This is a genomic window from Asinibacterium sp. OR53 (assembly GCF_000515315.1).
In the GTDB taxonomy this organism is placed as follows: Bacteria; Bacteroidota; Bacteroidia; order Chitinophagales; family Chitinophagaceae; genus Sediminibacterium.
Map to the genome: position 1 here is coordinate 634,388 of NZ_KI911562.1, position 57,671 is coordinate 692,058.

At 44.8% G+C, this 57,671-nt stretch carries 43 protein-coding genes (1 of these 43 cut by a window edge); 14 read left to right on the top strand and 29 right to left on the bottom strand.

Features of this window, described 5'->3' with window-relative positions; genetic code table 11:
• Positions 1-208 precede the first annotated feature (208 nt).
• The 6 genes from SEDOR53_RS0102735 to SEDOR53_RS0102760 are packed head-to-tail and all read left to right on the top strand — an operon-like array spanning position 209 to position 6,433.
• Positions 209-805, top strand: a complete 597-nt coding sequence (locus tag SEDOR53_RS0102735; RefSeq protein ID WP_026768333.1) for an ACP phosphodiesterase — start codon at positions 209-211, stop codon at positions 803-805.
• A gap of 27 nt (positions 806-832) precedes the next feature.
• Positions 833-1,441, top strand: coding sequence for a DUF2911 domain-containing protein (locus tag SEDOR53_RS16970; RefSeq protein ID WP_051416465.1), 609 nt, complete (start codon positions 833-835; stop codon positions 1,439-1,441).
• A 9-nt stretch (positions 1,442-1,450) separates the two neighbouring features.
• A complete protein-coding gene (locus tag SEDOR53_RS0102745) occupies positions 1,451-2,590 on the top strand; it encodes a cystathionine gamma-synthase (RefSeq protein ID WP_026768334.1) in 1,140 nt (379 codons plus the stop codon).
• Positions 2,591-2,600: 10 nt separating this feature from the next.
• Positions 2,601-3,377, top strand: a complete 777-nt coding sequence (locus SEDOR53_RS0102750; protein ID WP_026768335.1) for a TIGR02757 family protein — start codon at positions 2,601-2,603, stop codon at positions 3,375-3,377.
• Positions 3,378-3,432: 55 nt separating this feature from the next.
• Positions 3,433-6,135, top strand: coding sequence for a bifunctional YncE family protein/alkaline phosphatase family protein (locus SEDOR53_RS0102755; RefSeq protein WP_026768336.1), 2,703 nt, complete (start codon positions 3,433-3,435; stop codon positions 6,133-6,135).
• Positions 6,136-6,151: 16 nt separating this feature from the next.
• On the top strand, positions 6,152-6,433 hold the full coding sequence (locus SEDOR53_RS0102760) for a hypothetical protein (protein WP_026768337.1): 282 nt from the start codon (positions 6,152-6,154) through the stop codon (positions 6,431-6,433).
• Between the two features lie 80 nt (positions 6,434-6,513).
• Here the strand turns inward: SEDOR53_RS0102760 and SEDOR53_RS16975 are convergent, their stop codons facing one another.
• Positions 6,514-8,304 carry a glycoside hydrolase family 9 protein gene (locus SEDOR53_RS16975; protein WP_084220294.1) on the bottom strand — a complete coding sequence of 597 codons (1,791 nt, stop codon included), beginning with the start codon at positions 8,302-8,304 and terminating at the stop codon, positions 6,514-6,516.
• A gap of 90 nt (positions 8,305-8,394) precedes the next feature.
• Between SEDOR53_RS16975 and SEDOR53_RS0102770 the strand changes: the two genes are divergently transcribed.
• On the top strand, positions 8,395-9,399 hold the full coding sequence (locus SEDOR53_RS0102770; protein WP_026768338.1) for a fumarylacetoacetate hydrolase family protein: 1,005 nt from the start codon (positions 8,395-8,397) through the stop codon (positions 9,397-9,399).
• Here SEDOR53_RS0102770 and SEDOR53_RS16980 read toward each other — a convergent pair.
• The 3 genes from SEDOR53_RS16980 to SEDOR53_RS0102785 all read right to left on the bottom strand — a co-directional run bounded on the left by SEDOR53_RS16980 (position 9,341) and on the right by SEDOR53_RS0102785 (position 12,046).
• Complete coding sequence (locus SEDOR53_RS16980) at positions 9,341-10,390, bottom strand: glycosyltransferase family protein (protein WP_070415552.1); 1,050 nt, start codon at positions 10,388-10,390, stop codon at positions 9,341-9,343. The two genes, SEDOR53_RS0102770 and SEDOR53_RS16980, sit on opposite strands and share 59 nt — an antisense overlap.
• Entirely contained in the window at positions 10,387-11,244 is an 858-nt protein-coding gene (locus SEDOR53_RS0102780) for a UDP-2,3-diacylglucosamine diphosphatase (RefSeq protein ID WP_026768339.1), read from the bottom strand. Before SEDOR53_RS0102780 ends, SEDOR53_RS16980 begins: the two co-directional genes overlap by 4 nt.
• A 103-nt stretch (positions 11,245-11,347) precedes the next feature.
• Entirely contained in the window at positions 11,348-12,046 is a 699-nt protein-coding gene (locus SEDOR53_RS0102785) for an SDR family oxidoreductase (protein ID WP_026768340.1), read from the bottom strand.
• 39 nt (positions 12,047-12,085) lie between these two features.
• Here SEDOR53_RS0102785 and SEDOR53_RS0102790 point away from each other — a divergent pair, with 39 nt between their 5' ends.
• Positions 12,086-12,781, top strand: a complete 696-nt coding sequence (locus tag SEDOR53_RS0102790; protein WP_026768341.1) for a YjjG family noncanonical pyrimidine nucleotidase — start codon at positions 12,086-12,088, stop codon at positions 12,779-12,781.
• Positions 12,782-12,830: 49 nt separating this feature from the next.
• Here the strand turns inward: SEDOR53_RS0102790 and SEDOR53_RS0102795 are convergent, their stop codons facing one another.
• Both SEDOR53_RS0102795 and SEDOR53_RS0102800 read right to left on the bottom strand, forming a co-directional pair.
• The gene (locus SEDOR53_RS0102795) at positions 12,831-13,034 is read right to left on the bottom strand and encodes a hypothetical protein (RefSeq protein WP_026768342.1); all 204 of its coding nucleotides are present in this window, start codon (positions 13,032-13,034) and stop codon (positions 12,831-12,833) included.
• Positions 13,035-13,190: 156 nt separating this feature from the next.
• Positions 13,191-15,644, bottom strand: a complete 2,454-nt coding sequence (locus SEDOR53_RS0102800) for a TonB-dependent receptor (RefSeq protein ID WP_026768343.1) — start codon at positions 15,642-15,644, stop codon at positions 13,191-13,193.
• An 87-nt stretch (positions 15,645-15,731) separates the two neighbouring features.
• On the opposite strand from SEDOR53_RS0102800, the gene SEDOR53_RS0102805 reads away from it, so the two are divergent.
• The 4 genes from SEDOR53_RS0102805 to SEDOR53_RS0102820 all read left to right on the top strand — a co-directional run bounded on the left by SEDOR53_RS0102805 (position 15,732) and on the right by SEDOR53_RS0102820 (position 20,835).
• A complete protein-coding gene (locus tag SEDOR53_RS0102805) occupies positions 15,732-16,388 on the top strand; it encodes a metal-dependent transcriptional regulator (RefSeq protein ID WP_026768344.1) in 657 nt (218 codons plus the stop codon).
• A gap of 57 nt (positions 16,389-16,445) precedes the next feature.
• The gene (locus tag SEDOR53_RS0102810) at positions 16,446-18,638 is read left to right on the top strand and encodes a carbohydrate binding family 9 domain-containing protein (RefSeq protein WP_232214708.1); all 2,193 of its coding nucleotides are present in this window, start codon (positions 16,446-16,448) and stop codon (positions 18,636-18,638) included.
• Between the two features lie 24 nt (positions 18,639-18,662).
• Positions 18,663-19,418, top strand: a complete 756-nt coding sequence (locus SEDOR53_RS0102815; protein WP_037360434.1) for a sulfite exporter TauE/SafE family protein — start codon at positions 18,663-18,665, stop codon at positions 19,416-19,418.
• 85 nt (positions 19,419-19,503) lie between these two features.
• Positions 19,504-20,835, top strand: coding sequence for a Gfo/Idh/MocA family protein (locus SEDOR53_RS0102820; RefSeq protein WP_026768347.1), 1,332 nt, complete (start codon positions 19,504-19,506; stop codon positions 20,833-20,835).
• A gap of 14 nt (positions 20,836-20,849) precedes the next feature.
• Here the strand turns inward: SEDOR53_RS0102820 and SEDOR53_RS0102825 are convergent, their stop codons facing one another.
• The 7 genes from SEDOR53_RS0102825 to SEDOR53_RS0102860 form a co-directional block, all read right to left on the bottom strand.
• Positions 20,850-21,185 carry a type II toxin-antitoxin system PemK/MazF family toxin gene (locus tag SEDOR53_RS0102825; RefSeq protein WP_026768348.1) on the bottom strand — a complete coding sequence of 112 codons (336 nt, stop codon included), beginning with the start codon at positions 21,183-21,185 and terminating at the stop codon, positions 20,850-20,852.
• Positions 21,175-21,405 (bottom strand): hypothetical protein, encoded by a 231-nt coding sequence (locus SEDOR53_RS0102830; protein WP_026768349.1) that lies wholly within the window; start codon positions 21,403-21,405, stop codon positions 21,175-21,177. The genes SEDOR53_RS0102825 and SEDOR53_RS0102830 overlap by 11 nt, the downstream gene beginning before the upstream one ends.
• 696 nt (positions 21,406-22,101) lie before the next feature.
• On the bottom strand, positions 22,102-22,992 hold the full coding sequence (locus SEDOR53_RS0102840; RefSeq protein ID WP_026768350.1) for a flavin reductase family protein: 891 nt from the start codon (positions 22,990-22,992) through the stop codon (positions 22,102-22,104).
• Position 22,993: 1 nt separating this feature from the next.
• Positions 22,994-23,653, bottom strand: a complete 660-nt coding sequence (locus SEDOR53_RS0102845) for a phosphatidylserine decarboxylase family protein (RefSeq protein ID WP_026768351.1) — start codon at positions 23,651-23,653, stop codon at positions 22,994-22,996.
• Positions 23,654-23,681: 28 nt separating this feature from the next.
• Positions 23,682-24,545 carry a phosphatidate cytidylyltransferase gene (locus tag SEDOR53_RS0102850; protein ID WP_026768352.1) on the bottom strand — a complete coding sequence of 288 codons (864 nt, stop codon included), beginning with the start codon at positions 24,543-24,545 and terminating at the stop codon, positions 23,682-23,684.
• A gap of 21 nt (positions 24,546-24,566) precedes the next feature.
• On the bottom strand, positions 24,567-24,773 hold the full coding sequence (locus SEDOR53_RS16985) for a DUF2007 domain-containing protein (protein ID WP_037326035.1): 207 nt from the start codon (positions 24,771-24,773) through the stop codon (positions 24,567-24,569).
• Entirely contained in the window at positions 24,770-25,708 is a 939-nt protein-coding gene (locus SEDOR53_RS0102860) for a CPBP family intramembrane glutamic endopeptidase (protein WP_026768353.1), read from the bottom strand. Before SEDOR53_RS0102860 ends, SEDOR53_RS16985 begins: the two co-directional genes overlap by 4 nt.
• Positions 25,709-25,746: 38 nt before the next feature.
• Between SEDOR53_RS0102860 and dusB the strand changes: the two genes are divergently transcribed.
• On the top strand, positions 25,747-26,784 hold the full coding sequence (dusB, locus tag SEDOR53_RS0102865; protein WP_026768354.1) for a tRNA dihydrouridine synthase DusB: 1,038 nt from the start codon (positions 25,747-25,749) through the stop codon (positions 26,782-26,784).
• Between the two features lie 2 nt (positions 26,785-26,786).
• Here dusB and SEDOR53_RS0102870 read toward each other — a convergent pair whose 3' ends face one another.
• The 16 genes from SEDOR53_RS0102870 to SEDOR53_RS0102945 form a co-directional block, all read right to left on the bottom strand.
• Positions 26,787-27,371 carry a glutathione peroxidase gene (locus SEDOR53_RS0102870; protein ID WP_026768355.1) on the bottom strand — a complete coding sequence of 195 codons (585 nt, stop codon included), beginning with the start codon at positions 27,369-27,371 and terminating at the stop codon, positions 26,787-26,789.
• A gap of 100 nt (positions 27,372-27,471) precedes the next feature.
• Positions 27,472-28,839, bottom strand: a complete 1,368-nt coding sequence (locus tag SEDOR53_RS0102875) for a family 43 glycosylhydrolase (RefSeq protein ID WP_369751281.1) — start codon at positions 28,837-28,839, stop codon at positions 27,472-27,474.
• Between the two features lie 5 nt (positions 28,840-28,844).
• Entirely contained in the window at positions 28,845-31,223 is a 2,379-nt protein-coding gene (locus tag SEDOR53_RS0102880) for a glycoside hydrolase family 9 protein (protein ID WP_232214709.1), read from the bottom strand.
• A 205-nt stretch (positions 31,224-31,428) separates the two neighbouring features.
• A complete protein-coding gene (locus SEDOR53_RS0102885; RefSeq protein ID WP_026768358.1) occupies positions 31,429-32,274 on the bottom strand; it encodes a sialate O-acetylesterase in 846 nt (281 codons plus the stop codon).
• Between the two features lie 125 nt (positions 32,275-32,399).
• A complete protein-coding gene (locus SEDOR53_RS0102890) occupies positions 32,400-33,500 on the bottom strand; it encodes an endo-1,4-beta-xylanase (RefSeq protein ID WP_026768359.1) in 1,101 nt (366 codons plus the stop codon).
• Between the two features lie 19 nt (positions 33,501-33,519).
• On the bottom strand, positions 33,520-36,009 hold the full coding sequence (locus SEDOR53_RS19215; RefSeq protein ID WP_084220297.1) for a family 43 glycosylhydrolase: 2,490 nt from the start codon (positions 36,007-36,009) through the stop codon (positions 33,520-33,522).
• Positions 36,010-36,060: 51 nt separating this feature from the next.
• A complete protein-coding gene (locus SEDOR53_RS0102900) occupies positions 36,061-37,986 on the bottom strand; it encodes an alpha/beta hydrolase-fold protein (RefSeq protein WP_026768361.1) in 1,926 nt (641 codons plus the stop codon).
• 25 nt (positions 37,987-38,011) lie between these two features.
• Positions 38,012-39,979, bottom strand: coding sequence for a family 43 glycosylhydrolase (locus SEDOR53_RS0102905; protein ID WP_026768362.1), 1,968 nt, complete (start codon positions 39,977-39,979; stop codon positions 38,012-38,014).
• Between the two features lie 164 nt (positions 39,980-40,143).
• The gene (locus tag SEDOR53_RS0102910; protein WP_026768363.1) at positions 40,144-42,603 is read right to left on the bottom strand and encodes a glycoside hydrolase N-terminal domain-containing protein; all 2,460 of its coding nucleotides are present in this window, start codon (positions 42,601-42,603) and stop codon (positions 40,144-40,146) included.
• Positions 42,604-42,614: 11 nt separating this feature from the next.
• Positions 42,615-43,601 (bottom strand): transketolase family protein, encoded by a 987-nt coding sequence (locus tag SEDOR53_RS0102915; protein ID WP_026768364.1) that lies wholly within the window; start codon positions 43,599-43,601, stop codon positions 42,615-42,617.
• Between the two features lie 27 nt (positions 43,602-43,628).
• Positions 43,629-44,516, bottom strand: coding sequence for a transketolase (locus SEDOR53_RS0102920; protein WP_037360444.1), 888 nt, complete (start codon positions 44,514-44,516; stop codon positions 43,629-43,631).
• A gap of 34 nt (positions 44,517-44,550) precedes the next feature.
• Positions 44,551-45,588: a DUF5627 domain-containing protein gene (locus tag SEDOR53_RS0102925; RefSeq protein WP_026768366.1), complete on the bottom strand. Its 1,038-nt coding sequence runs from the start codon at positions 45,586-45,588 to the stop codon at positions 44,551-44,553.
• 30 nt (positions 45,589-45,618) lie between these two features.
• Positions 45,619-47,367: a RagB/SusD family nutrient uptake outer membrane protein gene (locus SEDOR53_RS0102930; RefSeq protein WP_037361632.1), complete on the bottom strand. Its 1,749-nt coding sequence runs from the start codon at positions 47,365-47,367 to the stop codon at positions 45,619-45,621.
• Positions 47,368-47,397: 30 nt separating this feature from the next.
• Positions 47,398-50,388 (bottom strand): SusC/RagA family TonB-linked outer membrane protein, encoded by a 2,991-nt coding sequence (locus tag SEDOR53_RS0102935; RefSeq protein WP_026768368.1) that lies wholly within the window; start codon positions 50,386-50,388, stop codon positions 47,398-47,400.
• Between the two features lie 60 nt (positions 50,389-50,448).
• Positions 50,449-52,287 (bottom strand): RagB/SusD family nutrient uptake outer membrane protein, encoded by a 1,839-nt coding sequence (locus tag SEDOR53_RS0102940; protein ID WP_026768369.1) that lies wholly within the window; start codon positions 52,285-52,287, stop codon positions 50,449-50,451.
• An 18-nt stretch (positions 52,288-52,305) separates the two neighbouring features.
• Positions 52,306-55,509: a TonB-dependent receptor gene (locus SEDOR53_RS0102945; protein ID WP_026768370.1), complete on the bottom strand. Its 3,204-nt coding sequence runs from the start codon at positions 55,507-55,509 to the stop codon at positions 52,306-52,308.
• Positions 55,510-55,925: 416 nt separating this feature from the next.
• Between SEDOR53_RS0102945 and SEDOR53_RS16990 the strand changes: the two genes are divergently transcribed.
• On the top strand, positions 55,926-57,671 hold the 5' portion of the coding sequence (locus tag SEDOR53_RS16990) for a hybrid sensor histidine kinase/response regulator transcription factor (RefSeq protein ID WP_051416468.1). 2,433 nt of this gene lie beyond the right edge of the window; only the first 1,746 of its 4,179 coding nucleotides appear in the window; its start codon is at positions 55,926-55,928; its stop codon lies off the right edge, out of view.

The window sequence follows — 57,671 nt, forward strand, 5'->3', positions numbered from 1 at the left end:
TTATGACCGGCAATGGGCTTTCTGCTTTCGATTGTTATGAGCGGTGTTAATGCCAATGTTAAGGGTCGTTAACAATAACCTGTAATTCAATACTGCAAAGCATTACAGCCGATTCAGCCAGTTACCGGGAAATGTCAGTTCGCTGGATCAAATTGTAAACAGTGTGTTAACAGATGGGATGAACGGAAAGAACTAACTTCATATTCCTATGAATTATCTCGCACATGCATACCTTTCTTTTCACCAGCCCGATATCCTGATTGGGAACATGATCAGTGATTTTGTAAAGGGAAAGCAGCAGTTCGATTATACTCCCGGCATCCAGCAAGGCATCCGCCTGCACAGGGCCATCGATGCATTTACCGATTCGCATTCAGCCACTTTAAAAGCCAAACAATATCTCAAGCCCGCGGCAGGGCGTTATGCCGGTGCTTTTATGGATATTGTATATGATCATTTTCTTGCATTGGATCCGGGAGAAATGCAGGAAAAGGACTGGAGTATGTTCGCAGGTGAAGTGTATGACCGGTTGTTCCTTTCCCGGCCGGTACTCCCCGAAAGTTTCGCCAGCATGCTTCCGTTTATGAGCCGCCAGAACTGGCTCTATAATTACCGGTTCGACTGGGGTATCAGCAGAAGTTTCAAAGGACTGGCATCAAGGGCCCGTTACCTTACAGCCCGGTCGGATGATGTTTTTGCATTATTTGAAACACACTATCACAGCCTCGGGGAGGCTTATCAGCAATTCTTCCCCGATGTTAAAAACTTTGCTAAAGAAACCCTGGCTGCTCTCATGAAGCAATAGCCATTTATCTTTGCCAAAATTTTCTACATGAGATCGATTGTATTGGGCTGCCTGCTCATCGTGTGTTCCTTTGCTTCTCAAGCACAACAGAAACCTACCGAACTGGACAAATCTCCTATGGATATGAGTTATTGGCCAGACAATTATCCTATCCTCAGAATGAGTGGTAAAGCCAAAGACCAGCCGGTAGCGCGACTGATCTACAGCCGCCCCCTGAAAAACGGCCGCGACATCTTTGGTGGCGTTATCAAATACAATGAGTTATGGCGTTTGGGTGCCAATGAGTCTACCGAGCTGGAGCTGTTTAAAAATGTACGCATAGCGGGTAAATTGCTGCCCGCAGGAAGGTATACCATGTATTGCATTCCCGGCGAAAACAAATGGACCATCATCATCAACCGTGATAATTATTGCTGGGGCAGCTTTACCTACGATAGCCGTAAAGATGTGCTGAGAACCGATATTGATGTGAGCCGCAACAACGAAGTCGTGGAAGCTTTCACTATGTATTTCGATGATGCCAGGAACGGCACCAATCTCATTATTTTATGGGACAATCTCAAAGCTGTAATGCCCATCACCCTCAATGGTGATAATCCGCAACCTTCCAAAAAGAACACACCAAAAAAGAACTAATTTAGTTTTATGAAACTTGCAACCAAATACATACATGCAGGCACTGAGCCTGACCCCTCTACCGGTGCCATCATGACACCCATTTACCAGACTTCTACTTATGTACAGGAAGCGCCAGGCGTAAACAAAGGATATGAATATGCCCGTAGTCAAAACCCTACCCGCAAAGCGCTGGAAGATGCTTACGCACAGATCGAGAATGGCAAGTTCGGACTGGCATTCAGCAGCGGTGTGGCGGCTACCGATGCTGTGATCAAACTGCTGGCTCCCGGCGACGAAGTGATCGCTGCCAACGACATGTATGGAGGCACTTATCGCTTGTTTACCAAAGTATTTGCCAAATTCGGCATCCGCTTCACTTATGTTGATACCACGGATATTGCCAATATCAGCAAAGCCATTTCACCCGCCACCAAACTCATCTGGATTGAAACACCCACTAATCCGTTGATGAACATTACAGATATTGCGGCTGTTGCGGCTGTTGCTAAAAAAGCAAATGTGCTGCTTTGCGTAGACAATACGTTCGCATCACCTTACTTACAGAATCCATTAGACCTGGGTGCAGATATCGTTATGCATTCTGCCACCAAATACCTGGGTGGGCACAGCGATGTAATACAGGGTTGCCTGGTGATGAATGATGCCAACCTGAGAGAACAATTGTATTTCATACAGAAAAGCTGCGGCGCCGTTCCGGGTCCGCAAGACTGTTTCCTCGTATTAAGGGGCATCAAGACCCTGCACGTACGCATGCAGCGTCATTGCGAGAACGGCGAGAAAATAGCGCATTTCTTACGCAATCACCCCAAAGTAGGCAAGGTATACTGGTGCGGTTTCACCGATCATCCGGGTTATGCTGTAGCCGGCAAACAAATGCGTGGCTTCGGTGGTATGATGAGTTTCGAATTGAAAGATGACAGCGCGGAAACAGCAAGAAAAGTATTGGCCGGCACCAAAGTATTTGCTCTTGCCGAAAGCCTCGGAGGTGTTGAATCACTGATCAATCACCCTGCATCCATGACCCACGCTTCTATTCCACGGGAAGAACGCATTAAAAATGGTCTCAGCGACAGCCTTATCCGCCTGAGTGTAGGCATAGAAGATGCAGACGATCTCATAGCCGATCTCAACCAGGCCATCGGGTAAACTGCCGGTTATGAAGCCTGCTTCATTAAAAGCTTTCTTTGATGAAAAAGCGGATCTGTACAACAGGCCCGCTTTCATCAAAGATGATCCCATCTGCGTTCCCCACGACTTTTCTAAAAAGCAGGATATAGAGATCGCCGGGTTCTTTGCTTCCATATTCGCCTGGGGCAACAGAACCACCATCATCGGCAAATCAAGGGAATTGATGCAGTTGATGGATCGCAGGCCACATGAATTTTGTCTTCATCATAGCGATGCTGAGCTGAAAAAATTGCTGGGCTTTAAGCACCGGACTTTCAACAGCACCGACCTGCTTTATTTCATTGCGTTCCTGCAATTCCATTATAGCCGTTACGATTCACTGGAAGATGCTTTCCTGATGGGTCCTGATCAGGGAGTTTCTTCCACTGTTGAAAACAACCTGATCCATTTTCACGAATATTTTTTTTCGTTGGAGCATGTGCCTCCCCGTACTAAAAAACATATTGCCACTCCTTATAAAGGCTCTACCTGTAAACGCCTCAATATGTTTTTACGATGGATGGTTCGCAGTGATACAAAAGGTGTTGATTTCGGTCTCTGGAAAAAGATCAGGCCCGCACAACTGGTTTGCCCCATAGATCTCCACGTGGCCCGGGTTGCCAAACGTTTCCATATCCTGGAAAGAAAGCAAATCGATTGGGAGTCAGCGCTGGAATTAACTGCTTACCTGCGTACATTAGACCCGCAGGACCCGGTGAAGTACGATTTCGCTTTATTCGGGTTGGGTGTTATTGAAAAGTATTAATCATAGGATAACTTGCTGCAAAAATTGTAGCATCATATTTCTGCTAAATTGCAACATGAAAAAGTATTTACTGTCTCTTCTTCTCGTCTCTTCATTCCTGTTAACACAGGCACAAGTTGTAAACACTTTACAGGTACCGGGCCGGAATGCCTTTTGTACAATCGCTGAAAAAGGAGTGTCTGTACTGCCAAGCGGCAGGCAGGTAACACCGGCCGGCGAGCTGATCCGCATTACGCACGACCCTTTTGGCATGGCCTTATCTCCCGACGGGAAAAAAGCAGTAACACTGCACAATGGCGTATTTACCATCATTGACCTGCATTCCCTTGGCGCTACCAGGGTGCCCAGTTACGATAAAAAAATCGTCTCTCCTTTATCGAATGGCTCTTTTCTCGGTGTTGCTTTTGCCAACGACTCCAAAACCGTGTACCTGAGCGGCGGCGATAATGGAGCTGTGATCATATATGATATAGAAAAGTTGCAGCGCACCGACTCTCTTTCATTGAACGGAATGGTCAATGGCGTTGATTTTGAAGACAGTTTTACTTCAGACCTGGTATTGAATGAACAGGGGCATGAGCTCCTTGTGCTGGACAGGGCAAATTTTCGCCTCGTACGATATGACCTGGCTGGTAAAAAAATTACCGCTTCCATTCCCGTTGGCCGTTTACCATTTGGATTGGCATTGACGCCCGGCAACAAGATGGCCATGGTTGCAAATGTGGGCATGTATGCTTATCCGCTGATTGAAGGTGCAGACAGCGCAAACTATCAACGCAAGATGATTCCCTGGCATCCTTATGCCGATAACAGTGCAGCGTCCATCAACGGTACCACTATTAATGACGAGAAGATACCCGGTGTGGGAAGTCCTGCTGCACCTGAAGCCATGAGTGTATATACCATTGACCTTGCTACCAACCAAGTCATAGACCGGCTTAAAACCGGTCACCAGATTGGCCAGATGGTAGAAGGCGCTGAAGTAGTGGGTGGCGCCAGTCCCAACTCCATTGCTGTAGGCAGCCGCTATGCTTATGTAACCAATGCAACCAACGACAATATTTCCGTCATCGATTATGCGAATCACAAGATCGTAGATCATATCCCCATCAAAGTAGACAACCGTATTGATCATTATCGTGGATTGCTGCCCTTCGGCCTCACATTGAGTCGTGATGAAAAAACTTTGTATGTAGCGCTCCTCGGTTTCAATGCGGTAGCAGTGATCGATGTTGATACGCGACAAACAAAAGGTCTCATTCCAACCGGCTGGGGACCAACCCGTGTGCTGTTATCAAAAGATGAACAGGAGATATACGTGATCAGCTGCCGTGGCTTGGGCGCAGGACCCAATGGCGGAAAGGGTTTTGTTAAACCCATACAGGGAACTTATATTGGCGATATACAATTGGCTACTTTCCAAAAAATACGCATGCCCAATGACGAGCAGTTGGCCACTTATAGTAAACAGGCCATCGATAATACCATGCAAACCATTGCCGTTACCGTTGATGCCAAAAATCCTTTGCCTCCTTTGCCCGCACTCCGCGAGAGTCCGATAAAATACATCGTTTACATCACCAAAGAAAACAGGTCTTACGATGAAGTATTCGGGCAACTGAAAACCGGTAAAGGAGATACCACACTGGCAAGATTTGGCGTGGATGTGAATGTGTATGGGAAAAATGATACGCTGAAAGTAGCGAAGGCCAAGGTAATGCCCAATCATACCAAAGCCGCTACTGAATTTGCTTTCAGTGATAATTATTATTGCGATAGTGATGCTTCTATCCATGGCCATCACTGGATGATGGGTGTAATACCCAATGAGTGGGTTGAAACCAATTCGAGTGTTAACAAAACAGCAAAGATTTTCTCAAAAGCGCCCGGGCGCAGGTTTCCAGGCTCTACCGGCAGTATGGATCCGGAAGATTATGCCGAGACCGGTGGTTTGTGGGAAGCATTGGAGCGGCATCATATTTCATTCTACAACTTCGGCGAAGCCAATGAAACAGCACATGTAAGGGAAGAATGGTATGATACGCTTACCGGCGCCGCTCATGGTGTGATGGTGCCCATGCAAAAAGCATTGTGGAGCAGAACCAGTCATAATTACGCAGGTTTCAACACCAATATCCCCGATCAGTTTCGCATGGAGCAGTTCGAGGGTGAGTTCAGCAAAAAATGGCTGAAAGGAAAAGAAAAGATGCCGCAACTCATCACCATGCAGGTACCCAACGATCATGGCGCCGGACCAAGGCCGCAGGATGGTTATCCGTATGTGCATTCATACATGGCAGATAATGACCTGGCAGTGGGGCGTATCCTGCATTTCCTTTCCCGCACGCCTTACTGGAAAAACATGCTGGTGATCATTACCGAAGACGATCCCCAGGGAGGTGTTGATCATATCGATGCGCACCGCAGTGTGCTGATGATGGCCGGTCCCTATGTGAAAAGAGGCTATACTTCACATACACATGCGAACTTCGGATCGATCCTCAAAACCATCTACAATATACTGGGTGTTCCCTATGTAAACCAGTACGATGCTACCGCTTCATTGCTGAGCGATTTCTTTACAACAAAACCCAATTATACCCCTTATACTTTTGTGATGCCGGATAAAAGGATATTCGATCCACAGCAAGCCATGAACCGTTATCATAAAGACATCAACTGGCGAAAAATTGAACGCGGACCCGATATGGATGATGAAGATGAGATGCGCGCTAATCATTATAAGAAACTGCATTAATGCCTATCTTTAGGTTATGTCCGCCACCTATGAAATACAGGAATGGGAACAGATGGATGTTGCAGCGCTGGCTGCCCGCATCAACCGATTGATCACTGATGATTTTTCCGGTCTGATCAACCTGCTCTACCGCCTGGATATCAGTGAGGCAAAACTGAAAAAATTATTATCCGAACACCCGCAAGAAGATGCCGGTAAGATCATTGCCGAACTCATTATTGAACGGCAACAACAGAAATTACAGGCCCGCCAGCAATTTCATCGTGAAGACAATATACCGGAAGATGAAAAATGGTGATCTATCCGTTTAAAGCTATATCCTTCCTTCTTTAAATAATTGATCAGTTCATTCAACCGGTTGTACAGTTTATCTTTTCTTCACGGGTCTGTTCCTGCGCGTTTTTCTTTATCATCTTTCAATGCCTCAGATTCTTTTGCAGCCAGTAAATAGATCAATGAGGCCGTTCCATCCATCGTAGGTTCATTCGTGCTATAGTCGCCATAGTCATCATGATAAACAGCCAGGTCGCTTTGAAAAGCTTCATATTCATCGGCATTATTCAAATGAATACCAATCAGGCTTTTGTAAATGCTGGTGTATACCGGTCCGTCTACCAGTCCGCCATCGATCGGGTAATTTTTCAGGTGTGTGAATGCGGAATGCGGATCTTCAGGCGTATCTCCCCAGGCAGGCAATCCGTATACCATACTGGTGCCCCAGGGGTTACAGCCGAATAACCAGTCGAGGTTAGCCTGTTCCAGCTCATCATAAGTATTATCATTTGTCAGTTGACGGTACCAGTAGCATTGTGTTGTGAATGCAACGGTGAGGTTATTGCTGCACCAGATAAAAGGTATGGCCCTGAAAAAAGCATTGGTGCTGGCTTTCAGCCAAACTTTCTCTATCCCTTTTCGGTAATCATCGATCAGCATTTCACGATTTTTCCCATTCAATTGTTTGGCCAGCTCATAGTGACCAACATTCACAAAAGGATACCATTGGTAGTGGTTTGCAGAGTCGGCGCCGAGCCAGGGTGTAACAGATTCTTCGCGGGCATAACGCAAGGCGGAATCTGTCATTTGTAAGGCTGCGGCAGCGAGTTCCATATCATCCGTCCAATTACCTTCGGCATAGATATAAGGTGAACGTACCGATGCGGTCTGGCAAACACCAGGCTGTTTTTGTCCGGCTTCGAAAGCTTTTTTCGCTTTATGTAAGAGTCGTTCTGAGAAAGCCCTGTCATTGCCTGCATATAATTGCGAAGCCAATGCAAAACTGCTGGCAAATTTTCCGGCAGTGGAAGCAATGCCTGTTGTGGCATTCATGAATTTGCCCCGCACTTGTGGCTTGCCCGAACAGAAATAAACCGGGCGCTCTAACCCACGGCCATAGTAATTGGTATCTTCTTTGGGAATGCGCATGCCCTTGTGGTCTCGGTCGTCTCCTAATTGATTGAATAACCATCCATCTTTCGGATTCATTTTCAGCAACCAGTCGATCCCCCATCTTGCTTCATCCAGCACATCGGCTACTCCATTGGCTCCTTCCAGCCCGTTTGCCTGTTTGGTATCACCAAATACCTGTGGAAAATCGCGGTAAGCGGCGAGCAGGTGATAGGCTGCGTTGGCCGAAGTAGTGGTGTATTGCAGGTAATCACTTGCATCGTGCCATCCTCCTGTTACATCGATGTGTGTACTATCGGGCATAGGGCCATACAATGTGTAGCCGTCGTGCGTGTGGCAGCTGTCTTTCAAAAAAGGGTTGAACCCGCTGCGCTGCTGGCGCATATAGCGCAGGCAAAAATCAGCGGCGCCTTTGTACACATTTTTATCAATGGGAAACACCGGTGATATGGCATCACCCGCTTTAATAAAATACTTGCCGGGTTTGCTGAAACCAGTAAAGTCTATGCGTACGGTTTGCGTAAAAGGCCCATACGCACCGTAAGCTGCCGAAAGTTTGCAATGGTAAACGATCTCATGGGTACTGCTGTCTATCAACACAGCTGTTTCGGGCAGCCGGTCTGTTTTAGCGCACCACACCGCTACTTTGATCCCATTGGGTGTATATCCCAGCTGGTTGATCCTGATCCATGATTCAGCCGGTTCATTTTTCTTGAAAGCGAAAGAAACTAACAGCAGCAATGCTATGCAAAAGATATTTTTCATATTAAGCGGTATCGTTTTTAAAGATACTGTTGAAGGAACAAGAACCACCTGTTTTTTTTACGCTATTTTCGCCAGATCAATTGTATTTCCATGAAGCTTGTTTCTTATCTCAACGACGGACACGACCAACTGGCTTTCTTAGCAGATGGTTATTTATACGATTGCGACCTGGTTCATCCCGAACTGCCCAACAGCATGAATATGTTCCTGCATTATTGGAATGATATGTTCCCGGTTGCCATGCAGGTAAATAAAGCCATTCTCGATGGCAGGGTGGGCAAAGACAAAGCCATAGCGCTCGATTCGATCCAGTTGCTGGCGCCGGTACCTTTTCCCACATCATGCAGGGATGGTTATGCATTTCGCCAGCACGTGGCCGCCGCGCGCAGGAACCGCAAAGTGGATATGATTCCCGAGTTCGATCAGTATCCCATCTTTTATTTTACCAATCATCATAGCATCCAGGGGCCGGGCGATATCCTTTGCATGCCCGATCATTTTGAAAAACTGGATTTTGAACTGGAGGCGGCGATCGTTATTTGCAGGCAGGGGAGAAATATCACCGCCGAAAAAGCCGATCATTACATAGGCGGACTCATGATCATGAACGATATGAGTGCAAGAAGGTTGCAGATGGAAGAAATGCTGCTCAACCTGGGGCCTGCAAAAGGAAAAGATTTTTCTACCGTTATCGGTCCCTGCTTAGTAACATTGGATGAACTAGAACATTATGAAATACCAGCCAAGCAAGGGCATACGGGTAAGAGCTGGAACCTCTCTATGAAATGTTGGGTCAACGGTGTTCAGGTGAGCGAGGGCAATGTAGGCGATATGGACTGGACCTTCGCCGAAATTATTGAGCGATGCGCTTATGGTGTTACCCTGCATCCGGGTGATGTGATCGGAAGCGGCACAGTCGGAACCGGTTGTTTTCTCGAACTCAACGGCACCGGCAAACTGAATAACCCCGATTACCCGGAACAGTGGCTACAGCCAGGCGATGTGGTGGAAATGGAGATCGAAGGTATTGGTAAGCTTACGAATACGATTGTGAAAGAGGAGAGCGATCACTCCATACTTGCGAAGAAGAAGTAGCTATTTCACGGCCCATTTCTATCGCTTTCTGTACGATCTCATAAGTTGAATGTGATAACTGCAATGGCTTAACAGGTACGCCTGCCAACCACTTCATCACTTCGAAATAAAAGTCGGGCTTGATGCTATCGACGACCACTGCATTGAAATCTTTCAGTGCAGCAGCGTTACATAATTGTTCGTATTGCCCTTTGATGGGCAGGGTCAGTAATTTTTTCCCCAGGTATAATGCTTCGGCCGGCGTTTCAAATCCAGCACCCGTGATCACACCATGGGAATGAATGAGGCTTTGCGTAAATCCTTCGTTGCTGATGGGGTACAAGGTAACATTGCCTTTCTGCACCCGTTCTTTTACCTTCTTTGAAAATACTTCAAAGCGAACGTCTTTCACTTGTTGCAATGCCGGCACCACTACTTCATCACTATAATGCGAAAGATAAACAGTAATATGTCCCTGATCGGTTGGTGTTGCCTGGAGTATCTCCTGCTTGATAACCGGTGAGCAGATGAAATCGTCGTATTGCTTGAAATGCAATCCCAGGTATGCTTTGGAAGGTGCATATTGTTTCAGCACCCACTCTCCTGCTATATCTTTTTTATTGCTGCGAGGTGTGTGTTTACTCTGGAAACTCGCCTGGTGTCCGAAGCCAATGCTGGGTACTTTTTTCAAGCGGCAGGCCAAGGCTGTGATGCTTTCAAAATCATTCAGTACGATATCGTATTGTTCAACCGGCAGGTCGCGGGCTTCTTTCCAGATGCGTCTGCAATTGAATGCTGACCAGATGCGGCGGTAATCGAGTCCGCCGGTATTACCGTAAAACAAACTCACACCATTACTGCGGTATGCAACAGGCAGGTTGGGTTGTAAATGGCTGTTACTGCCACTGAGGAAAACATCCACTTCGCCGTAAGTAGTGAGATAGGGCATCAGCTCCATTGCACGGCTGATATGCCCATTACCTGTTGCCTGTACTGTATATAATATCTTCATGACTGCGCAGCTAAAGAGTGAATGAATAAAGCCACTTCATCTGTTACCACGTTCAGTTGCGGCAATTTCTTTTCCATGGTGATCACAGGCGCTTTCATGGCAGCGAACTCCTTTTCATCGTAGTGGAAAATGTTCCACTCGTTCTGGGCATATTCCAGTGCTGTGAGGTTTTCCACCCAATCGCCACTGTTCAGGTACATTACAGATCCATCTTTGGTTACCACTTCTCTTTTCTGAGGTTGGTGTATATGACCGCAAATCACATAATCGTATTTCTTTTCTATGGCCAGTTCTGCAGCGGTTTGTTCAAAATCGCCGATCCAGGCAACCGCTTTTTTCACACTGTTCTTTACCTTTTTGCTGAAGCTCATCTTCTCTCTTCCCATTGTTTTCAGGAACCAGTTGATGAAACGGTTGAGCACGATCAGGAGATCATATCCATGGCCGCCCAGTTTGGCCAGTAATTTGGCGCTGCCTTTCGTGGTGGCATCAAATACATCACCATGGAATATCCAGGTCATCTTACCATTGATCTCCATCACCACTTTATCGGTGAGCTGAAAATTACCCATTTGCATATCACTGTAACGCCGCAGTATTTCGTCGTGGTTACCCGTAATATAAATTACCCGGGTACCCATGCTCAACAGGTTCATGATCTCTTTGATCACCTGTGTATGCGGCACGGGGAAATAGCGCTTGCTGAACTGCCATATATCAATGACATCACCATTCAACACCAGTATTTGCGGCTGGATACTTTTGAGGTAGTTCACAATTTCTGTAGCGTGACAACCATAGGTGCCCAGGTGCAGGTCACTCATCACTACCACATCTAACGAACGTCTTTCCATACAGGAAGGGGTTTAGCAAAGGTCCCGTTACTATATGAAGTACATGTTATGCAGTCGTTATGGAATTGTTACCCGGCCTCCTCAATATTTGAGGCACAATTGGTTACAGGTCGCCTAATTGGGGCCTTAATATGATATCTTCCACTACCGCCATAGGAGAAAGTTGTGAAGCGGCATAGATCATTTTGGCAACATCTGCTGCTTCCATGATTCTTTTGGGATCGATGTTGAAGCCATCCCAACTGGCGCTCATCGTAGCACCGGGATGCACCGATGTTACCTTAATGCCGTGTGGTTTCAATTCTTCCCGCAGGTTTTTGCTGAAACCATATAAAGCAAATTTGCTGATGCTGTAACTGCCTCCGTTGGCATACGCATGCAACGATGCAATGGAACACATATTAAAAATATGGCCCGATTTTACTTTGATCATGGCGGGCAACAGGGTTCTGGTGAGATGATAGGCACTGTAGAGATTAGATTGCAGCATGGCTTCGAGCTGGCCATCGGCTTCATCGTGTACCGATCCGGGTATGAAATGGCCAGCGTTGTTCACCAGTATATCCGGTGTTCCGAAGCCCAGGCACCAGTTACCAAAAGCCTGCGCTTCTTCTTTCACCGATACATCGGCAGGGCGGGCTTTGATTGTAGCCTGCGGATAAAGGGACTGCAGTTCGCTTACGGCATCATACAGTTGCTTTTCACCCCTGCTGCACAGGAACAAAGTATTTCCCGCTGCTGCAAACTGTTCCGCCACTGCTTTTCCAATCCCTTTGGATGCGCCTGTGATAACGATGTTCATAATGCCGCGTTTAAAATCCGAAGTTAATACCTTTGCCCCATGAAATACCGTCACCTTTTCTTCGACCTGGATCATACGCTGTGGGATTTTGAAACCAATGCTAAGGAAACACTGAAGGACCTGTATCAATCCAATGCCTTGCATGAAAGAGGCATCACGGATTTCGATACGTTCTATGAACGCTATTCTTATCACAATGAGCGTTTGTGGGACAGGTACACCAAGGGATTCATCAAACAGGAAGAACTGCGGTGGAAAAGGGTATGGCTGGCCATGCTTGATTTTAAGATCGCCGATGAACTGCTTGCCCGCGCTTTATCGCAACAATTCCTGGAGCTATTGCCCAGCAAGACCAATCTCTTTCCTTATACGGTTGAAATACTGGAATACCTGAAAGCGAAGCGCTATCACCTGCACCTGGTAACCAACGGCTTCGAGAAAGTACAGCACAGTAAGCTGAAACAATCCAGGCTCGATGGCTATTTTGAGGCGGTGATCACATCGGAAGGCAGTAACAGCCTCAAGCCCAACAAAGAAATTTTTGATTATGCATTGGAACAAACCGGTGCCAGTATAGAAGAAAGTATTATGATCGGTGACAACCTGGATGCGGATATCCAGGGAGGCATCAATGCCGGCTTGGATACCATTTTTGTGAATCATTTGAATGTGGTGCCGCATGTAACGCCTACTTATACTGTTCATCACCTGAAAGAACTGGAGTCTATCTTATAACAAAGGCCCCCGCAATAGCGGGGGCCTTTGTTTTTTTAAATTCGTTGGCTTATGCTTTAGCCGGTGCTACCTTTACAGTTGTTTTTGCAGCTGCAGGCTTTACTTCTTTTGTCTCTTTTTTGTCTTTGCTACAACAGTTGGATCCTTTTTTGCAGCAGGATTTACCGCATTTTTTACCGTCTTTGCTTTCTTGTGCAAAAGCAGTACCTGTTACCAGGAAAGCAGCTATAGCCAATACCCATAATTTTTTCATGACTCGAACGTTTTATTTAAGAATTCTGTTATCGAATATAGTGTTATTGTCTGTTCTTTCATTAAGTTAATCCGTTAATTGTGACAGGCGGCATTGGATACGGGATTATATCATTGAATGATAATCATTTATAAGCCGCCGGTCTCGTCTTATCTATCAGAAAGGCAGCACCAGTTTCACACAAATATTCCGGCCCATATTATACATTCCGCTGTAACCGTTGGGTGACTGGTTGTAGTATTCAAAATATTTCAGTCTGCTAAGGTTCGATTGATATACTTTATCCAGCAGATTCATTACCTGTATGTACAGTTGCATGGACCGGCTTTTATAGTACCTGATGTCTACGGTAAGGCCTATATGTAACAAAGCATAACCAGGCGTTGGTGTTTCTGTATGATTCAATCCGAGAAACCGGTTTTGTTTCGCAGCCCATTCAACTTCTACTTTAGGTGTAATGGATGTAACCCATTTTGATGCAGTTGTTATTTTCTGTGTGATGCTGCTCCATATTTTCAACGGCGGAATAAGCGGCAGGTAAGCTCCCTGTTCGCCTTTGCCTTCATAGATCTCGCTTTTGTTGAAGCCATAGACAACCGACAGATTGTTGTCGAAACTAAATCCTCTGAGTTTTACCGGGTGAAGGGAGAAACCTGCTTCCATTCCATACAACTGCGCAGCTGCTTGCTGGTATTGATATGTTTTATTGCCTTGTGCATCCGTGATCGGGTTTCCGTTATCATCTGCAAGCATCGTCAGGTAAATATAATGTTGGATATGATTGTTAAAGAGACTCAGCTCTGCTGAAAAATTGCTGAACCTGGCGCTTGCGCCCAGGTCTGTTTCCAGTGAAAACTCGGGATCGAAATTCCGGTTACCAAGATAAATGATGTGCGCACCGGGATCCAGGCCGTTGGATGCCATTTCCGTAATATTAGGAGCCCTGTAACCTCTGCCGATATTGAATTTGAGCCCGATATCCCTGGTAGCCTGAAAAGTAAATCCTACACTTGCTGATATTCCTTTGAACACTTTATCATAAGCCGGGAACTGTAAAACAGCATTGGCCGTATCCGGCAAAGCTACATGTTCATCGAAGCCCGTAACAGAATTATTCCTGACGAAAAAATCTTTCCATCGCACCCGTCTCATGTCGTACCGGGCTCCGCCACTCACACTCCATTTCCCGGATTTCCATTTTGCATACCAATAGGCACCTCCGTCATACAGCGCATAATTGGGGATGGGGAAATCTGTTGCATCGATACTTTTGTTCTGCTGCAGCATTCCATTAATGCCCACTGTAGTCTCCATATTGCCCAACCGGGGTGCATCATACCGCAAACCATAATTCAACGTATTCAACCGCACATGCATTCCCGCCTGGTTGGGCATGGTAGGGTGATTGTACTCACGCCTGATATTTTGTTGCAGTGAAAAAATAATATCTACATTGCTTTTACCCAACTGGTAAAAATGATGGGTGTATATCCGGTAGTGATCGATGCGTTGATGGAGCGGCGAAAGCCGATACGTATTTAGTTCATTGCATGGTATCAGCGGCCTGCTCTTGATGTCATCATTGTTTCCTTCCCGAACCTGTTTGGTAAATTGCCGTGTTAACGAATCGCGGCTTCCATCCGGGATGCCTTGCAGGTTGCTGTACAGGGTAAAATTAAAATGGGAATATCCTTTGTTGGTTTTAAAACCAGCCAGTGCCGACAGGTTCTTTTCGTCAAAATTGGTATTGTAAACCCTGTTGTCAATGGCATTGCGGTAATTGTTGGCCATACGATAAGAGCTTCTTAACACAAATAAAAATTTTCGTCCACTGTATCCTATGCGCAGTCCATTCCCCACCAGGTTGTTGTTCGACTGGTATTCGCTTACTAATTTGCCATGCAGTTTTCCATCATCCATATCAGGAATATAGGGAAACAAACTGATCACACCCGCGAGGGCATCAGACCCGTACATCAGGCTGGCCGGCCCTTTGATTACTTCTGCCCTGTTGATATCGTAAGCATCCACTTCAATACCATGCTCATCTCCCCATTGCTGTCCCTCCTGGCGAACACCATCGTAAAGCGTAAGTACCCTGTTATAACCCAATCCACGAATGGAAGGTTTAGAAACATTCGGGCCTGTTTTCACCGTATGCAATCCAGGTACATTCCTGGCCAGTAGATCCATCAGATCAGATGCCGCGGTACGTTCCATTGCACGGGAAGAAATACCCATAATAGCAACCGGGTTTTCCCGGGCCTGTGTTGCCCTGGAAACACCTGTAACCACTACATCATTGAGCAATACATCATTGGCAGTCAAAACAATCCACAAAGCCAGGCTGTTGTTGCTTTTTACCAGTACCTGTTGTTCTGCATCATCATAACCAAGGCATGAAACCCTCAGCTGGTAAGTACCTGCTGGTATGCGTGAGAGCATAAAAGAACCTAAACTATCTGACCATGCACCGAAGGCAGTTCCGGCAAGACTAATGCTCGCCCGCTCAACAGCTTTACCTCCCGAAAAAAGCTTGCCGGTGATCTCGCCTGTTTGCGCACTTGCAGTAAAAGCAAGCAATAGCAATATGGATAAAATGAACTTCATAGCCAGGTTAGTTGTTTTGTTGATAAAAATATATAGTTAGACTAACCTAACAAAATGAATCTGGGAAATCTTTTTTATCTTTAATCCATGCTATCGCATACTGAAGAGAATTATCTCAAAGCACTGTTCCACCTTACGTCGGAAATCACCGGTAAATCCGAGGCGGGAACCAACGAGCTGGCAACTACACTGAATGTGAAACCTGCCACCGCCAACGATATGCTCAAAAAGCTGAAAGAGAAAAAACTCATCAGCTATGAGAAATACGGGAAGATTTCACTGACCGCTACCGGGAAAAAACAGGCTATACAGATCATACGCAAGCACCGGCTTTGGGAAACTTTCCTGTATGAAAAATTAGAATTCACCTGGGATGAAGTGCATGAAGTGGCCGAACAGTTAGAGCATATCCAATCATCCAAACTGATAGAAAAGCTGGAAAAATTCCTGAACTATCCCGAAGTCGACCCCCACGGCGACTCCATTCCGAATGCCAAAGGAGAAATGAAAACCAGGGCCCGGAAAACTTTAACGCAGGTTCCTGTTGGCAAAACCTGTAAGCTCGTCACCGTAAAAGACGGCAGCGCTTCTTTTCTGCAATATGTAATGAAAGTAGGACTGGGTCTCAGCAGCAAAATAAAAGTGGTGAGCCGTCAGGATTTTGATGGAACAATGGAAATAGAAGTAGATGGAAAAAAATCGAGTGTCAGCCAGAAATTCGCAGAGAACCTTTATGTTGTGTAACAGAATTCTGCAACATTTTTTAACTTGACATTCTTGTCAACCCCCAAATAAATAATATTGAAGTATTTTATTGTTCCCATTCTGCTGGTATTTATTGTATTGCCATCTGATGCGCAGAAAAAGAATGCCTCTTACCGTTTAAATATCCGTGAAACAAATGCATCGATTAAGATCGATGGTGTGATGGATGAAGCCTGGTTGCAGGCAGAACCCGCAACACATTTTTTCATGGTATTACCTATGGATACCAGTTACGCGCGGGTAACTACGGAAGTCCGCATGACCTATGACAGCCGCAATTTGTACATTATAGCTATTTGCAATAAAGCATTGCCGGGCCCTAATATGGTAGAATCGCTACGGAGGGATTTTAGTTTTGTAAAGAATGACAACTTTATTTTTTTCATAGACCCTTTTGATGATCAAACCAACGGCTTCACTTTTGGCGCGAATGCTGCCGGGGCACAATGGGATGGTTCTATGTATGAAGGGGGAAAAGTAGACCTGAACTGGGATAACAAATGGGTATCCGCCGTAAAGGATTATGACGATAAATGGATCTTTGAAGCCGCCATCCCTTTTACTTCGATGCGGTATAAAAAAGGAATAACAGAATGGGGCATTAATTTCAGCCGCAATGACCTGAAGACCACAGAAAAATCGAGCTGGACACCCATTCCCCGGCAATTCCCTACTGCTTCCTTAGCTTATACAGGTGTACTTGTATGGGACAAACCGCCGCCCGCGCCGGGAATGAATGTATCTGTTATTCCTTATGTTTTAAGCAGCGCATCCAAAGATTATTCAGCACAAAGCAAGACGGGATATAAACAGGAAGTGGGCGTGGATGCAAAAATTGGTGTTACGTCTTCTCTCAACCTCGATCTCACCATTCATCCCGATTTTTCGCAGGTGGAGGTAGACAAGCAGGTAACCAATCTTAGCCGCTTTGAATTATTCTTCCCGGAAAAAAGACAGTTTTTCCTGGAGAACAATGACCTGTTTGCCAATTTTGGCTATGCAAACATCCGCCCTTTTTTCTCCCGGCGGATTGGCCTGGGTGTGCCCATCAATTTAGGTGCACGCCTGAGTGGTAAACTCAGTAAGGACTGGCGCCTTGGCCTGATGGATGTTCAGACAGCAGCAGTGGAGGAAAAAGGGCTGCCGGCGCAGAACTTTGCAGTAGTGTCGCTGCAACGGAAAGTGTTTAAAAGATCCAATATCGGGTTGATCTATGTTGATAAGACATCTATGAACTATCATCCTGGTAATGATTCCGGCAAAACAATCTATTCACAATACAACCGGAATATTGGGCTGGAATATAACCTGGCTTCATCCAGTAACCTGTGGACAGGCAAAGCCTTTGTTATGCGCTCATTCAGTCCCGGCGCACAGGGAAACAGTATGGCGCACGCAGCTAACCTGTTATACAACAGCCGAAAATGGAACATACTCTGGCAACATGAATATGTAGGCAATGGCTTCAATGCAGAAGTGGGTTATGTACCGAGGACGGGATATATTAAAGTCAGCCCCCAGGTAACCAGGTATTTCTTCCCGCGGAGTGGTCATATACTCAGTCATGGCCTGCAAGCCAATACTACCTATTATTTCAATGAACAGTTTCACCAGACAGACAATGAGAACATGCTGTCTTACCAGCTCACTTTCCGCAACCGTATTGTTTTAACAGGATCAGGTATACATGATTATGTTGAATTATTAAGACCATTCGATCCAACCAATACAGGAAAAGATTCACTTGCCAAAGGCACAAAACATACGTGGAACACTGCGGGACTTGACCTGGTATCGCAGCCCCAGCAATTATTTACGTATTCGATATCTCTACGGTACGGTGGTTATTTTGCCGATGGCACACGGTTTACCATGAATACTGAAATAGGTTATCGCTTTCAGCCTTATATAAGTCTTGCGCTCAGCACCAGCTATGACGACCTTCATTTACCACATCCGTGGGGACATACCGCTTTTTTTCTTGCCGGACCAAAAGCGGATATTACCATGACGAATAAATTATTTTTTACCACATATTTACAATACAACGAACAGCAAAAAAATATCAATTTTAACGCAAGGTTTCAATGGCGTTACCAACCTGCTTCGGATCTTTTTATTGTTTATACAGACAATTATTATCCGGCGCCTTTTTTTGTAAAGAACAGGGCGCTGGTATTGAAGCTGAATTATTGGTGGAACATGGTCAGGACCAAGAAAAGCACTTAGTAGTAAACAAACACCCTATGTTCAATGATTAGTATATTTTCTTTTTATTCTTTTACCGAATGGTTCCTGATCTTTCTGGCTGCTTTTATCATAGGGCTCAGCAAAGCCGGCCTAAAGGGGGTGGATATGCTGAGCGTTACTTTAATGGCATTTGTTTTTGGAAGCAAATCATCTACAGGAATTGTTCTACCGCTTCTTTGTTTGGCAGACATTGCGGCGGTAAGGTATTATAACCGCCACGCACAGTGGAAACACTTTTGGAAACTGGTTCCCTGGATGATCATCGGAATATTGATAGGTGTATACATAGGGAAGGAAATGAATGAAGTCCTTTTTCGCAAAATAATGGCAGCGATCATTTTGCTGACCATCGTGATCGTTGTACTGATGGAATATCGTAAATCAACGCAGGTGCCGCAACATCCGATGTTTGCTGTAAGCACAGGCCTGGCTGCAGGATTAACTACGATGTTGGGAAACCTGGCTGGCACATTTGCCAATCTTTACTTCCTGGCCATGCGGATGCCCAAAAATGATTTTATTGGTACGGCAGCCTGGATCTTCCTGTTCATGAATCTTTTCAAATTGCCATTCCAGGTCTTCTTCTGGCATAATATCAATATACATAGCTTACAAACAGACCTGGTGCTCATTCCGGCACTGGCTCTAGGCTTTTGGATGGGGTTACGTATTGTTGGCAGGATACGAGACGAGCAATACCGGAAACTGGTGATCCTTTTAACCCTGATTGGCTCTGCTTTAATGCTATTCAAAAGATAATCCTGATCCTGCTTTATAATTTCGGTATCTGTTTTATACCAAATTTGTATCTTTCAATCTCAAGCGCTTAATCAACCACGGCCATATGAAAAAAGAAGGAAAAAATAATGTTTCCCGCCGGGCATTTGTGGGTAGCACTGCAAAAGCATTGGCAGGTTTTATGATCCTCCCACGATACGTATTGGGTGGAAAAAGTCAAACAGGACTGCTTTATACTGCCCCAAGCGATATGATCAACCTGGGGTTAATTGGAGGAGGTAAACAAGGCAAAATATTGTCTTCTTATTTTCTGAAAACAGAACAGGTTCGTTTTGTAGCATTAAGTGAAGTGTACAAGGCCAAAGCCGATCTCACGCTTAAGCAAATAAAAGACACCTATGTTAAAATGCCTCAACTGGGCAATTATGCTGATATAGCTGTGTACAATGATTTCAGGGAATTGCTGGTCCGTAAAGAGGTAGATGCAGTGGTGATTGCCGCACCCGATCACTGGCATGCTGCTATGGCAGTGCGCGCAGCAGAAGCAGGGAAAGATATTTATTGCGAAAAACCTATGGCGCTTACCGTCAAAGAAGGAAGGGCCATGGTCAATGCCGCCCGTAAATACAACCGTGTGTTTCAAACAGGAAGCATGCAACGCTCCTGGCATGAATTCAGGCAAACGGCAGAGCTCGTTCGCAATGGATATATCGGGCAGATCAAATCGGTAAAAGTGAATGTGGGTCCTCCGCCAAAGCCCTACGATCTTCCTGCAGAACCGATACCGGATGGATTGGACTGGAGCAAATGGCTGGGACCCAATGAAGTGCCTTCTGTTTTCAATGCGGAATTAGCGCCTCCTGTAACCAAAGACGTATATCCCAACTGGCGTAACTACCGCGAATTTGGTGGTGGTATGGTAACCGATTGGGGCGCACACATGTTTGATATTGTACAATGGGCGCTGGACATGGATCAGAGCGGCCCGGTAGAAGTCATTGCACCCGATGGCGGTGAGCATCCATTCCTTACTTATAAGTATGCAGGTGGCATCACCATGACACATGAAAAATGGGAATGGAACAATGCCATTCATTTTATCGGTACCGAAGGAGAGATCAAAGTACAGCGTGGTAAGCTGGAAACAAATCCTGCTTCGCTGAAAGACCGGGTGATCGGTGATTCGGAGAAGCACGTGTACCATAGCACAGATCATTACAAAGACTTCCTGGATGCCATGCGCAAAAGAACCAAACCCATCTGTGATGTGGAGATCGGACAACGCACTGCATCCGTATGTAATATCGGCAACATCGCCTATCGCCTCAACCGCAGGCTCATCTGGGATCCGGCGAAGGAACAATTCAGGAATGATGCCGAGGCCAATACATTACTGGGAAGGAAGATGAATAAAGAGTGGGGAATACATATTGCATAAACGTCGATTGGCTATTATAAATCCAATACGATAGCAATATTTCGTTTCAACTCATCAACCTGATGTGGGGTAAGTCTTCCTAATTTTTGGATCAATCGCTTATTATCAATGGACCGGATTTGATCTATCAGTACATCGCTCAACCTGTCCAACTGACCCTTTTTAAGATGTACTCTTAACAACTCAAGTTCCGGCTGCACATTGGTTGTAACAGGGCAAATAAGAGTAGATAAATGCGTGTCATTTAATAAATCGGTTTGAATAATTACAACAGGGCGCACTTTTCCCGCTTCCGTACCCTTTGACGGGTTCAGGTCTGCAAGCCAAATGTCGTATTGTTTAATATTCATCACTCAATTTTTCAAATTCCCGTAAGATACTTAAAGAGTCTTTGGCTGCTGTTTTCGATTCTTTTGCAAGTTTTTTCTTTAATAGCTTTCTTTTATTAAAGAGATTATAAAGACTTACTGCATCGTTGATATAACGATTCCTTGCCAGTTTAAGCTCGAAAGTGATTTTCTCAGTTTCATCAAATATTTCGTCATCCAATTTGAGAGAAAGCGTTTTCATAGTATACCCTTTTTTCTAAAGGTATATACTATTTGTATATACTCAAAATTATTACTCACATCAGAAAAATGATATACCATCCCTTTCAATTTCTTCAGAAATGAAGGTATTCTTTTCTACAAGATTGCTGGTACGCACAAATACGTAATCTGCGCCATCTGCTACCCATTTTATAGAGCACAGTTGACTCCTATAAACCCGATATGATCATGCAGTTGCTCCTGCCGCCTGTGAGGATGGCATTATGATGGATATTGTTTTGCCTTATTACTCTGACAGATGCTGGATGCTTGTGTGGAAAAACTTGTTCAAGGGGCTGAAAAACTGGTAAAACCCATTAAGATGTCATTTTTACATTAGTGTAGATTCCGCCAACTACTCATATAAACCGTTTCCGCATCAGTGTGGATTCCGTTCACTACCCATATAAATTCTTCCAAGTAGTACTCAATTGAATTACACTGATGTGGATTCCGTCAACTACTCATATAAATTCCGTCAGCTACTGATATAAACTGTTTCCGCATTAGTGGGGATTCCGTCAACTACCCGTATAAATTCTTCCAAGTAGTACTAAATTGAATTACACTGATGTGGATTCCGTCAACTACTCATATAAACTGAATCCACACTGATGCGGAAACGGCCTATTGAAGAGCGAAAAATAACTAAACCTTTGATTTTCAAGCAACTTATTCACGCAGTTTCTCCATACAACAATACTTGCCAGGCGGCAGTCACATTCCCTGCATTCAGCAATTCACCGGCATATCGATGCAGTTCCTTTTCCATCTCTTGCGGGTTCACGGCATAATATTGTACGATCTCTTTCAGGCGGTCATCGGTAAAAACAGGATCTATTTCGGGTAGTGTATGCACATTCGCCAGCATGCCCAGGTGGTTGCCTGTTAAAAAACTACTGTTTCGTATACCCGGAGGCAGGTTATCGATACCTATTCCCAATTCCGTATTGGGCTTGGTCACTTTGAACAGGCTGGCTTCATCTACTCTGCAATACCAATCGCCTCCCAAACGTGCTACCAATTGCAGTTTACGCTGGTCGATCTTTCCATCTTCGCCCAATATGCTTTCATCCACGTGCATACACAGCACTTCGGCAATCACCAGTTGCCCCGCTCCTCCCTGGTCGCCCAGGCTTTTCACTTCTTGTACTTTGCATTCCAGTTTTACTTTGGCTTCCTGCACCATCGGCGGCTTCACCAAAGTAGCGGGCATTTTCTGAAAACCTGCTTTGATGAATTCATCTACCCCTTTGGCATATTCGCAGCTGGATAAACTGGTTTGCTGCACCATGTCGTAATCCACGATGTTGATCACGCACTCGGGCACTTCCAAAATATTCTGTAAAGTATGTTTGGTGGTATTGTTCCTCGCTCTTCTTGAAGGAGAAAAAATAACGATCGCGGGATTGGTAGAAAAAAGATTGAAAAAACTAAAAGGGCTCAGGTTTACATTGCCCGAAGCATCTATCGTACTTGCAAAACAAATAGGCCTTGGTGCGATGGCTGCCTGTAACCACCGTTGCCTTTCCATCAGCGGTAAAGACTCAATATTGATCGTTATCATATCAGTTCCAGCTAGCCAGTACGGTAACGCCGCCTTTCACCACCTGGTTCAGTTGCACTTCTACTTTGGCATGGAGGGGTAATAAAACATCTACGCGGCTACCGAATTTGATGAAACCATATTCATCACCCTGCTTCACTTGCTGTCCCACACTGGTGTAATTACAAATCCGCTTGGCCAGTGCACCGGCAATTTGTTTATAAAGAATAGCGCCGTGGTGATTATTTACCACTACACTCCATCGTTCATTTTCGGTAGATGATTTGGGATGCCAGGCCACGAGGTATTTCCCATTGTGGTATTGGTTATAGATCACTTCTCCGCTCATGGGGTTACGGTTCACGTGCACGTTGGCGGGACTCATGAAAATGCTTACCTGTATGCGTTTGTCTTTGAAATATTCCGGATCAGTCACTTCTTCAATAACCACTACTTTACCGTCGGCTGGACAAACCACCTGGTTTTCGTTGATGGTCAGTTGACGGTTAGGTATGCGGAAAAAAGAAATGATGAAAAGAAAAAGCGCCAATGAAACCACAAAGATGAGTATGGCCAACCAGGGTATATGCGCGCTTAAAAAACTGAAAGAGACCAGGTTCAACAACCCGAAAATGAGCGCCGTAATGCCGATGGTCTTGTATCCTTCTCTATGAATGGTCATTGGGAACGTATTGAACGGCAAATGTAGGTTAAAGAATCAGTTTCACCACCAGCCAAACGAAAGGCGTGGCCAGCAGTAATGAATCGAACCTGTCGAGAAAGCCGCCGTGTCCGGGCATAATACTGCCACTATCTTTAACACCTGCCAGCCTTTTCAGTTTACTTTCCAGCAAATCTCCCGCCGTACCTGTAACGGCCGCCACTGCTGATATCCATAGAAGCGGTTTCCAATCGAGTCCGCAGGTATAATGTCCCAGGCAGGCTATGGCCACAACGGCCAGCAACGCTCCTCCCAGGGTGCCTTCCCAGGTTTTTTTGGGTGAAATAGAAGAAAATGGGGTTCTGCCAATGAAAGAACCTACGATATACGCCATGGTATCATTGATCCAGATGGAAGCGATGATCACCACCGGCAGGAGCCATCCGTGGGAACCCAGCACATCGTAAGCTATCAGTCCGCGCAACTGGACCATCAGCGCCCAGCTCAGCGAAATATAAATCAATCCTGCCAGCGAATACGCTATCAGTTTGGGGTTCAGTCGCTTCTTAAATACGATCTCTGCCGCCAGAAAAACAGTACTGACCACCAGGCATATCGCGCGGCCCCATTCGTGTATCACTTTCCCGCCGGTATTGAATGTATCATCCGCCATCCACAACATCAATGACCAGCCAATGATCATGATACTGTATTTGTGTAAAGGCGTGATGCTCCCGTAAACCGGGTCGATCTGTGCCACCAATCGCTGGTATTCTGTCCAGCAACCGAAATGGATCACACTGAAAAGCAACAGGAAACTCCATTGATTCCACAAGAGACCCGCCAGCATGATCACTACAAATACAACTGCTGTCAGTGCACGGGTTTTAAAGGTTTCTATATTCAAAGCCATCGCAATCCTGTCTTAATGATATTAATTCAACATGCTTTTTTCAAGTAATTTTTTGGCCGTTTCTACCAGGTGTTCCGGAACATATATTTCAATATACCCGAACATGGGATAACTGCTGTCCTGCTTATTCAGCAATTGAACCGGCACTTCGTTCTCTTCCAGCACACCTTGTATAATACTCGCCTCGGCATAACTGGTGCGCGTTAATATTTTCTTCCAGGCTTTCATTGTTCTATACTATTTTCATCAGTTGCAACCAGTGATTGTGTAGCCAATACTTTTCGGGTTTCTTTTTTGAAAAGCCTGAACAGTAAGAGCAATCCGGCTATTCCGAATAATCCTATCCACCAAATCGGCATATTCTCATCCATCGCTTTTTCGATAGATTGCCCGTGCTTTATATCCTGGTATATGCCCGTTACGATCAGTGCATTATTCAGAAAATGCAATAAAATATTGAGCCAGATATTTTTACCATAATAGAAAATAAAGCCCAGCACCATGCCCAATGCAAGCCTGGGTAAAAATCCGAAATAAGAAATATGGATCGCACTGAAAACAATGCTGGTGATGAATATCCCGATCCATGCGTTTTTTGTCCAGCCAATAAATAATTGCTGAAATGTTCCGCGGAACAATACTTCTTCGAATATGGCAGGTGCAGTAGCCACGACCAACAACACCAGCAGGTATTCTTTAAAATTTTTCATCATGGCCATAGACATCATGGTGCTTCTGTAAGCATCTTCCATAGCCCTGGCTTTGGCCATCCATGTTGCAGGTAGTGGAATGCGTTGGTTCAGGTCTCCCAAAGCCCCGCTCGTAATCATGGCTGCCAGTGTAAGTATCACTACTATTCCTATTTGTTTGCCGCTCATGAGCCGGTTGAACCCAAGGTAATCCAGTGGTTTGCGACTGAGGATCCTTGCAAAAAGGATTGCCGGCATAAAAAACATCAAAAAAGTAGCCAATGTATTCAGCCATCGTGCCAGGTTCACATTTTCCGATTTATTCAGTAATTCCGGCACCAGGGTCATGGAGACATTCAGGTTCATTCTGGCCAGCATGATTAGTGAAAAAGAAGCTATAACCGTGAATACCCCAATAAGGGCCAGTAAAATGACAAACTGTCTGCGATAACTGATCGTTGGCTCTTGGTTCATGCGGTTGGGAATAAGAACGTAAATTTGCGGGCTAAGATATGGTTAAGATAGATAAAATAGTGCTGCCCGAGTTTCCGCTCCTCCTGGCGCCCATGGAAGATGTCAGCGATCCGCCGTTCAGGGTGGTGTGTAAAGACAATGGGGCCGACCTGATGTATACCGAATTCATCAGTAGTGAGGGTTTGATCCGTGATGCTATCAAGAGCCGGCAGAAGCTCGATATATTCGATTATGAGCGCCCCATAGGCATACAGATATTCGGCGGCGATGAAGAGAGCCTGGCACTGGCAGCCAAAATTGTGGATGTAACCAACCCCGATATACTGGATATCAATTTCGGCTGCCCTGTAAAAAAAGTGGCCGGTAAAGGTGCCGGCGCAGGCGTGCTGAAAGATATCGACCTCATGGTTCGCCTCACCGATGCAGTGGTGAAAGCTACCCGTTTACCCGTTACTGTTAAAACCCGGTTGGGATGGGATGAAAATTCCAAAAACATCGAAGAAGTAGCCGAACGCTTACAGGATGTGGGCATCAAAGCCCTCAGTATCCATGGCCGCACGCGCTCGCAGATGTATAAAGGCGAGGCCGACTGGACCCTGATCGCCAATGTAAAAAACAATCCGCGTATACACATTCCTATTTTCGGCAATGGAGATATCGATAGTCCGCAAAAAGCGCTGGAATATAAAAACCGTTACGGGGTAGATGGTATCATGATCGGAAGGGCGGCGATTGGTTATCCCTGGATTTTTCGCGAGATCAAGCATTATGTGAAAACAGGTGAGTTGATGGACCCGCCTACCGTAGATGAACGCGTAGAAGTATGCCGCAAGCACCTGCGTAAATCGCTGGAGTGGAAAGGCCCCATCGTTGGCATCAACGAAATGCGCCGCCACTATGCGAATTATTTAAAAGGATTACCCGGCATCAAAGAGTACCGCAACCGGTTGGTAGTATTGAAAACCCTGGAAGAAGTAGAAGCTGTGTTGGATGAAGTGCAGGAAAACTATGCAGGATATGTGATAGAACGCAATCCCATCGTACTGGAGAATTATCACCAGCATTGTCCGCTTTGATATTATTGCAATACTGCCAGCATTTCTTTACTGAGCGGTGAAACCGTATTGGGAAAAAATGCCAACAGCTTCCCGTTCTCATCGATTATGTATTTGCAGAAATTCCACACGGGTGCCTGGTTGCACCAGCCATTCCTGGCTGAATGAGACAACCAGTTGAATACGTTGTTTTGCCCGCTGCTTTTTATCACAGTACTCTTTTTCATCAGCGGGAAACTGATGCCGTAATTGGTCTTGCAGAATGCTGCAATGGCTGCGTCATCACTTTTTTCCTGTTGTTTGAAATCGTTGGCCGGAAAACCGAGCACCACCAGCTTATCTCCGTATTGTTTATGTAACTGTTCCAGCTCTTCGTATTGCGCCGTATAGCCGCAATCACTGGCAGTATTTACCAGCAATACTTTTTTTCCTATGAAGGAATGAAATGCGATGAGTGAGCCATCATTGGCAACAGTTTCCAGTGTATAAAAAGAAACCGGCGCCTGTATGCCGGATGAATTGTACAGTACCTGGCTCTTCCCAAATACTTTGCCCTTCAGCATGATCAACGGATAAAGGGCTTTTAAAATGGATTGACGCCAGGTCATATCTTTTCTTTTGATCAGCAATAATACAGCTTTAAACAGCCTTTAAATAATTTCGACTTATAAAATCCATAGTTGAAATATTTTACGCTGATAAAAAGTATTATTTAAAGCTAATCCAATCAACTTCCACCTTGCCCTCACTCTTTAATTGTAGCACAAGATTTTTGATGCCGGGCTGTACTGCTGCGATTGATTTTTTTACGGTGCTCCAATCGCTTCCTTTGGGTATCATTACTTCTGCAAGAACAGGACCTGAAGCATCTTTTGTTCGGATAACTAAAGTCGCGCCTGTTGTTGAAACAGCCCTGATGTTAACCGACTTTGCAGCATTCTTTCCAAAGTCAACGGTATTGTATTGAATCCATGCATTAGGTTTATCAAGAATGGTTTTCCAACCGATAAATTTGTTCGTTGTATCTATAAAATCAATTGCAGCATCACCGCTTTTAGCGCTGTAACGATCCATTTGAATATTTGCTGTTGCATTAGTAACACCAATCCCACGGAAAGTGCGGATTACTTTTTGAATCGTACCATCCGCATTAAAAAACAAACTGTCAGCCCTGATGGATCTCGCTTTATCAAAGTCAGGAGAGTAATCCCTGTCATGATAAAACAGGTACCACTGATTTTTGAATGCTATCACCGAATGATGATTCGTCCAGCAACCTGTGGGAGATTCATCCATAATGACACCTGTCATTTTAAACGGCCCTAATGGATTGTCGGCTATTGAATATTCCAACCGTTCAATTTTACCTTCCACATGCGGAAAAGTGAGGTAATAAATCCCATTTCTTTCAAACAGGTATGGGCCTTCCTTTAAGCCTTTTGCAGGAAGTTCTTTCAGTATCACAGGTTCTGAAGCCAACTCCAGCATATTATCTTTCAGCTTTGCTCCGTAAATATTACCTGCAGACCAATAGAGGTAAGCCTGCCCGTCTTTATCAATAAACACATTGGGGTCTATACCGTGAACGCCTTTGATGGGTGTTGACTGCGGAATATATGGGCCCTCGGGTTTGGCAGCAATGGCCACTCCAATGGCAAAGTTTCTCCCATAAGTAACAGTGTCTTTAGGTGTTGATGGAAAATAGAAATAATACTTTCCATTCCGGTAAATACAATCGGGTGCCCACATGCTATAGCTGTCTGGTTTCACCCACGGTACCTTGTTCTGCGATACAATTACACCGTGATCTGTCCAATCAGTAAGATTATCCGAAGAAAACACATGATAATCTTCCATGCAAAACCATCCTACCCTTCCTTTACCCGGCGCGGCTAAAATATCATGCGAAGGATAAATATAGACCCGGTTACCCAAAACCCTTGCTGAAGGGTCGGCAGAATACATGTTTCGAATAAGTGGGTTTTGTGCAAGTAGTTGGCCCGATAAAACAGGTACTAACACTGCAAGCAGTAAGCATTTCTTATAATACTTCATTAGACTGATGATTATGAACATTAAATTTATTTACCCGTAGCCAGCTCACCTGCAGCCACCCCTAAAAAAATGTAGTCGGCACAACCGCCCACCGTTACCTCGTTCTCTCCCCAGAAAAAAGGCCAATCTTCTTTGTTCTCAGGAAAATCCGGTTTTAAAATCAATATGCCCGGCACAATGCCGCCCGCAATAAAACTGAAATTTGCCCGGTTGTTGCCGTAGGTAATTTTCTTTGATACCGTTCCAACAGAGGAAACAAAAGAGATGTTGGAATAAGGATGACAGCCAAAAATATAATTTAATCCTCTATACACATATTCAGGTGTGATGATATCGGGGAAGTATTTGTTTGCATAATAATTAGTAGCCGCAAAATTTACTACGCCGCCACTGCCACCCCATCCTCCTAAAGCAATGGGCACACCATAAGGATTTTGTTTGGCGTATTCATCACACAGCGCTTTCAGTTTTACCACATAGTCGCGTAATTTCTTTTTATACACATCATCCATGTAGGGATAAGCCTGCAAGGCTTGCTTGATGCCTGGTGATGAAACATTCCGGTCGAGTATTTGCCAAATTGCTTGTTTGAATAAAGTGGCGTATTGTTCTTCTTTAGTGGTGATGTATAACTGAAGCGCGGCAGCAGTTTTTACACTTCTTCCAAATATGACCCCAAAGTGAGAAGTATCTGTTCTGGTCTCGTCTTCATCCCACAGTTGCTTTGCATAGAACAGGCATTGTTGGGATAGTGTATCATTATACCCTTTCAATACCCGGCTGGCAGCCGCCAAACTAGCCGCTGTGCTGTAATCCAGCAATATGTTCCGCTCTGTAAATGCCCACCGGTCGTCCATTGTACCGCTCGATTTACCATCGGATTGATATGGTTTTAAATTAGGATTGTAAGGAAGATTATCGGTTTCATTAATCGCATCGCCTAAATGATGGTATTGATGCAAATTAGGAACGACAATGCCTCTAACCGGGTGCCCGATATTTTTTACCTGGGCCACCATATTCAATGTGCCATGCTCTATCTGTTGCAGCATATCCGGCTTACCATCAGGCCGGTGAATGTCTACATAACGGGTCGGATAATCAACAAAAGTTTCGTCTCGTTGCGGTCTGAATTTTTCCCAGGCATCAACAAGGCTTGAAACAGCCTCGCAATGGGAGCCGGTTTGAATATCAAAATCGCCGGCATCAAACCAGCCGCCAACATTCAGCCCGGGAATATGTTCCAGCGGCTTGTATTTGGTTTGGGTAGACGGACCCATACTATACCCATCGAAGTGTACATGATTTACCGGCGCCTGCAAAGCATCGTCTAAGAAGGGTGCGCCGTGCCATACCCGATAAGCTTCATTCACTTCCATATGATCCATCTGCACAGGGAACCATACATCCAATGTTGGATGCCAGATATTTTCATACACATTGGAAGCAATGGAAAATGTATTCGTTTTTTGATTGCCATATTGAATGAAATAAAGTCCCGGCTCTTTTACCGCACTGAAATCGAATTTTGCATAGTTATAGCGCAGGTATTGTCCCCAAACTTTTACTTCACTTTTCAGCTTTTCTACATATTTGCCATCCGGCGTAACCTGAAATAAAGATGCGGCTTTTAAAGGAGTATCATTTTTATCCATTTCAATCACAGCCGTTTTTTCCTGGCTGGGGTTATAACCCACCTGTGAAAATGCTATCACCGGTGCGCGTTTCCAGTTTGGAATAGCATTTGGCTCGAGGTACCAGGTTAATACTTTTCCGGTTTTGTTTACCGGCAGTAAACTACGTACAATAAACCATCCGTTTTGTCCCAGGTTTCGGCCATCAAACAGCAGCAGATCGGCATCTTTTGCTTGAATCCGCACCCCACGTTCGGGATCTTCCGGCGCCATCACAATGGTTTTACCGCTTACCAAAGGATCGGGCACAATAAATTCGCCCCTGCCCCGGTCGTCAAATGTAGTGTGACCGGCGAACTGTGGTATCTTTTTACTAATGGGTTCAATCTGTGTATTGCTGAAGGGATATAAGGGGAAATTACCCGGCTTACCATCCATTAAGTACGATTTGCCAAAATAAGCCGAAGGCAAAAACTCCATATTAAATCCGGCATTGCCTGCGAGTTTTTCCGGCAATGGCTTATCCAAATACACGCTGATTTCTACGCCTTTATCTTTTGCGGTAACTACCAGCCTTGACGTAAAATCAAACTCTTTATATATCAGTGTTGCTTCAATCGTATTACTGGCTTTATCTACTTTTCGGCCAGACAGCACCGGAACCAGATCCCATTGCTCAGGGGTATTTTGCAGCCGAACGGCACCGCCGGTTGCCGTTCGCACGCCATGATGAATGATCTCAATACCGGCAGTTTTTTCATCGAAAAACATGCCGTTATATTGACTATTAAAAACAAACACATTCACGCCCGGCTTTTCAAAATAACCTGACTCGTTTATTTCCAGCTTTTGACAAAAAGAATGACGGGCGGACAGTAAAAAACAAATTACCAGCGTAAAGCCTATCGGTAATTTTTTGAGTGCGTTGCAGATTTGCATTTTTTGATTATTGTAAACATGAAAAAAATATCCAAAATCATTTGGTCTGTTTTGGAGTATATCCTAGCAGCGAAAGCATTTTCAGGCCATAGTGTTTTCCCAATTCACGGTAACCGGCTGCCGTGAAATGAAGTTTATCCCCATTTTGCGGGTAGCCCGCCGATGAAATGACGTAGGCATTTGGAATAGTGCTGGGCAATGTTGCAATGATTTTGTTCATGCTGGCGCAAGCGCCACCCTGATCGGCATTCACCACTTCACCCGCCAGTAAAGGAATTGAGTTGGGCTTCAGATTTAAATCATGCAGCAGGTTGTCGTAAACCAATTTCACTTTCTGTGGCCAGGTTGTGTCACCTGTATTTGATTCCCCCTGGTGTAGAAGAATGCCTTTGATGACGCCATCTTTTTGCGCCAGCTTTGCCATTTCAACAAGGCGTGCATACGGATTGCCGTCGTATTCGTTAATCACATTCTTCATCCACAATGGCGCTGTTGCAACATAAGTCTCATAATGGTCTTTATCGAACAATTCAATTTTACAACCACCAACAGCTACATTGATCACACCAACCCTGATACTCTTTGGCAGATTTTCAATCAATGTTCTTCCAAAATAATCAGCCGGTGTGAGACCAGTGTTACAACGGCACAAAGGAGGAATGGCCGTATACCACTTTCCTTTCTCCCTGTTTGAATGCTGGCAATTCACTGCTTCCATTACCCGGAAACGATTATCAACGATTGAATCCTGTGCTTCCGGCCTGGCATTTCCTTCCATATTCGACTGGCCGAAACAGAGGAAGATGTAGAATTTTTTATCCTGCGAAAAAGCGGTAGCAGTGAATAGCAGCATTGCCGCTAGCAGAAGTTTGTTACGTTTCATGTTCTATTTTCCTGTTTGTAGTTGTAAGATGGTTACGGAATAAGGATCCAGCGACCGGGTAAACGCCGTGGCTACACCATTAACTGTTGTTGCATGCATACCGCTTTTTCTTAATTTTTTCCTGGTTAAAAATTTACCACATCCCAATACACTTTTTTGGATTTCCGGTTCACATCGAAGAGCAACGGGTAATTTTTTCTTCCCCTGCCATCCAGCCAAGTGTAACGGTCGCTCAGATTCCAGAAGGTTACTCCGGTTATCTTGTTTTTGTTTTGCCGCAATATGCCAAATATCATTTTGTATTTTTCTCTTTGCGGTTCTTCCATTGCAGCAGTAAAGCCGGTAGCGGTATCCCTGCGTTGTCCCTGGATTAATTGCCCACCCTGCCTGCCTGCATAAACAGATACGTCTAACTCTGTTACCTGCACTTGCAATCCCAGCGAAGAAAACATTTGGATAGACTTTTCCAGTTCTTCCTTCGAAGGATTGTTGATGGACCAATGGCCTTGTAATCCCACACCATGGATAGGAATTCCCGCTTCTTTTAATTTTTTTACCATCTGGTAAATCTTTTCTCTTTTTTTCGGGTTTTCCGTATTGTAATCATTATAGAAAAGAACTGCCTTTGGATCAGCCGCATGGGCATATTCAAATGCTTTGGCGATAAATTCTTCGCCACAGATTTTATACCATGCTGAGTAACGATAGAACACAGAATCCCTGTCATCAATTGCTTCATTCACCACATCCCAACCATATATATAATCTTTGTAACGCTTCACAACCGTCGTAATATGGTCTTTCAATCGTTGCAGCAACACCTCTTTTGAAACCGTATCACCTTTTTCATTTTTAAACATCCAGGATGGCGCCTGCGCATGCCAGCACAAGTTGTGCCCCCGTAACCGCATGCTGTGTTTCTTTGCAAACGCAGCAATCGAGTCGGCGTCTTTCCAGTAGTAATCGCTTTCTCTGGGGTGAATGGGCCCCATTTTCATGGCGTTTTCAGCAGTAAGGCTGTTGAATTGCGTAACGATTAATGCCGAATCCTCGCCATGCAGCATTCGAGGTGTAACCGCAACGCCTATTGGAAAATAATCTTTGTAGTAATCTTTCAATGCTTTGGTTGCATTGGATTTTGATTGTATTATTCTTCCACTACTGGTGCAAAAGCCAAACAAGAGAGAAATGGGAATGGCGATTAATAGGGATTTAAATGTATTCATAAACATGATTGTACAATCTTTATTGAGAAACCTTATCCATAATATGGAAGTAATCGAAATCTGCAAACCCACCTGCATGCTTAGTAGCATAATTAAACAATCCAAAACGGTAACCCATAAAATGCGGAATGGTGTACGTCATTTTTAATTGCATGCCAATTGGAGTCCAGGTTTTACCATTGAGACTGTAAAAGAAATCGGCGCCATCTTTTCTATTCGTAAAGTCACAGTTGGCTTTAAAGTAAACTGTTTTTTGTGTGAGTGGAATAGCCTGCGTTTCTACCGGTTTTCTGCCTGTTGCGTTGATCATAATAATCGATTTACGATTGCCTTCCACTCTTACGCCAACCATAGCATAATTTTTTTGCAACAGGCATAATCCTGCAAAGTCACCGTCTTTCATATTCGAAACGTCTAGCGATGTACTACCGGAACATACAGGGCCAATGGTACGTTGTGTTAATGTGTTCCTTGCCAATAGAAACGATGTATCAATCCGCCCGGTTTTCAAACGCAGATAGCCTTTTCTTGCTGTAACAGACCAAAGTTCATTATCCGGATTATGGTTCCATTGCCAAACCAGCGGCAATGCAGGTTCCCCTTTTTTCCGGGTAAATTCATCTGACGCAACAATGCCTGGTATCAAGGATTGGTTGGGGGGAAGATCAAGTGTTTCAGGAACTTTTCCGTTGACGCTCAATATTGGCCAGCCATCTTCCCATTTCACAGGAACCAGATAAGGAATACGGCCCACAGCGCCGTAATCTCGAAACAGGTAGGCAAACCACTCGCCTTTGGGTGTGCTAATAAGACCTCCCTGCGCTACACCCAAATCCTGCAGTGCCACCTTGCCTTCATAAGGGCCGGTAATTTTATCCGCACGATGAATAACAACTGTGCGCATTCCGCCCCTTGGCCAGGTGATGTTGAAGAGATAATACCTGCCGTTTACTTTAAAGAGTTGCGAACCTTCTCCCAAACCACTGGGGGCAATAGTTTCGCTGGCTTGAGCTGTATTTTCAATGATCACCTGGTGTATGCCATCTTGTTTTACACCAGTGACATCTGCGTTTAATTCAAGAAGTGTTATTTTTTTATTGCCGTAGATGAGATAAACTTTTCCATCGTCATCAAAGAACAAAGAATGATCGTGGTAAGCCGGAGCGAAAGACACGGCTTTCCATGGTCCCTTTTCAATGTTTGTTGTTGAATAGATATGTGTTTTACCACTTGTTGCTGCAAAGGTGGAAACGTAATATGTGCCGTTATGATAACGAATGCTGCTGGCCCATGAGCCCCTGCCATAAGTGGACTTCCCATTTACCAGATTCATGTCGTCATTACTGATTAAAGTGTCATAAGCATAGTTTACGATTTTCCAGTTGACAAGATCTTTCGATTTCATGATCGGCACACCCGGACTCAGGTGCATGGTGGTACTGCTCATGTAATACGTATCGCCTACACAAATCATCGACATATCCGGCACATCGGCATAAATGACCGGGTTGTGCGCCTGCTTATCTTGTGTTGAAAGCCCGGTGGAAAGAGCACCCTTCACCGGGCTTACCCCTTTTGTTGTTTGTATGATCTTTTGAATGGTTCCGTCCGGATTGTAATACATATAATCGACGCAGATCGATCGGCGGTAGCTGCCTCCTGTTGGAAGTGCCCCGTTGTGGTAAAAGAAATAGGAGTTCCCTTTGTAATCAATAATGCCCGGATGGGTTGTAAAACTATTGGGTACATTTTCCTGTATAATGCCTCTGTATTGCCACGGCCCTGTAATATTCGTGGCCGTGCAGTATTCAATCATCTCCGGTTTAGTACCTGCACTTGCATAAACCAGGTAATACAAGCCCTTGCGTTTGTACACCCAAGGACCTTCAATGTAATGCTCGGGTTTAAAAGTAGAAATTGGGCCATCCGTTTCAATCATATTTTCCTTCAGCTTTATGTATCTGCAACTGCCATTACCCCAAAAGAGATAAGCCTGTCCGTCATCGTCAATAAAAACAGTAGGGTCGATATCATCCCAGGGATGTTTCATATCGGTGGTCATTTCGTTAACGATCAATGCCTTGCCGATTGCGTCTTTGAAAGGGCCTGTTGGTCTGTCCGAAACAGCAACACCTATTGCAGCACCACCATTGCTGTTGCTGTCCTTTTTATGGAAGGTGGCCACATACCAATAAAATTTGCCGTTCCGTTCAATGCACTGCGCAGCATAGGCATCGCCGGTAGCCCAGGAAAAGGTCTGTGGCGACAAGAGCGCTCCATAGTCTTTCCAATGAACCATATCAGTGGATGAGAAAACATGCCAGTCAGGCATTTTATAATTGGTGGCGGTTACGGATGCGGTATCGTGCCCCGTATACAAGAACACTGTGTCGTGATAAACCATCGGCGCCGGATCGGCAGTAAATATGTGGGTGATGATTGGATTTTGCGCAAACAATTGCAGCATACACATGCAGCCGACAATTGTCAGGATGATTTTTCCTTTCATTATATTCAATTATGCAATGATTAATGTGGTTTTGAAAAAAAGCTATGCACATTATTTGAAAAGCACTTGCGCAAAATTGTAAAAATTGTTGCGCCATACCGGCCACGTATGTCCGCCATGATATTCGCTGTACGTGTACTTTACGCCCATTTCATCGAATTTTTGAAGCATGATTTTGCAGTTGTTATAAGCAATATCTTCTTTGCCGCCTACTGACACCCAAAGCGATCTGAGATTTTGATTAATGGTAGCAGTATTGTCTTTCATAAAGGCATACTGTGGATCAACAAGGGCTGGTTGATTGGCGAACCATCCCGAACTGAAAACACCGAGATAAGAAAATAGCTGTGTGTTTTTAATACCTGCATACAAGGTTTGCAATCCACCCAACGACAATCCGGCCAATGCCCTGTTTTTTGCATCTGTTTCTGTACGGAAGTTGTTCTCAACAAAAGGAATAACGACTCGCTTCAATTCGTTTTCAAATAGTCTCAAAGATGACTCGCCAAAACCGGCTAATCCCCCGCTGCTCAAGTTTCCATCCATCATTACAACGAGCATTGGCTTTGCTTTTCCTTCTGCAATCAGGTTATCCAAAATTAAATCCGTTCTTCCCTGTTCAGCCCACCCCCTTTCATCTTCGCCACCACCATGTAGAATATATAGCACGGGATATTTATCATTTGCCTTGACATCGTAACCCGGTGGGGTATAAATGAAAAATCGCCGCCACGAATTCGTAACAGCGGAATAATAACGTTTGATTCGTACATCTCCGTGCGGAACATTTTTTACCGCGTAATAACCGCCACCGGCAAAAGGTATCTCAATACCACTTGCCATCCGGCCCATGCCATAAAACGTTTCACTGGCCGGGTCGGTAAGAGCAACACCGTCAATCAACAATATATAATAATGAAAACCTTCGCCAACAGAATCAGTGGTCACTACCCAATAACCACCGGTATCTTTTTTCATGTCGTACTTCCTGCCTAAATCAATCTGCACTTTTTGTGCATCAGGTGCTTTAACGCGAAACACAACACGATTGTCTGGTAAAATTTGCGGGTACCTTGCCGAACGAACATTGGTGTATGCAGGTGTACCGAGAACTGTGTATTTCGAAAATGAAGCAGCATTTACCGGCTTAAACAAGAGCTGCGAGAACATATACAAACCGTTTTTCCAAACCTTAAAATCATGTACCCCCGGTTCGATGTAATAAATATGCGGCACTCCTTTTTGATAGAGATAATCGTGGGTTCGTTTGCTAAAAGTTATTAAGCCGTCATTATCGCCGCAGGAAATCCAAAGCAGCTTTAGCTTCGCTTTTGCTTCTTCGGGATTGGGTACCAATTCTTCCGGTCGCTTGGTGTTTGGCGCAGAAGAGAATCCACCCACCCAGGCAAATTCGTCCAAATTGCCCAGGCCAAAATTCAATGATTGTCCGCCACCCATCGACAGGCCTGCAATGGCACGATGCTCACGGTCTCCTAAAACAGGAAAAGTTTTTTCAATGAAGGGAATTAAATCGTTCAGCAAATCTTTTTCAAACGTGGCAAAAGCTTGCACTTTATCGGGGTCCATGATGTTGCCCGTTGCGCGGTCGTCTTTCATGGCCCTGCCATTGGGCATCACCACAATCATGGGTTCCAACTTGCCCCCTGCATAAAGGTTATCCAAAATTATTTGCGGCTTGCCGCCGTTGAGCCATTCTTTTTCATCCCCACCAATACCATGTAACAAATACAGCACCGGATATTTTTTCTTTTTTGAGTACCCAGGAGGTGTGTAGATAATGGCCCTTCGCACTGTACCAACTGTTTTCGACTCATAGCCAACCGTGTCAATTTTGCCATGCTGAATATTAGTACGCAACGAATCAAAACCTTGCGGCGCATGCATGAGAGCAGTTTGCGAATGGGCAAATAAGCTACCCGACAATACAAGGATAATCGCAAGCAGTAACTTTTTCATTTATGAAAAATTTTATGGTGATCGTTCATATTATACGAGGATTTGAAGATTTATTTGACCGAAAGCGAATCGAACGGACAGACACGTCTCCTGCACTTCCTTTCGGAAACTTCACAAATACAGCATGATGTCCTGAAACATTCTTCACTGCTTTGGCAAATACCTTCCAATTATTTTTGCCCCCTGTTGCGGTAATGGGTATTGTTGCAATAAGCTTTCCTGTTGTTAAATCATCCAGCCAAATTTCAAGGTTTGCTTTTGTTTTTGAAGAAGCGAGCACTTCAACAACAGATGCCACATTTTTATCCCTGCCCAGTTCAACACCTGAAATCATAAACCAGCCGCCAAGCAGTGAATTATTGGTAACCATTTTTTCTGCACCCCGGCTGATGGTTTCCACACCGTAGTAATTGCTGTAGCCTGCAGCAGGGAGAGAAGAAAATCCATCTTTGCACACAAACAGATCAAAGTCGGCGGGTTTGCCTTCGGCAAACAAGCCAATGCTTGTTCCCACCCATGAATTCCAATTGGGTTGTGCCTTATCCAAATTTACAGAACTGATGGACGATCCGACAGGTGTCCATTTTTTTCCATCGCCGCTGCAAAAAGCAGTCAAGTTATGCTCGGCTCTAACTAATTTCAGCCAAACCACATTACCGAACGAATTGGCTATTTCATGTGTTGTTGTATCGAAATTGAAAATAATTTTTTTTCCGCCATCATAACCACTGTAAAGCCGTACAAAAATTCTTTGGTTTCCGTTGGTCAGATAGATCCCTGCTTTTGAAGTTGAATTCGCGGCATTGAGGTCAACCCTTGTTACTGCAGCATAATAGTGACCTGTCTCTTTTTGCACAATATGTGTCCTCTCTGTACCCGGACTGAGCCGCAGCCAGCCCTTTCTTGCGGAAAGAGAATATTGTGCTGCCGCTTTTTGGGTTAAAAAATGCCAGCATAGATTTAAGGAATCCTTGTCGAAATAATCAGAGTCTGCGCTGCGCCACAGAATGCCCGATTGCGGAAGATTGGGTTTTACCAACGGTTCGCTTGTAGGCGCCACACCCCAGGGACGGTCGCCCTCCCAAATCACCTGGTACAATGATGTCTGACGGCCCATACCCGACCAGTCATCATTAGCTTTCCGTTCATAGCTCTGACCAATCGTCCACCAGGTGCCGTCAGACAATTGAACAGGCGCGGCGATATGGTTTGGACTTCTGAAAGCAGTATTGGTATCAGTAATCGGTTTAAAGAAGCTTCCAAGTCTTTCCCATTTAGTAGAATCACTTGTCAATGCAGAAGTCCGCAACACATATTGTCCGCCCGATACATCCCCTGCCGGAAAATAATAATAATAACCATTGCGTTTGCACATCACCGGCCCTTCAGCCCAACTGTATTGCAAATTGGCATTGATCCAATCCAAATTAATAACGGTGTCTGTTAGCTGTCCGTCTCTTCCAATTGCCTGAATCCGGTTTACTTTCTGGCCATTTTTTATCACCATGTATGGCTTACCATTATCATCAACAAAAATGGAGTTATCATAGCCAAGATTTCCTGTAGAAGGATTGGTTTTTACCTGTACCGGAGTCGACCAGGGCCCTTTGGGTGAAGGGGCTTTGGAAAACCACTGGCCATTGGACGAAAAATAAATCCAGTAAGAACCATAGAAATAAGTAATAGCTCCCTGCCATATTCCCGCCGATGGCCGGTCCGTAACAAACTTTGCTTTTGCAGGTGGAACTACCCGGCTGATCACTTCCCAATGCACTAAATCTCTCGAATGATAAATGGGCAGATAAGGTGTAAAATGAAAACTTGAACCGCAATGATAAAAATCATCGCCCACTTTCAGCAAAGTGGGATCCGGGTAGTCGCCGGGTAATACAGGGTTCACATAGGTTTTCACATGGGTATAAAAAACCGACGAATCGAAGGCCGGCGAATTTCTTTTGATACCCGCTATAAGGTTCAATGCTTTTTGAGCCATTGGGGCGTTATTCAATCCTAATAAATACAGGCAAGCAAATACAATAACTCTAAAACACATTTTTGATCTATATATTTCATGAACAGTGAAAGGATAAAGCTATATGGACAGTTTTCTATTTGATAGCTCATTTGTTGAAAAGCATGAGACAAATGTTTACAATTTTATTCCACAACCAGCATATATGTTCTTCCTCTTTGTGTGGGTAAATCATAAAGCATTGTTTCTTTCAATTGCAGGGTGGTAATATTCGCTTTAAGCGATACAATCGGCTTAGCCGTTTCTTCAGTTTGGTAAAACGGATTGACATTTTGACCTGTCGCTTTTGTCAACAGACCGCCACTACTTAACTTCATTGCATTCGGAACACGTAGCCGAAGATTACCACCTAAATTTGATTTGATTACAACCGCCACCAGTTTTGCATCTTTCCATTGCATGTTTATGATTTCAAAACCGCCTCTTGCACGCAGGCCGCTGATACTCCCCGATCGCCAAACGTCAGGAAGTGCCGGAAGCAAATGAATGGCACCATCTGCACTTTGCATAAGCATTTCGGTGATACCGGAGGTGCATCCAAAGTTACCGTCAATTTGAAACGGTGGATGCGCATCAAAGAGGTTGTTGTAAGTGCCGCCTCCTCCTTCATTGGTACCAACTGGTGTCAGTTGGTTTTGAATTAACTTATAGGCATGATTCCCATCCAGCATTCTTGCCCACCAGTTTACTTTCCAGCCCATGCTCCATCCTGTTGACACATCTCCCCTTTGCATCAGTGTATTTCGGGCCGCACTGTACAATTCTGGCGTGCGATAGGGTGATATTTGATTAGAAGGAAACAAGCCATACAAATGTGAAATGTGGCGATGATGATCATTTGGATCGTCAATATCATCTAACCACTCCTGCAATTGTCCATATTGGCCAACATGCATCGGAGCTAACCGGCTACGCATTTGTTTCAAAGTATCAGCAAAAACTTTGTCTTTGTTCAACATCTGTGCAGCACGGATCGCTGTACTGAACACATCAAAAATAATCTGGTTGGTCATCGTTACGCCGGCATCCAGTGAAGAGCCCTGGTGTACTTTGGATGCATTTTCCGGCGACTCGTCTGGACAAACCACCAGCCAGTGATACTTTGGATGTTCTACAAGAAAATCAGCATAAAATAAGGCTGCTCCTTTTAAAACGGGGTAAACCAACGCTAAATAAGATTTGTCGCCATTGTATAAATAATGCTCCCAAAGATGTTGACTGGCCCAGCCACCGCCGTTGCTCCATGCTCCCCAAAAGGCACCATCCACTGCACCAGTAGCCCGCCAGATATCGGTGTTGTGATGCGCCATCCAGCCTCTTGCGCCATACATGCTCCGCGCCGTTTCCTGTCCTGTTTCGGATAACTCTTTCACCATTCGCAAAAAGGGTTCATGCATTTCGGCCAGGTTGGTTTTTTCTGCCGGCCAATAATTCATCTCAGCATTGATGTTAATGGTGTATTTACTATCCCATGGCGGACGAATTTTATCATTCCAAATACCTTGCAGATTGGCTGGCTGTCCGCCCGGCTGCGAAGAGGATATCAACAAATAACGGCCAAACTGATAGTAAAGTGTAACCAACTGCGGATCATTAGCGGAACGAAAATTTTTTAACCGTTCATCGGTTGGATGATTGGCAGCGTCGGTTGATCCAAGGTCTAATTTTACCCGGTTAAAATACCTTTGATAAGCAGCAACGTGTGCATTTAAAATTGTGGCATACGATTTTGCATAGGCTTTATTCAGATAAGCTGCTGCTCTTTTATTTTCATCAGCACTAATGTCGTTGTAATTATTAAAGTTGGAAGCAATTGAGATGTAAATAGTTGCGGCATTGGCATTCCTGACCGCAAGGGAAGCGTCGTTTGCTGAAAGCGTACCCCCTTCCAGTTTAATGCGGGTAATGCCTTTAAATTTCATCCTGCCTGAGACGGTTTCATGATCTATGGTTGTTCCCGCAATGGTAAGGTCTTTTACCGTTGTTGTTTTCATCTCTGCTTTGGGCTGCGGGGTTGAATAAAAAGCGCTAAATGAAATACCATGTGGTTTGCTTGCGGTTAATCGTATCACAATAACACGATCCGGAAAAGAAACCAATGCTTCACGGGTATAAGTTACATTATTAACAGTGTAAGCTGTTTTTATAACAGCCTTTTCAATATCCAACTCCCTGTAATAATGGCTGTAGTTACCGGATTTTTCAAAGACAAGGACCAGATTACCTACGGGTTCAAACATTTGGCCATGCGATTTTTTTGAAATAATAACCCTGTTGGCAAGCTTCTCCGCATCCTTTTGTTTGCCATCAAATATCAGTTGCCGGATGAGGGCCAGTGAATCTAATGCTAAAGGATTATCATTCCGGTTAGGGCTGCCGCTCCAAACCGTATGTTCATTTAGCTGAATGACCTCTTTTTCTACATTGCCATAAACCATGGCGCCCAACCTGCCGTTGCCGATAGGCAATGCATTCTCCCATGTATTACCAGATGGTTGATTATACCAAAGTTTTAAGGCCGGCTTATTTTGCGGATAGCTGCTCATAGTGATGAGCAGTAAATAAAACGAAAGAAGTTGTTTCATTGAATACACAATTATAGTACAGATGAATAATCAGCGAAAACCTGCTGTTTTTTCTGTATCACTTTCTTTACGGCTTTTACAATGTTGGTTGCATCCAACCCGTACTTTTTCATTAGTTCAGCCGGTGTACCGCTTTCACCAAAACTGTTGTTTACTCCTATCATTTCCACCGGTGCAGGAAGCCTTCGACTTAACACCTGGCATACAGCATCACCCAACCCTCCATTCAGTTGATGCTCTTCCGCCGTTACCACGCATCTTGTCTTGCTTACCGAATTCAAAATCGCTTGTTCATCCAATGGCTTAATAGTATGGAGGTTGATAATTTCTGCATCTATTCCTTCTTTTTCCAGCATCTCTCCTGCCAATATGGCTTCCCATACCAAATGACCTGTGGCAAAAATACTTACATCTTTTCCTTCGTTCACTGTCCATGCTTTGCCGATCTCGAACTTCTGATCAGGGTTGGTAAACACCGGAACAACTGGTCTTCCAAACCGCAGGTACACCGGTCTTTCATAATCAGCAATGGCGATGGTAGCCGCTTTTGTTTGGTTGAAATCACATGGATTAATCACTGTCATTTCCGGCATAGCCCGCATCATAGCGATGTCTTCTAATATCTGGTGCGTTGCTCCATCTTCCCCCAGTGTTAATCCCGCATGCGAAACACAAATCTTTACATTGGTGCCGGAGTAAGCCACACTTTGGCGTATCTGGTCATATACACGGCCGGAACCAAAGTTAGCAAAGGTGGTAGCATAAGGAATGTACCCTGCTATGGCTAATCCGGCTGCCACGCCAATCATGTTGGCTTCGGCAATGCCGCATTGTATAAATCGTTGCGGATTGTTTTTAATAAGTGTATCGAGCTTTAAAGAAGCTACCAGGTCGGCACAGAGGGCAACTACATTCGGATTTGTTTTTCCTACTTCTGCTATGCCGGCACCAAAACCGCTTCGAGTATCTTTTTTTTCTGTGTAATTGTATTTTTTCATCCTTGTTCATCAACGTTTAAGCGGTTATTAATAGTCTCCGAAAGTGGCAGGTAATTGCAGGAGTGCTACTTCCAGTTGTTCATCATTGGGAGCAGCGCCATGCCATTTGTGCGTACCCATCATGAAGTCTACGCCAAATCCCATTTCTGTCTTCATCAGTATCACAACCGGTTTGTTGTTACCGGCTTTTTGATTAGCGTCTTTCAGGGCTTCTAACGTCAATTGCATATCGTTGCCGTTGGCAAGCATCACGGTCTCCCAACCAAAGGCTTCGTATTTGGCTTTTAGATCACGATTGCTCATCACCTTTTCAGTAGGACCATCAATTTGTTGCCCGTTCCAGTCAATAATGGCAATAAGGTTGTCCAATTCGTGGTGCGCCGCAAATTGAACGGCTTCCCAAATCTGCCCTTCCTGTTGCTCACCATCTCCCATTAGTGCATATACTTTTCGGTCATCATTCCTTAATTTTTTGGCATAAGCAACACCGGCTGCCACCGAAAGCCCTTGTCCCAGGGAACCCGATGCCACCCGAATTCCGGGCAGGCCTTCATGCGTTGCCGGATGGCCTTGCAAGCGTGAATTGATTTTACGAAAGGTTGAAAGCTCTTCAACCGGGAAATAACCGCGTCGGGCCAAGACAGAATAAAACAGCGGAGAAATGTGGCCGTTGGAAAGAAAGAACACATCTTCTTCCTGGCCCTCACGAGTGAATTGTAAAAAGCCATTTTCGTTTTTCGCTTCATTGATTTTCATGATTGCGAAATAAAGTGAGACCACTACATCCGTGCAGCCAAGCGAACCGCCCGGGTGTCCCGATTGGCAGGAATGTACCATGCGAACAATATCACGTCTTACCTGTGAGGCAACATCTTTTAATTGTTGTAAATCATATTGCCTGTCTGTTTGAATCATATACAGTTTTATCTTTAATAAATGGGGATTATTGTCAGTATACGACAGGGTTGAATGTTTCCATTTTCACACCTCTGTCACGCACCACGATAGTATCGGTAATTGTATGCGTTGTTGTTCCAAAGTCTACCTGGTATTTAAGGCGAAGCACATTACGTGGCTGATTTCCCCACATATCTCCATTCTTTACAAATGCACCGTTGCCGCTTATTGTATAGTTTGCTGATGCAGGATTGGTAACGGTACAATTACCCTGATTGTCAAATTTCAGCATCAGTTGAAAGGGCACATTAAGATTACTGCCTTTATTCCTGGTGGTTAATGAAATGGTATTTTGGTCCAACGCCGTAGTAACAACATTAACTATCTGATCCGTCTCTACATACTGCGTATGATAGACAACGCTTGTATCCAGCGCAGTATTTCCGTTTGCACCTTTTACCAGATCTACACCTCTTCTTAAATAAACGCCATGATAAGGATTCACATATTTAACAGCATAGAGAATATAATCTTTCGGAGTAATTGTCCAATCACCCGGTTTACGGCGGTCGGGCGAAGCCAAATCACTTTTCCCGCGCAGGACTGAATCGGCGCCACTTACCGATGTAATACGGAGTGGAATCACAAAGGTATTTTTAATAGACAGTGGGTCCTGAAAAAAAGCATCGGTTAATTGCACTTCTATTCCGCCCATAACACTCCCGGCAGGAATGGTGATCTGCATATTCTTGGCCAGGGTGTAATAATTAGACGGCATGGCAATGACATTATCCCCGGTAGGCGTTTCAAATTTTAAATGACTGGCAAGCGTCGTATCCACCATCACATTCAGCGTAATGTTCTTTTTGTTTTCATAAACGCCGCCCATGGTGGCCATAATCTGGCATTTGTGCTGGTTATCCAATGTGTTGTCATAAATATCATCTCCCATTACCAGTGTTCTTACAGGTGACTGGTAAGCGAAATAAACCGTGGTGTACTTGTAATCAGGGAATGTCTGCTCTTTATTGCATGCAGAAAGCACAAAGACAAAAGCAACAAGAGCCATGACCCAAAAAAAACTTTTCATTTGTATTCTTTTATAAATTAGATATTGCTGTTACCATCCTTTGTTTTGCCGAAGATTTGCTCTCAAAACTTCATTGTAAGGAATAGGACCGTAATACATATAATCTGCATACTGCCTGTTTTCAAGAATGTTATACGTATAAATGTTGTTGTTGATGGAGACACCTTCTGCCGGCTCAGTCAGCATTTGTTTCCAGCGGCGCAAATCCCAGAAACGGAAACCTTCAAAACTTAACTCCAGTCTTCGCTCATTGCGAATTAACGTGCGCATGTCTTCCCTGGAAGAGATGGAGGCCAGGTAGTTATCAGGCTGCGAGATGCCGGCTCTTTTTCGGATGGCGGCAATCACATTGCGGGCCGAATAGCCATGTGTACCCACACCATCAGGCCCCCAGGCTTCATTGGCTGCTTCTGCATAGGTCAAAAAGAGTTCAGTATACCGCATATGAACGGGATAGTGCTTTTGAACCGAACTGGAAGTAGGGTCTGCATTTACATCTTCCCGTAACAGTTTCCGCAGGTAATAGCCGGTGCGGGTTGAGGTGGGAAGAAAATTAACGGCATCGCTGGTGGGATTGTCGGTTTTGGTATAGAAGGTTTTATTTGACATGGTTCCACCATTTACCAGGATATAATTTTTCAGACGCGGATCGCGACCTGCATAAGGATTGACGGCTGCATAACCGCTGCCCGGGTCTGTAATCGGATACCCGTTTGCCATAGGAAAGGCATCCACCAAATTCTGTGTTGGATTCACTCTTCCATTGCCAAAAAGTGATGGTGGAAAATTGTTTATCTCCATATTGTTACTGGTTGCAATACTGCCTCGCCATAACATTTCTTTTTGATCGATGTTACTGGCCAGGTTGATGGCATTGACATTGGTTGCAGTGTAAAAAAGTGCCCCTTTCGGGTCCAGACCACTAACGCCTCCGATGCGATCCAATACATCACCGGCATAGTTGGCAGCATCCGTCCATTTAGCCGCATCTCCCTGTGGGTTAAAAGCAGGGCTGGCTGCCAGCAAAGCGGCTCTTGCCCGAATGCCTTTTACAATGCGGGCCGATAGGCGCTGCCTGTCAACGCTACCAAAAACCCGGTTATAATCGGCTATTACCGCAGCGCTGTATCTGGATGGCAGTTGCGATGTGCTGGCAATGTCCTGGTAATCCAAAGGCAGGTATTTCTCTGCTTCCGTAAGATCATTGTAGATCTGTTTCATGCACTCATCAAACGTATTTCTTGGCTTTTTGAAATCAGTATTGGGAGTGAGTACGTCTGTAATGATGGGCACACCCAATAACTGGCCGCTCATATCATTACCTGCATGCGCCTGCAAAAGATTCAGGTAGAACAATCCTCTCAGACCCAAGGCTTCCCCTTTCAGGCGGTCGCGAAACAAAGCCGATACATTTTGATTCATCGGCGACCAGTTGATGGTATCGACCTGCTGCAGAAAAAGGTTCAGGTACATGATGGCTGTATAGGAGTTATTCCATTGGTCCATCGGGTTATTGGCTGCCGACCATGCGCCTGTTGCCATAAAAAGAAATCCGTTTGCTTTATCGTTCGTGACGGCATCGTCTGTCGCCACTTCGCTAAAAGAATAGTTAGCCGTCGGAAGTCTTGTATATGCATTCATCAGGATACCTTCCTCAAAATAAGGATTGCTGGAAAGTCTTGTCTGTGAGAGGTGGTTGTCATCAAGCGGAGCAAGTTCCTTTTTGCAACCCGCAAACATGGCGGCGAGCAGAACAAGCACCCATATATTTTTATTCATGTTCATCAGTTAATTATTTGAGATTATCATTTAAAATCCGGCCCTGAGACCAACCATATAATTTCTGAATTGCGGGGCTGTGCCGATATTTAAATCCAGTATTTCTCGATTCCTGGAGAACGTAAACAGGTTAGATCCGGAAACATATACGCCTAACTCTTTGACGAATGTTTTGCGCAACACATTGCCTGACACGTTATACGTCAACTGAATCTTTTGCAGGTTAAACCGGTCTGTTTTGTACAACCAGAAATCCGAACTGCGGAAATCATTATTATTCTGTTGTGAACTGAGGCGGGGAAACGTTGCCGTTTCTTTTGTGGCAGGCGTCCATCGATTCAAGACAACCTGGGAATATTTTTTATCGCCGAAAACCCAGTAGTAGTCGTTGTTCTTCAATCCATATCCACCATTGTTTCCTGTACCCAGCAAAAAGAGATTGAAATTTTTATAGGTTGCGTTGAATGTGATCCCATAAGAAAAAGGAGCTACATAACGACCGATCATTACGAAGTCTCTTTGATCAATGATACCATCTCCGTTTTGGTCTACATATTTGATATCTCCGGGTTTTACTACGCCAAACAATTGTTTGGGGCTTTTGTCGATATCGGATTGGTCTGCAAAAAAGCCTTTACTCTGCAGCCCGAAGATGGCATCAACCGGTTTGCCGATCCTGGACTGATAAGCATCGGCATACAGCCCATCACTTTTGGTCACTTTCGAAGTGGCATACGTAGCATTCACACCCAGATTCAAATCAAGTTCCCCTATTTTTTTGTTCACGTTCAGCATTATATCAACACCGGAACGACCGTTTGCATTATAGTTGGAATAAGGAACAAACGCATTAAAATAAGTCGGATAAAGGGAGAAACGCTGCGTCAAAAGACCGTCCATTTCGTTCCAAAAGAAAGTCGTTTGCAGCGTTAGCAAGTGTTTGAAGAAAGCGCCTTCAAGGCTTGCATTCACCTCTTTTCGTTTGGGAAATGCAAGATCAGGATTGCTGCCGTAGGCAGGAAACGAGGTTTGGTTTCCTGCCTGCACACCATCATTCCAGTTAAACGTGGCTCCCCGGTTATAGACATTATCATACAAATAGAAACCGCTGATATCGAGGTCTGTGTTCAGGATACCGGCAGAGGCAGACAACTTCAGGTAATCCACCACTTTTGAACCAGACAGGAATTTTTCGGAACTAAGCAACCAGCCAAGGCTTGCCGTTGGTGAAAGGGCAGCCCGGTGGCCTTGCGGTAATTTGGTAGAATTGACATAGGCGCCGCTGAAGTCAGCCCAATACTTATGCTTGTAATTGTAGCTAAGCTGTAAGCCCACGTGTGAATTGGTGGTAGGCTGATAGATGTCGTTCGTTTTAATTGAAGAAGCATGTCCGAGAAGGGTAACCGAAAAATGATGTGCCTCATTTATACTTTTCTCATAATTGAGCCAGGATGAAAAACCAATATTCTGCATTTGCGCTGTGCCGCTGATATTTTGCGTACCCGAATGGTAATCCGTTCCATATTTCGTTAGGCTGGCAACCGAATCGGAAGAAGTGCTCCAGGTAGGAGCATAAATGGCATAGGTATTACTGATTGACTGCGTGTAAGCATTTGCATAGTCAATATTGAATAGCGTATGGAAAGACAATCCCTGCAAAAGGTTTTTCAGGTTCACATTAATAGCGTTGGTCACCTGGAAGGAACGTTGCACGAATTTGTCGTACCCGCCAAAATACAAGTCGGCAATTGGATTGGTAGCATACTGCTGTGTTCCACCCAGCAGGTACTGGCCGTTAATAATATTGCGGTTGGCTTTGATGTATCCCTGTGAGGTTGCATCACTTCCCGATATCAAGCTCAGGGGAATCAGCGGCGTAAAACGTTGCGGCAACAGCGTGGCGGCATTGCCCCAATAATTGGTGCGGCCGCGGCGGCTGTCGTTAAAAATAGTGGAGATATCAATTGTGCTGCTGATGTTATCATTCAGTTTTAAATCAATGTTGCCTCGTATATTAAACCGGTTATCGCCTTCATTTTTCCCTTCTCCGATATTCAGCAACGTAGAGCTGTTTGACCATCCGATATTGGAATAAAAACGGGCTGTGTTATTGCCTCCTGAAAACTCGGCATTGGTATTCGTTGTGTTCAGGTATTTTTTGAGATAGGGTGATGAATAATAATCTACGCTGGGAAAGCGATAGGGGTTACCTGTTTGGTAGTTTTGAATGGTAGTTGCATCATACATGTCTCCGAGTCCGTCGTTGCGGCGGGCTTCATTGTAAAGCGTCATGTAATCCGAAGAGTTAAGAAACTTAGGCAATGCTTTGGGCGTAGCAATACCGGTATTCACCCGGAGATTTACTTTATGGGTGTTAGCTTCTCCCTTCTTGGTAGTGATGAGGATAACTCCTTTGGCTGCCTGGCTGCCATACAAGGCTACGGCATTCACACCTTTTAATACGGTGATTTGCTGCACTTCATTCAAGGTCACATCATTGAAGTCGCGGCGAACGCCATCAATCATCACAATGGCGTTTTCCATGCCCCAAATATTGTTACTCCACAACAAGCCTGCTGCCCTGCCGTTTAGTGCGTCTTGTACAGTAAGGTTATAATCCCGGTTAATGAATGTTCCGGGATTCAATACTGTGATTGTACCCGGCAAATCCTGTTTGTCAACTTTATTGTAGGGCACATTCACTTCATTGTTGCCGCCCTCTCCTGCCAGTACAATACTTTCCGGCACTGCACCTGCTCTCAGGCTTTGCATTTTAAACCCTTTGGCGTTGATCATAACAACAGAGTGGGCAGCCACGTTGATGGAGAAATGTCCTGCTGCATCGGTAAAAACGGTTGTTTTCCCTTCGTTACCGGCAATCAATGCACTTGAAATTGGTTGTCCTTTCGCATCAAGAACAGTTGATTTTATATTCACTTCGTTCGCATGCTGGGCCTTCGTATCCTCACACAAGCATAAGAATAACGCACAGACAGCGATCCACATTTTGATATAGTTCATTTGATTTGCTTTAAAGAATGATATCTTTTCTTAGTCGTTGAATGACGGTCTGCACAATGCTTACCATCCTGGGTTTTGCCCGAAACTTGGATAAAGATTTACCTGGTCGGTTGGCAGCGGAAGCCAGTTGTGCTTCTTTTCAAATGCCCTTGTTACCACGAGTCTTTCCCTGAGGTTTACAGGCTTTCCATTCGCTCCACGGTCAAAATCAATCACGGTCTTTTCCTTGTATTTTTTGTCACCCGCAATATTCCACCGGCGCAAGTCGTGCCAGCGATGGCCCTCGAAAGCCAGTTCCACTGCCCTTTCCCGAATCAGTTCACCCATAAATGCATCCTTGGAGGAAGTATACCTGGCATCCACATTGGGAATGCCGGCCCTGGCTCTAACCATATTCACTGCAGCTTCTGCCGTGATATAGTTAGGTGCGCTGCTTTGCGGCGTACCATATCCTTGCAACACCGCTTCCGCATACATCAGATAAACATCGGCCAAACGTAAATAAGGAATGATGATATTGATATTGTTCCATTCATTGTCTACGCTGTTGCACTTGCCGGTTACAAACTTGCGAACGAGGTAGCCTGTACGGCTGCAATCATTATCACGGCGCAGGTTTCCACCATTGTAAAGGTTGGCGTATCGATAAGGAGCCGTTGTTGATGTTCCGCTTCCATAAAACATCTGCACACCATCATACGTGATGCACTTGTAAAAACGGGGATCGCGGTTGGTCCAGGGATCGGTGATGTCGTACCCCGAACCAGCAGCATCGAGCGGCAGTCCATTCGCCATTCCAAAGTTGTTCACATAGTTTGCTGCGGGTGATGAAATGGCCGCCTCCCCACCCAATGGCGGCGGGATAAACATGTTCACCAACGACCAGCGAGATTCCCAGCCTGCATAAGTTGGCGGAGCCAAAAGCGTCTCGGGATAGCCGGGCACTTTATTAGAACCGGAGGAGATGGAGTACCAGTTATCGCTGTAATTGCTGAAAGGAAGCAACTTGTAAATTGCAGATCCGTCATCGGAAAGCTTTAGTGTTCTGTAAAATGCGTCAGCCGCTTGTTTGCACAAATCAACATCATACGTGGCAGTGCCGGTTGATTCCTGGTTCATCATGGGACTGGCTGCGTAAAGCAGGTCTTTTCCTTTGAAAGCCAGCGCAACCGATTTGGTAATCCGCTGATTGTTGTTGCCTTTTGTTACCTGTCCAACAACGGTATTGTCCCAGTTGACAGGTAACAACGCGGCTGCATCTTCCAGGTCTTTTGCAGCACGCAGGGCTGTTGCGCGATAATTCAACCGTGGCAATGTCAATGGCTCATTGGAAGGCAGCACCTTATCAATATACGGCAGGCCACCCCAGAAACTCATTAATTCAAAATGGAAAAAACCACGGAAAAACAGGAGCTGTCCTTTAACAATATCCTTTTCTTCCTGGGTCGCATCCACCATTTTATCCATATTGGCTAAACCAATATTGGCTTTGCGGATGGCATACCAGGCCAGCGGCCAAAGACCCTTGTTGTGGGCGTCGGTGGGATTTGTTTGCGCTCCGTTATTATCCAGCCAACTGTTGTTCCAACCGCCGCCATTGGTTCTCCAGGCCCAATAGTTACCATTGTCAAACTCTGTATTCAAGCGGTAAGTACCGATGGTGGTTGACAGGATATCGTCGCCAAAGTTCCATTCATTATTCCAGGTGGCCTTTGACATATCCGGAATGCAGGAATACAATTCTTCGGTAAAGCCTTGAAAATTCCGGAAATTGACGAATACATCACTCTGGCTGATGACCGCATCCGGTGATTTATCCAGGTATTTCTTGCAGGAAACCATTCCTAACAGCAGGAAAAAGAAGCCTGCGGAAAACATCATTTTTTTATAAGATTTCATGTACAAGCGCATTATCGTTTATAAACTAATATTCAGACCTAAATTGAAACGGCGCAGGGTTGGATACGCACCTTGTCCTGAAAAGCCAGCGCCACCAATATTGGCTTCGCGGTCGTCCGGCATTTTACTCCACAACAACAGGTTGTCGCCATTGAGGTAAACACGCATAGATTGAACGCCTCTCTTCCGCAGCCAGTTAGGGTTAAATGAATAAGATATTTCGGCTGCTTTTAAGCGCAGATAAGAAGCATCAAAGATGTAGAAATCGCCCATGCTATATACATGGCTCTTCCAGCGGGGCATTGGTGCAGGTGCCGTGGGATCGGCTGCTGTCCAATAATTGCCCTGCTTGTACACTGCATCCAGCGATGCACTAAAGCTGGTTTGTGTTAAATCTCTGGTGACATTGTTTACACCATAGAACTGAACGAATACAGAAAAGCGCTTGTAATCGAATCCGAAAGTTCCGGCGTAGGTATTCTGCGGCCTGGAAGGATATCCGAATGGAACGTTATCATAATTATTGATCACTCCATCACCGTTGAAATCGACCAGGTTATAATTTCCAGGTAATTTCTCTTTATCATACGCATTCAACTGAGTGCTGCCATAGAGTTGATCCATTGTATTGTAATAACCACTGCGAATGATTGAATGATATTGACCAATTTGGAAGCCGGCTTTCTTTAAATAATTATCCAGCAGTTGCGGATCATCGGCATAAAGAATTTTATCGACTGCATGAGTGGCAGCAAGGTTGGACCACAGGCGCCAATCTTTATTTAAACGCTTATTAAACTTCAGTTCTATTTCAAAACCCCTGACTTTCACTTTACCCAGGTTGGCAACAGGTGGTACATTACCAAAATAGGCAGGAACAGCCCGCTGCGTACCGGGTAACAAGATATCGTAACGATAGTCCTGGAACGCGTCAAAGCTTCCTTCTATGAGACCGTTGAAGAGAGAATAGTCAACACCTACATTGGCTTTTGTTGCCGTTTCCCAGCGCAGATCGGGGTTTCCGATGGAAGCTTCTCTGTACCATACATAAGGACTGTTGATGTAGGCCTGGTCGCCAAGATGCGTCTGTCCTCCGGAAGCCCAATTGGTTACGTACAACCAGCGGTAGGCCGTGGCGGGTCTGTCATCGCCCACGAGGCCGTAGGAGCCGCGGATTTTCAAATTGGTTAACCAATGAATCCTCTGCATGAATTTTTCATTGGTTACTATCCAGCCTGCTGCTGCAGAAGGGAAAAACCCGAACCTATATTTGGACGCAAACATTTCTGAACCGTTGTAAGCGCCGTTGAATTCAGCGAAATACCGGTTGGCATAATTGTATGTTAACCGGAAAACCCAATCTTCATGATAATACGGGAACTGGCTGCCGGTTGCATTCTCAGTTCGTTGGAAAAGCCCCATTTCCGTTAAATTATGCTTATCCAAATGGGCTGAATGGTTCAATTGCAACTGGTAAAACTTTTTTCTGTAGGTCGAACCATTCTGCATCGCATCGGGTCTCACAGACCACATCGGCACCACATAGTCAAACTGGTTGTTACCCGTTACGTTCCGATACGTTACATTTCCGGAACGGTCAATGTATTTGACAATCGCACTGCCGTCGTCGAAAACACCTCCCTGCGAAACGAATGTATTATCCATGGCAAACGTGCCTTTTATATTGAGGTTCCTGACAAACATGCCCAGGTCTTGTGTCAGCGTAAAATCAGTATTAATCTGGGTGGTCTTTGTACTTCTTATACCGCTGTTGGAAAGTACTTGCGGCGTGTTGGTTGTGCTCACCGGATCGAGTGGATAATAACCCCAGGAACCATCGTTGTACTGCGGATAAAAAAGATCGGGTGCAAGCGCATAAACCGACTGGTACCAGGTATAATCAAAGCCGTTCCAGGTGTCTTGCTTGTTGCCGGTGAGCCCCGAAAGGTTGGCCGCGAGTGTCGTGGTTTTTGTTAATTTAAAATCGAGATTGGCGCGGACATTCAAGCGGTCGTAAGTAAATCCCGGAGAATAGCCTTTGCCGTTGTTCCGCACTTTCATGATGTCACCTTCATGGAGAAGGTCCACAGCCGTATAATATTTAACAAATGAAGAGCCGCCTGAAATATTTACATTCAAATTACTCGACATAGCAGATTTCTTTACCGACTCTGACTGCCAGTCAATATTGGGATATTGTTGCGCCTCCTGTGCGTTGGCAGGATGGCGGTATTTATCGAGCAGGGCATAAGGCGTGTAATCTGCCCATGAGGAAGGATTAATTGCCAGTTCCCGTTCAATGGCCTGGTTCCTGATTTGCAAGGCATCGTAAGAATCGTACTTCTGTGGAAGACGGGAAGGAACCTTCATGGTTGTGTTGGCAGTGATATTGATGGCGGTCTTTCCTTCCACCCCTCTTTTAGTGGTAATCAGAATAACACCGTTAGCACCTTTCACACCAAAAACGGCTGTAGCCGAAGCGTCTTTCAATACCGAAATGCTTTCTACAGAACCAACATCCACTCCATTCATCGGGCGTTCAATGCCATCCACCAATACCAGCGGGGCGGCACTGTTAGTGGTACTCGCACCTCTTATATAAATGGTAGGATCTTCGGCCCCGGGTGTTCCTGCACCTTGTACCGTAATCACGCCAGGCACATTGCCGGTTAATGCACCACCAATCGTTGATACGCCTCCTGCCCTTTCCAGTACTTTACCCGTTGTTTGCGAAATGGCGCCAACTATGCTTTGCTTGCGTTGCCGGCCATAACCCACTACAATAACGCTGTCTATTGTCTGTGTTACAGGCGACAGCCGGATGAAAATCTGGGTTAGACTTTCACTTACAGTTATTTCTTTTGAAACATAACCGACATAGGAAATAACCAATACAGCCTTATTTTTTGAAACAGTAAGGGTAAAAGAACCATTGTTTTTTGTTTCCGCATAATTCTTAGTTCCTTTTTCCTGAACAGTGGCTCCTATGAGCGGCACATCTTTGTCGTCTACTATTTTTCCGGTTACCGTTAAGGCGAAATTGCCTACTGATTTTCCCTTCGTGGAAAGGCTGGCAATCACCCTCAAACTGTCGTTGATCGTACCGGCAAAAGATTGCAAAGAAATGAGGCAAAGAAACAAGAGGTTGAATTTTACCAGCAGCCGGTTCTTGAGGACCAAGCGAGGCCTACAAGGCGAAAAGCCTCGTACATTTTTTTTCATACTTTAGCAAAAGTTAAATGATAGGAATTTGCTCAGGGGTGAGCATTTCTGTCTAAAACCAGCGGGGAGTGTTGCAGCATTCTCCGCATTTTAATTTGTGGAATCACAATTACGTAACTCTTTTCATATAGCAGCCGTTTGGTTTAAAATATGGTTTATAACGAGCCTAAATTTTCTAACAAATAAACCAGTGCCTGAAAGGTCAGCGCCTTTGCAGATAATTCAAAACTAAATAGACGATAATAGCAGACAGGTCACAATTGTTGAAATTTATAGCACAAATGTTTTAAACGCTTCAATATCAGCTACAAATACGGCGATCTTTTGAAAAATAATTATCTTTAGAACGTCTTTTTAAACCATAGCTTTCGCCCTTTATCCTTTTATTTCCAAATTTCTAAACAGGCTTAAAGCCAATGATATTTAAAAAGCTACTTTTCTTTTGTTACTGTTCATTTGGGTTATCGTTTTTAGCGGCAGCCCAACATGGAGATATCAATTTTACCGCACTTACCACAAAAGACGGACTTTCCTCCAATTCGGTTAATGCCATTCTCAAAGACCATTATGGAGTGATGTGGTTTGGTACAGAAGATGGTTTAGACAAATTTGATGGCACCCATTTTACAGTTTACCGGCAGAAACCAGGCGATTCAACCAGTTTACAAGCCAATGAAATTTTAGCGCTGCACGAAGACAAGGCGGGCAATTTGTGGGTTGGCACCAGCGGAGGCTCCTTAAGCCTATATGACAGAAGAAGAGATGCTTTCATCAATTTCCCGGCAACCGGAGGTCCTAATGCTATCAGCAATAATGTGATCAATGGTGTTTGCAGCGACTACCAGGGGAAAATATGGATTGCCCATTATAGTGGGGTGAATATTCTTAACCCTACCACCAATCGTATCACTGAATTCCCGCTTGCATCACGCAGCGCTGCTTTGCATTTTAATCCATCGTGTAATTGTGTTTTTGAGGATAGGCAGCGCCGTATGTGGATTGGAACAAGTGAGGGATTGTTTCAATACAATCCAAAAACGAAATCACTGATCCGGTTTCTGCATTCCAGCCAGGATCCTTCGACCCTGAGCAGCAGCGATATCAATTCGGTAGCAGAAGATGAAAAAGGCAATATATGGATCGGCACTACAGCCGGTTTAAGCATGTTGAAACCGGGGGCGAATGGTTTTATTAATTACACACAAAGTAATAATGGCAATGCGAACACCCTGGGCGGTAATATGATTATTTCCATCGCTGTTGATGGCGACAAACTATGGTTAGGTACGGGGGCGGGATTGGATATAATGGACACAAAGACAGGGAAAACTTCCCAATTCAGGCAAAATTACAGGGACATTCATAGTCTAACGGCCAAATCAGTGCATGCTGTGTACATTGATAAACAAGGCATTTACTGGCTTGGCACTGTTCGGGGAGGCGTTGACAAATATGACAAAAACATCAATCTCTTCAACTTTATAAAAGGCAATGTGTTTGACCCGAAAGGATTGAATGCCTCCATTGTTACTTCCTTCGCAGAACATCAAAACGGGAATGTTTATATAGGAGCAGAAGAGGGAGGGCTGATGGTATTTGACCCAAAAACGAAATTATTTCAGCATTTCAACATTCAATCCGGCAGAAAAAACGAAGGCAAACAACCCGTGATCCTGGCTTTGGAAATGAGCCGGAAAAAACAGTTGATGATAGGAACTTTTTCTGATGGCTTGTTTGTGTTGGACCCTGTTTCAGGAAAATATCGGCAATTGATGCAAGGAACACGTGCGGAAGACCTGAATTCCAATGATATCTTTTGCATTAAAGAAGACCGTAGTGGGAAGATTTGGGTAGGAACCAATGGCGAAGGAGTAAATGTTTTGAATGAGGAGCATAAGGTGATGGTCAGGTATACCCCCAACCCCCAATTTACCAATGACATCAGCTTACCCATCAATGGATTTATCCGGGATATTCAGGAAGACAGGGATGGAAATATCTGGTTGGCTACGCACGGCGGGGGAATTGCTGTTCTGCAACCTGCTTCCGGGAAATTTACGATTTACAATTCAGCCAACAGCAAATTGCCCAATGATAAAGTGCTATCGTTACTCGAAGACAGCCATGGCAATATTTGGGCAGGAACATTTGGCGGAGGGGTA

Bases quoted from the DNA above. Each gene is read 5' to 3' on its own strand.
- SEDOR53_RS0102735 (WP_026768333.1), top strand. From the start codon at position 209: ATGAATTATCTCGCACATGCATACCTTTCTTTTCACCAGCCCGATATC.
- SEDOR53_RS16970 (WP_051416465.1), top strand. From the start codon at position 833: ATGAGATCGATTGTATTGGGCTGCCTGCTCATCGTGTGTTCCTTTGCT.
- SEDOR53_RS0102745 (WP_026768334.1), top strand. From the start codon at position 1,451: ATGAAACTTGCAACCAAATACATACATGCAGGCACTGAGCCTGACCCC.
- SEDOR53_RS0102750 (WP_026768335.1), top strand. From the start codon at position 2,601: ATGAAGCCTGCTTCATTAAAAGCTTTCTTTGATGAAAAAGCGGATCTG.
- SEDOR53_RS0102755 (WP_026768336.1), top strand. From the start codon at position 3,433: ATGAAAAAGTATTTACTGTCTCTTCTTCTCGTCTCTTCATTCCTGTTA.
- SEDOR53_RS0102760 (WP_026768337.1), top strand. From the start codon at position 6,152: ATGTCCGCCACCTATGAAATACAGGAATGGGAACAGATGGATGTTGCA.
- SEDOR53_RS16975 (WP_084220294.1), bottom strand. From the start codon at position 8,304: ATGAAAAATATCTTTTGCATAGCATTGCTGCTGTTAGTTTCTTTCGCT.
- SEDOR53_RS0102770 (WP_026768338.1), top strand. From the start codon at position 8,395: ATGAAGCTTGTTTCTTATCTCAACGACGGACACGACCAACTGGCTTTC.
- SEDOR53_RS16980 (WP_070415552.1), bottom strand. From the start codon at position 10,390: ATGAAGATATTATATACAGTACAGGCAACAGGTAATGGGCATATCAGC.
- SEDOR53_RS0102780 (WP_026768339.1), bottom strand. From the start codon at position 11,244: ATGGAAAGACGTTCGTTAGATGTGGTAGTGATGAGTGACCTGCACCTG.
- SEDOR53_RS0102785 (WP_026768340.1), bottom strand. From the start codon at position 12,046: ATGAACATCGTTATCACAGGCGCATCCAAAGGGATTGGAAAAGCAGTG.
- SEDOR53_RS0102790 (WP_026768341.1), top strand. From the start codon at position 12,086: ATGAAATACCGTCACCTTTTCTTCGACCTGGATCATACGCTGTGGGAT.
- SEDOR53_RS0102795 (WP_026768342.1), bottom strand. From the start codon at position 13,034: ATGAAAAAATTATGGGTATTGGCTATAGCTGCTTTCCTGGTAACAGGT.
- SEDOR53_RS0102800 (WP_026768343.1), bottom strand. From the start codon at position 15,644: ATGAAGTTCATTTTATCCATATTGCTATTGCTTGCTTTTACTGCAAGT.
- SEDOR53_RS0102805 (WP_026768344.1), top strand. From the start codon at position 15,732: ATGCTATCGCATACTGAAGAGAATTATCTCAAAGCACTGTTCCACCTT.
- SEDOR53_RS0102815 (WP_037360434.1), top strand. From the start codon at position 18,663: ATGATTAGTATATTTTCTTTTTATTCTTTTACCGAATGGTTCCTGATC.
- SEDOR53_RS0102820 (WP_026768347.1), top strand. From the start codon at position 19,504: ATGAAAAAAGAAGGAAAAAATAATGTTTCCCGCCGGGCATTTGTGGGT.
- SEDOR53_RS0102825 (WP_026768348.1), bottom strand. From the start codon at position 21,185: ATGAATATTAAACAATACGACATTTGGCTTGCAGACCTGAACCCGTCA.
- SEDOR53_RS0102830 (WP_026768349.1), bottom strand. From the start codon at position 21,405: ATGAAAACGCTTTCTCTCAAATTGGATGACGAAATATTTGATGAAACT.
- SEDOR53_RS0102840 (WP_026768350.1), bottom strand. From the start codon at position 22,992: ATGATAACGATCAATATTGAGTCTTTACCGCTGATGGAAAGGCAACGG.
- SEDOR53_RS0102845 (WP_026768351.1), bottom strand. From the start codon at position 23,653: ATGACCATTCATAGAGAAGGATACAAGACCATCGGCATTACGGCGCTC.
- SEDOR53_RS0102850 (WP_026768352.1), bottom strand. From the start codon at position 24,545: ATGGCTTTGAATATAGAAACCTTTAAAACCCGTGCACTGACAGCAGTT.
- SEDOR53_RS16985 (WP_037326035.1), bottom strand. From the start codon at position 24,773: ATGAAAGCCTGGAAGAAAATATTAACGCGCACCAGTTATGCCGAGGCG.
- SEDOR53_RS0102860 (WP_026768353.1), bottom strand. From the start codon at position 25,708: ATGAACCAAGAGCCAACGATCAGTTATCGCAGACAGTTTGTCATTTTA.
- dusB (WP_026768354.1), top strand. From the start codon at position 25,747: ATGGTTAAGATAGATAAAATAGTGCTGCCCGAGTTTCCGCTCCTCCTG.
- SEDOR53_RS0102870 (WP_026768355.1), bottom strand. From the start codon at position 27,371: ATGACCTGGCGTCAATCCATTTTAAAAGCCCTTTATCCGTTGATCATG.
- SEDOR53_RS0102875 (WP_369751281.1), bottom strand. From the start codon at position 28,839: ATGTTCATAATCATCAGTCTAATGAAGTATTATAAGAAATGCTTACTG.
- SEDOR53_RS0102880 (WP_232214709.1), bottom strand. From the start codon at position 31,223: ATGTTTTTCGATGAAAAAACTGCCGGTATTGAGATCATTCATCATGGC.
- SEDOR53_RS0102885 (WP_026768358.1), bottom strand. From the start codon at position 32,274: ATGAAACGTAACAAACTTCTGCTAGCGGCAATGCTGCTATTCACTGCT.
- SEDOR53_RS0102890 (WP_026768359.1), bottom strand. From the start codon at position 33,500: ATGAATACATTTAAATCCCTATTAATCGCCATTCCCATTTCTCTCTTG.
- SEDOR53_RS19215 (WP_084220297.1), bottom strand. From the start codon at position 36,009: ATGAAAGGAAAAATCATCCTGACAATTGTCGGCTGCATGTGTATGCTG.
- SEDOR53_RS0102900 (WP_026768361.1), bottom strand. From the start codon at position 37,986: ATGAAAAAGTTACTGCTTGCGATTATCCTTGTATTGTCGGGTAGCTTA.
- SEDOR53_RS0102905 (WP_026768362.1), bottom strand. From the start codon at position 39,979: ATGGCTCAAAAAGCATTGAACCTTATAGCGGGTATCAAAAGAAATTCG.
- SEDOR53_RS0102910 (WP_026768363.1), bottom strand. From the start codon at position 42,603: ATGAAACAACTTCTTTCGTTTTATTTACTGCTCATCACTATGAGCAGC.
- SEDOR53_RS0102915 (WP_026768364.1), bottom strand. From the start codon at position 43,601: ATGAAAAAATACAATTACACAGAAAAAAAAGATACTCGAAGCGGTTTT.
- SEDOR53_RS0102920 (WP_037360444.1), bottom strand. From the start codon at position 44,516: ATGATTCAAACAGACAGGCAATATGATTTACAACAATTAAAAGATGTT.
- SEDOR53_RS0102925 (WP_026768366.1), bottom strand. From the start codon at position 45,588: ATGAAAAGTTTTTTTTGGGTCATGGCTCTTGTTGCTTTTGTCTTTGTG.
- SEDOR53_RS0102930 (WP_037361632.1), bottom strand. From the start codon at position 47,367: ATGAATAAAAATATATGGGTGCTTGTTCTGCTCGCCGCCATGTTTGCG.
- SEDOR53_RS0102935 (WP_026768368.1), bottom strand. From the start codon at position 50,388: ATGAACTATATCAAAATGTGGATCGCTGTCTGTGCGTTATTCTTATGC.
- SEDOR53_RS0102940 (WP_026768369.1), bottom strand. From the start codon at position 52,287: ATGAAATCTTATAAAAAAATGATGTTTTCCGCAGGCTTCTTTTTCCTG.
- SEDOR53_RS0102945 (WP_026768370.1), bottom strand. From the start codon at position 55,509: ATGAAAAAAAATGTACGAGGCTTTTCGCCTTGTAGGCCTCGCTTGGTC.